Here is a 57,671-nt window from a genome sequence, read left to right on the forward strand (position 1 = left end):
AAATACATCAACAAACGAGGTATTGCCTCTATGCTCGCAAGAGTACTGAGAGCGATGAAAAACAGGCACTTTCAATCGAAGCCCAAGTGAAAGAGATGCAGCAACTGGCGAATCGTGAGGGGTTGCGAATCGTTGAGGTGCTGCGTGAAAGTCATTCGGCCAAAGCTACAGGCCAGCGCCCCGTATTTAACCAGATGATTCAGAAAATTCGGGCCGAACAGTTCAATGCTATTCTTGCGTGGGCCCCAGACAGACTTAGTAGAAACGCCGGGGACTTGGGCGCAATTGTGGACCTGATGGATCAGAAGAAAATTTACGAGATACGAACATTCGGACAGAAGTTCACTGATAACCCAAATGAGAAATTCCTACTCATGATCCTCGGAGCCCAGGGCAAGCTTGAGAATGACCAGAAAGGAGTAAACGTAAAGCGTGGCCTTCGAGCACGATGTGAGATGGGGATGTGGCCGGCCCCAGCGCCAACTGGCTACTTAAGCCACCCCGATCGCAGTATGAAATGCCACGTCATCATCGATCCGAAACGTGGATATGCTATACGGAAAATGTTTGAGAAGGTGGCGTACGAAAACTGGAGTGGGCGGAAGATATATCGCTGGCTCAAGAACGAAATAAAATTCAAGACAGTTGGCAATAAATTCCTGACGCTCAGTAACGTGTACGTCATTCTCAACAATCATTTCTACTACAGCACATTTGAATACCCGAAAGGAAGCGGTAAATGGTATCAAGGCAAACACGAACCGATGATTACCAAAGATTTATTTGACGCGGTGCAGAATAATCTTAAAGAACGATATGTAACCAGAACGGAGGGTAAGGAATTCGCCTTTACACAAATCATGCGGTGCGGGTTATGTGGCTCGGGAGTCACCGCTGACGAGAAGTTCAAGAAACTCAAAGACGGTTCAGTAAATCGCCATGTCTACTATATGTGTACCAAGAGCCGCGATATTAACTGCCGGAACAGATGCATCAATGAAAACGACCTGATCAAGGAAATGGCCAGAATTCTCGACGAAATACATCTAGATGAACTTGGGCTTAGGGAAAAAATCGAGGCCGAACTAAAGCGATATAACAGGTTCAGAACTGGGGTACTTAAGGCAACAAGGCAAAAAGAGTCGGTGACAGAAGTAGATATCAGAAACTACATCAAATACCTACTGCAGGAAGGAACAATTATGGAGAAGCGAGAACTGCTGGTGCACTTGAGGAGTAGATTGATATTGGAAAATAAAAAGCTCAGTTTGGGGTAGAAACCATCTAGGACTCGAACCAAATAGACGGCCTAGAATATGGATATTCTGGTTTTGAGAAAAATGCAGAATTTTGAGTTTAAAACTCGTTCTGAAAAATGCTTTGTAGAATATAGCGATTTGACCCGTCTCGGTCACTCTCACTAGTTGGCTGCCGGGCAGGGACTCGAACCCCGATACTATGCTCCAGAGGCATATGTCCTACCATTAGACGACCCGGCAAGGTACTTCCACGCTAACATATTATATGATAGATTTGAAACTATGAACAAAAATATATTATCGGCGGACACCGCCCTGTTTATTAGTCGGGTGCTACTAGGCATCATTTTCGTCGTTGCGGGTTGGAATAAGGTTTCTGACATGCCGGCGACAATCGGGTTTTTTAGCAGTATGAGCATCCCTGCTTTTCTTGCCTACATTGTTGGTTACGGTGAATTGATTGGTGGCGTGATGTTGATTCTTGGTTTGTGGGCGCAGATGGCAGCCATCTTTCTCTCTGTCGTTATGATTGTGGCCGTTATTCTCACTAATGGTGCAGGTTTCGCGGCTTATAGTATGCCTCTCGCGGTTCTGGCCGGGCTCATTGCTGTTGTTGGTGCCGGCGCTGGTAAATATCAGATCAAATCCTAATACGCTGGACATTTTCTGGCGTGGTGCTACAATCTCTATCAGAGAGTTTTTCCTTGTCCTCCTGCCGTTGCCCACCACTCTCTACCGATCTCCGGACATAACTGCCAACGAGGAGAGCACCGCAGACAAGGAAACACGCTTACCGACCCAGAGAAGATCACATCTTTTCTCCTGGGTCGGTTTTTTTATGCTACAATCGGCGATAAGATGAAAACGAAATGGAATCTCAAGCTTCTGTACGACGGCAACAATGACCCGAGGATTGAGGGTGATTTGAAGAAAATGGAGAAGGCTTACGCCGATTTTGCCAAGCGTTATGCTGGCAAGAAAGATTATCTGGTGAAGGAACAGAGTTTGGCCTTGGCGCTAAAAGATTTCGAAAGGTTAAACGATTTGGCCCTCGCCAAGCCGTATGCCTATTTTTCTTACCAGCAAGATTTGGATAGTCGCGATACTTCGGTGGAGGCAAGATTGAATCTTCTCTCCCAGCGTTATACCAAGAGCGGTAATCTGATTACCTTTTTTCCCGTTGCCCTGGCGAGAATTAAATTGTCGGACCAGAAGAAATTTTTGAAGAGCAAAGCTCTCGCGCCCTATCGCTATTTCTTGAGAAATGTCTTCGAGGAAAGTAAACATGTTTTGTCCGAGGCCGAGGAAAAAATCTTGAATCTCAAGAGTTTGCCTGCCTCTGAACTCTGGGTTCGTGGTAATGAGAAGATGGTTTCCAAACAGGAGGTGAAGTGGCGGGGGAAGAGCGTGCCATTGGCGGAAGCGGTGGGAAAGATTCACTCATTACCCACACGAGGGCGTCGGGCCCTCCACGAACAAGTTGGCGAGAGGCTCAAATCGATTGCCGATTTTGCTGAAAGTGAATTGAATGCTCTCGTTTTGAATAAGAAAATTAATGATGAATTGCGGGGTTATCCTGAACCGTTCTCGGCCACTGTGCTCGGTTACCAGAACGAACCAGAAACAGTGAGAAATCTTATCGCAACAGTGACGAAACATTTTCCCATCGCCCACCGTTTCTATCGCGCGAAGGCGAAGATGTTGGGCTTGAAGACACTTACTTACGCTGATCGTGCGGCGCCGATTGGCAAGACGAAGAAGGAGATTCCTTTCTCTGAGGCGGTTGCGATTATTCGCCGAGCATTTACTAGGGTCAATCCAATTTACGCCAGCACTTTTGATGAGATGATTGAGCGGGGGCAGGTTGATGTCTTTCCTGGTGTGGGCAAGCAAGGCGGGGCGTACTGTTCCTCGCAGGAGGGTTTGCCGACTTTTGTTCTGCTCAACCATCTACCTGATTTCAAATCGGTGATGACACTGGCGCATGAGCTGGGGCACGCCATCCACGCTAAGTTTTCCAATCAACAGCCACCGCTCTATCGCGGACATAGTATCGCCACCGCCGAGGTGGCCAGCACCCTTTTTGAGAATTTCGCCTTCGATGAAGTTTTTCAGCTTCTGTCGCCAGCTGAAAAAGTCATCGCGCTTCATGACCGGATTGGTGATTCTGTCCAGACTATTTTTCGTCAGGTTGCTTGTTTCAATTTCGAACTAGATTTGCACAGGCAGATTAGGGCGAAAGGAAGTTTACCGAAAGAGGGGATTTCCCAACTCATGAATCAGCATATGTCTGCTTATCTCGGGCCGCTCTTTAAGCTAAGCGAGAATGACGGCTACTTTTTCGTTCAGTGGCCACATTTGCGTAATTTCTTTTACGTGTATTCTTACGCTTTTGGTGAACTAGTATCCAGCGCACTTTACTCTGAATACCAGAAGGATAATGGTTTTGAGCAGAAAATTAGACAGTTTCTCTCTTCCGGGGCCAGCGCTTCGCCAGAAGATATTTTTGCCCAGATTGGTGTGGAGGTTCGTCGGCCCAACTTCTTTCGCTCTGGTCTCATCAAGATCGAGCGGGATATCGCAAAACTGGAGGAAATGATATAATGACGAGGTGTTTGTAGTAGAACCTATAAATTATCAATTAGTCAATTTTTAATTATGAGTAACTTTGCTAAGGCCATTCTTGGCCTAATTATTCTTGTTCTTTTGGTCGCCGGACTTTCTTACTGGGGCCAGAAGATTTCTCAACCGACCGCAGACACGGTGGAGGTGGAGACTGGGCCAATTAAGATTGGTTTTATCGGACCACTCACGGGTGATGCCGTGGCTTATGGAGAACCAGCGAGGAATATGATGTCTTTGGCCGTAGAAGAGATTAATAATGCCGGAGGCGTGAATGGCCGGATGTTGGAGATGATTTATGAAGACGGTAAGTGTACGGGCTTAACCTCGTCCAATGCCGCTCAAAAATTAATCAACGTCGATGGCGTTAAGGTTTTAACAACTTTTTGTAGTGGGGAGACGCTCTCTGTCGTTCCAATTGCCGAAGGCGCGAAGGTTTTGCTAACCTCTTCGGGCGCCAGTACTCCAGATTTGACGGGGAAAAGTCAATTTTTCTTCCGCAATTACCCCAGTGATGCTACTCAGGGCATGGTGCTAGCCCAATACGCCAGCGAACAAGGTTGGAAAAAGGTGGCAGTTATACAGGAGCAGTCAGACTATGCTCTCGGTAATTATCAGGCATTCAGTGAAAACTTTGAGAAACTTGGTGGGGAAACGGTGAAAGAAGAATTTCTACCGAATGCCACCGACTTTCGTTCTTCGCTAACGAAATTGAAGGGTCAGAATCCAGATGCTCTTTTCGTTGACCCGCAAACTCCCGCCAATGGCGAGAGGATTCTTCGTCAGCTTAAGGATTTGAATTGGAAGCCCAAGCTTCTAGTTAATGATGCGCTTAGTGGCGATCCTAAAACGGTGGCAAATAACAAAGACATTCTAGAGGGGGCGGCGGCGGCTGAGTTCGGTGTTGATCCGGATAACGAGAAATTCCAGAAGATGCTCGCTTCTTACAAAGCGAAATATGGGGAAGAGCCCCCATTCCAGAGTTATGCTCAAACGGAGTACGATATGGTCTATCTCATTGCCGATGGCGTGAGAGCTGTTGGTACGGATGGTGAGAAGTTGGCCAGCTGGTCTCGAACAATTAAGGATTGGTCTGGTGCTTCTGGTCTTGTGACGATTGGGGCGAACGGTGATCGTGCGGGTGGCCATGTCTTGAAGGTTATTAAGAATGGAAAGACGGAGTTGGCCGGTTAAATTTCGTGGGCATCTTACCGCAACTAATCCTCAATAGTATTATTGCCGGCGCGATCTATAGTATGGTCGCGCTTGGCTTCAATCTAATCTATAGCACCACGCGTTTCTTTGATCTCGGCTATGGGGCGATTACGGCGGTCGGGGGCTACACCGTTTTCTGGTTGTATAAACTGCATGGCGTTAATTTACCACTGAGTATTCTGGTGGCGATTGTGGTGGCCGGACTCATTGGCGTGCTCGCCGATGTGCTGGTCTATCGTCGCTTGCGCGCACGCCGAGCGAGTACGATGGTTTTGCTCGTGGCCTCACTCGGTGTTTTCACCATGTTGCAAGCGGTTATCGCGATAATTTTCTCAAGCCAGTTCCAGACGCTCTCATCTGGGGGGAGTAAGGTTTACGGAGTTTGGGGCGGGGCGATTACCGAGATTCAACTCATCATCCTCTGTACTGCCATAGTGGTTATGTTGTTGCTGGGAGTTTTTCTCAAGTACACTCGTTTTGGTCGAGCTATTCGGGCGGTGGGTGATGACGAGGAGGTGGCACGAGTGGTGGGCATCAACACCAACAAAATTATTCGTTTCGTTTTCTTTGTTTCTGCGGGGATTGGCGGGCTTTCGGGTTTGTTGGTGGGTTTCGACACCGGTATTGAGCCGACGATGGGTTTGAATCTGTTGCTGAAGGGGGTTATTGCGGCGATTGTGGGCGGAATCGGTAGTGTCTGGGGCGGTGTGCTCGGCGCTTTCTTTCTTGGTTTTGTGGAGAATTTTGGTATTTGGCAAATCTCTGGCGAATGGAAGGACGCCATTGCTTTCGCGCTTCTCATTGTCTTTCTTCTTTTTCGCCCGCAAGGTTTAATTAAAAAATAAAATGCCCTATCTTATTCATCTGGCGATATTGATTGGTATTTACGGTATTCTTGGCCTCTCGCTTAATCTCGTGGTGGGTTATACCGGGTTGCTTAGTGTGACGCAGGCCGCTTTCTACGGTCTTGGTGCTTATGCCACGGCGGTTCTTCTTACCACTACCGGACTTAATTTTTTTGTGGCCACTTTCCTTGGTGTTTTACTCACAAGTATTCTCGCTCTTCTGATTGGGTTCGTGCTTTCACGATTTCGTGGTGATTATTATGCGCTTGGTTCTTTCGGTTTCAACATCATTATCTATTCGATTTTTCTCAACTGGCAGAGTGTTACTCGTGGCCCGCTCGGCATTCCTGGCATTTCTCGACCCACAATCTTTGGTCTTAATTTCAGCGACAATCTCCCGTTCCTAATTCTGACGGTTATAATCGCAATCTTGGTTTACTTGCTTTGTCGGTTTATCGTCAACTCATCTTTCGGCCGAGTTTTGAAAGCGATTAGAGAAGACGAACAGGCGCTACAAGTTTTCGGCTATCGCACCGCCCACTACAAGCTGACCATTTTCGTGATCAGCGCTGGCTTGGCCGCAGTGGCGGGGTCGCTCTTTGCTTCTTACATCACTTTCGTTGATCCCTCCAGCTTTGTCCTCTTCGAATCCATCTTTATTCTGGCGATCATTATTCTTGGCGGTCTTGCCAATCTCCGTGGCTCTCTCCTTGGCGCTTTCTGTTTGATTCTCTTACCGGAGCTTCTGCGTTTCGTGGGCTTTCCTTCCGATGTGGCGGCCCAGATGCGCCAAGTGGTCTACGGCTTGATTTTGGTCATCCTAATGCTCTATCGGCCGCAAGGCTTGATGGGGGAATATAAATTATGAAACACAAAATTATTTGGATTATCGCGATTCTCGTTTTGGTATTTCTTGCTGTGTCTGCCGGTAAAAATGATACCGAAAATGTGGACGGGGAAACGGTGAAGATTGGTGTGATTACGCCACTAACTGGTGACCTGGCTTATTGGGGCGAGTCTTCGGTGTTCGGTATCGCGTTGGCTAAGAAAGATTTAGCTGTGGAGGGAATAAATACAGAATTTATAATTGAAGATGGACAATTGGAACCAACAAAAGCTTTAAATGCAGCACAAAAACTGGTGAACTCTGATAATGTCGTAGCGATTTATAGTGAGTTTAACCCGGCGGCGATTGCTGTAACCTCTTTTCTTAAAGATAAAAACGTATTTCATCTCTATGATGCCGCACCCGTTTCTCCACTAGAAAACACGAGAAGTGTTTATAAGACATATCTCGACTATTTTGAGAGTTGCAAGAAGGTGGCACAAATAGCCAATAAACGTGGTTGGGACAAGCTCGGTGTTTTAAAGATTAATTTGGAATTCGGAGATCTATGTTTACAGGGGATCAAGTCAGTCTATGGTGATAATCTAATTGTCCAAGAGTATAATCCCGGAACCAGAGATTTTCGAAGCATGATCTTGAAACTTAAAGACCAGAATGTAAAAGCGGTGTCTAACGTTTCTTTTGTGGCAGAGAGTTTTTCATCCCTCAAACAAATGGAACAGCAGGGACTAAAAGTCCCATTCGTTGGTTTGGCAGAAATTATTTCTCCAGACAGTTCGACGGAGTATGGTTTGATGTTGGAAAATTCTATATTGTTTGGTCTCCCGGAAGTGGAAGAAAATTTTAGCGTTCGTCTCAAGCAAGAATTTCCCGGTAAAACTGTCGGCAATATCCAGGCATCAGCTTTGGCCTTCATCCACGCCAAACAATTAGCTTATGCCTTTACCAAATGTGGCAGACATCTTGATTGTGTTGATAAGCAATTTGACCGGTTTGGACCGGAATCCCTTATTGGTTTTCAGGGATTTACTAATCGTGTCGCTGGGTTTGACGTTTGGATTGGGACCTTGAAAAACGGCGCACTAGTTAAATTAGGAAACTGAAATGTCACTTCTTACGACCAAAAACTTAGTAAAAAAATTTGACGCTGTTCGCGCGGTGAATAATCTCTCGCTCGAATTTTCCGCGGGAGAAATTACAAGTATCATTGGTCCGAATGGGTCGGGCAAGAGTACGCTTGTCAATCTTCTCACCGGCATTTTACCGCTTGATGGTGGGGAAGTGGTTATTGCTGGTTCAACGAAGCTCACAAGGCTTTCGGCGCCAGAAGTGGCCACTTATGGTCTTACGCGCACCTTTCAAGACGTCCGGCTTTTCGAACAAATGACCGCGCTCGACAATATTCTGGTGGTACTCACCGATCGGCCGGTTTTCGAGGCTGTTTTCGAGAAGCACAATAATCTTCATCTGGCGCGGGCGGAAGAAGTTTTGCGTCGGGTTAATCTTTGGGAGAAGCGGGGTGAGCTTGCCGTCAATCTTTCCTATGGTCAGAGGAAATTGCTCGAGATTGCTCGCGTTTTGGCAATGAGTCATTCTGGGGTGGGCGACATCAGTATTTTTCTCTTTGATGAACCCTTTGCCGGTCTCTTCCCGGAGATGATTAAGATTGTGACTAGCGTTTTACAAGAATTAAAACAGGCGGGTAAGGTTGTGATTCTCATTGAGCATAATATGGATCTAATCCGACAACTCTCTGATCGGGTAATTGTGCTTGATTCGGGAGAACGGCTTGCCGAAGGTAAGCCGGAGCAAGTTTTGGCACAACCAGAGGTTGTCGAGGCTTATTTGGGGGAATAATTATAATTTGCTAGTATAAAGTTATGAACAAAACAACAAAAACAATCGTTTGGATTATCGTCTTGGCCTTGGCTGTTTGGGGGCTGTCCAGATTGGGTGGAAAAAGAGAGACCGCGTCAATTGGTGGCGAGCCGATTAAGATTGGGGCCCCGCTACCTTTAACTGGCGTGAGTGCTTCAATAGGTGAGAGAGTTAAGCATGCCATGGAAATCGCTCAAGAGGAATTCAACGAGTCTTCTCCCTTCCCGTTGGAATTTGTGTTTGAGGATACCAAAGGAGAATCGGCCACGGCTGTGTCGGCGGTGACTAAGCTCATTAACATCGATGGGGTGAAAGTCTTAATTGGTTTAATAAAATCCGATCCACTTTTGGCAGTGGCGCCAATTACGGAGCAAAATAAAATTATCCTCTTCAGTCCCACGGCCGGTGCTGAGGCCATCTCTCAAGCCGGCGATTATGTTTTCAGAAACATTGAGATACCGGATTCCCATGGAAAAGGGGCCGCAGAGTTTTTCGCGCGCCGAGGAATTAATAAGGTCGCACTATTTACTGCCAATGCCTCGAACGCCCTAAGTTACAGCAACGCCTTTCAGAGAAACTTTGAGGCGGGCGGCGGGCAAATTGTTTTTAAGACGCAATATGGCGCCGATTCTTTGGATTTTCGGACGGAAATCGTCAGAGCTAAAGCTAGCGGCGCCGAAGCTGCTTATATCGGAGTGGCTACCGCAAAAGATGTCGGTATTTTGGTTAAGCAATTACGAGAGCTTAATTTTGAAGGCACTGTAGTGGTAAGTGTGGCGGCAGAGGCCAAAGAATTTGTTGACATTGCGGGCTCGGCAGCCGAAGGTATTATTGTTGCCGCGGCGCCGTTTGATCCTAATAGTCCAAGTGCTGTGGTCTTCGCCCAAAAGTTTCAACTCCGCTATGGCGCGGTTAGTGATGGTTTCGCGGCCAACGGTTACGATGCGGTAAAGTTGATTATTTTGGCAATTAAATCTTGCGGTGAAGTGAAAACAGACTGCGTTCGGGACTATCTTTATTCGGTAAAGAATTACGATGGCGTCGGAGGCCTAACCACCTTTGACAAAAACGGAGATGTCATCAAGCCCATCCAACTTAAAGTAGTCAAAAACGGACAATTTGTACGGTTGGTTGATTGATAAAATAATGTCCGCAGAAACCCTCCTCAAACTATCTAATGTTCATGTTCACTATGGTGGTGTGCGGGCATTGGATGGTGCGAGTGTGAGCGTGGATGAGGGGGAGATTGTTGCCCTGATGGGCCCAAATGGCGCGGGCAAGAGTACGGTTCTTAAGGCAGTTTTTGGTCTAGCGTTGATTGATTCTGGGGAGGTACGCTGGCGCGAACGGTCAATTCAACCAGTCTCTCATGAGATGACGGCCCGAGGAATCGCCCTGGTCCCACAGGGTCGGCGCGTCTTTCGGGATCTTAATGTTCGGGAGAATTTGGAACTGGGTGCTTGGAATGTGCGGGATAAAAAGATTATTCGAGAGAGACTGGATAGTGTACTGGATCTTTTCCCGGCACTTCGGGCTAAGCTTTCTGCTAAGTCTGGTGGTTTGTCTGGCGGTCAACAACAAATGCTTGCCGTTGCTCGTGGTTTAATGTGCGAACCCTCAATCCTTTTGCTAGACGAACCAAGCTTGGGCTTGGCGCCAAAAATTGTGAAGGAAGTTTTTGAAAAAATTAAGGAGATAAACGAAAGACGTCGGATGGCAATTGTGGTGGTGGAGCACAACCTCAAGTCGCTTGCCAGTATTGCTCACCGGGCTTATGTCCTTGCTCATGGGCGCGTGGTGGTAGAAGGTAAACCAGCCGAACTGCTTAGTCGAGGTGTGCTAGAGAAAGTATTTCTTGGTCAACCACTCGATTGATTTCTGCGTTTGTGATAACTTCAAAACGAACTAATATCTCGTCGGGAGAAGAGATTGATGGTCCACTCGGCAGCAATTCTGAATCTTTTGCGCCAGGAAAGGAAGTTAAAGAGATAGATTGTGCGCCAAAGCCACCACATTAATCGACCATGGTAGACGCCACCGAAGAGTCGGCCAGCGGCAGACCATTGTCCGAGTGAGATAAGTAGACCCCTTTCTTTGTAATGAAATGGACGAAGTGGTCTTCCCTTAATCGTGGCCATCAAGTTTTTAGCTACAGTGTGCGCTTCTTGGACGGCGACTTGAGCGAGCATCGGGAAAGTCCCGGAATTGTCTCCAAGGGCGAAGATGTTGTCTTCGTCAAGCACACGAAGATATTCATCTATTTTTAGACGATCGTTCGGGGGCTTATTATCAGGACTAGGTAGAATACTGGCAGACGGCCTCACTCCGGCGACCCAGATAACGGTTTCAGATTCAATATTTGATCCATCGGCCAGCTTAATACCAGACTTGTGCACCTCGGTTACCCGTGAATTAGCTTTGATTGTCACCCCCTTTTTACTCAATGTTTCGTGCGCAATTCTGCGCAATTCCAGTGGAAACTGGGGGATAAGTTCCTCGCTGGCACAAACGAGCGTTACAGATGTTTCCTCACCCAGTCTCGCCGCTTCTTGATAGCGGAGAAGGGTATCGCGCAAGAACTCAATTAACTCCGCGGCTAATTCCACGCCAGTTGCCCCACCACCAATCACGACAAATTTTGTTTTCCCGCTCTCGTAATTGTTGATGATTTGTTTACGCAGAGTAACGGCATCTGATAGATTCTTCAGTGTGTAGGAATATTTCTCGGCACCGGGTGTATCGTAATAGTTTGTTTCTGCGCCGGTAGAAAGAACCAGGTAGTCATAAGAGATTTTTCCGGCACTAGTCAGTACCGACTTCTTTTTGGGGTCAATTTTTTTTACTTCCGCCTGAACGAAACGGACATGACTGCGATGGAAAATTTCCCGGATTGGCTCTATCACTGAATGCTCGGAGAGGCCGCCAGTTGCTACTTCGTGAAGCAGTGGTGTGAAGAGGAAATAGTTGTTGCGATTAATTAAAGTAACTTCTACCTGACCGGAATTAGCGAATCGTCTCAAGTAGCGTGCAGTATAAGCGCCACCGAAGCCACCGCCGACGATTACTATTTTTGGAATAGACATTCTTATCATTATAGTATAGATTAGCTGTAGTGAAAGGAGGTGAAGGAGGTGAGTAAGCAAAGAGGTATGGAACCAGAGCGTGTTCAGTGGTGGATCAAGTATCTACGAAGTCGTTGTTCAGAACTTCGTGGACCCGAATGGAGATCACTTCGCGGTTTTTTTGCTAAAATTATTAAAGAGTTAAGAGCGAAAAAGCGTCACCCCTAAACCCCCGAGACTGTCTCGGGGGTTTTCTTGTGTTTATCACCCGTTTTTGCTAAACTGTCCGCATGAGCCCGGAGGAACGCGAGTTGCTTAGTGCTACGCATGTTTTAGCGACCGAGAACAACCGGATACTCCGGGGATTACGAAGTGTTCAACGTTGGCAGAGCTTCTGGTCTGCGGTTAAATGGCTCTTAATTATTGCTTCAGTGTTTGGTTCTTACTACTATCTTCAACCGTATCTTGATAAAATTTTGGCGGTTTACCAAAACTTGCCTGATCTCCAAAATTTATTGCCCAGATAGCTCAGTTAGTAGAGCATTCCCCTGAAGAGGGAAGGGTCGTCAGTGCAAGTCTGACTCTGGGCACCAAAAGAATTTTCTATAACGATTTCACCTTCAAGCTTTGTTTCTTTTCCTTATCAATTTTTGGTAGACGAATAGTTAGCAGTCCATGTTTCTCGATTGCTTCGGCTTCCTCAACCTCGATTTCCGCCGGCAGAAGAATTGTGCGAGAGAACGAACCCCAGTATAGCTCTTTTTGGAAGTAGTCTTCGTGGGCGACTTCGCGGCTGACCTCGCGCTTACCCTTCAGGGTGACCATTTCGCGGGTGATGGCAATCTGTAGGTCTTCTGGTTTTACACCGGCCACCATCGTTTGGATTACGATTTCCGATGGGGTTTGGTATACATCAACCGTTAATTCACCTTCTTCGGCATCTTCCAGCCAGTCACCGTTTTTTTGGATTTTTGTAGAGAGATTTTCCTCGTCCACCGCAGGGACACTGCCGGTTAGTCTTTCGAAAAATGATCTTTTTTTATTCATAAATATTTTTACAAACTAAGAACTTTACTTTTTCAAACAGATAAATGATTACAATCGCGAGCGCCCAGAGAAGAAGAAACACCCTTAAGATTTCTCCGTCACCGCTCTTAATTATAAAGTAGTTGAAAGAGGCGTGCAAGGCGGTGGCGGCTAGCAATCCGCCCACAAGAGCCAGAAATTGCTTGACTCTAGTTTTACAGAAGGCGAGAGCGATGAATCCACCAAGGACAGAAGAAGAAACAATGTGGACAATCGTTGCGCCAACAAAGCGGAAGTTCCCGGAAAGCCAGAAGTTAACTTGGCTTGGACTGTCGGCCAGGGCGTTAAGCATAAAGAGTGAATTCTCTGCAGCGGCGAAGCCAAGGGACACAGTGATAAGATAAATCATCGCGTCTATTGGCTCATCGTAGAAGCGCGTGGAGAGAGCCAGGAGGGCAACGACGACGTATTTTATCAACTCTTCAATCATTGCCGAGGAGAAAACATAGGGAACTAACTGGTGTAGATTGGCTTGGCGCAACTGTTCGAAGGTTTTTAGATTTTGCCACCACAGGCCGTGAACTAGGTCCTGAACCATAAACGCGACACCAACCGATACCGCTCCGCCAAGAAAGATGAAGGCAATCAATGGCCGTGGTTCGGGGTGGGCCTTGTCTTCGCGCAACCAGAAAACTAACCAGACGAAGGCCGGCAAGATTCCACCGATGAGCGCTAAGATGACGTTGCTCTGGTTGACCATCTGCTGATCATTAGTAAATTATTTTCCGTTTTTTCCGCCAGACTCCAAATTTCTTCGGTGACAAAAGGCATGAACGGATGAAGCAGGCGAAGGATTTGGTCCAGAAGATAAGCCAGAGTTTGATTCGTCGCCTCGTCGTTTTTGTTTTTACTCTCTTCCAGATATTTGTCGGCCAAATCGTGCCAGACGAAATCGTACAAGAGGTGTGATGCTTCGCCAAACTTATATTGTTCTAGGTTCTTGGTCACTTCTCTTTTTGTTTCTTCCAATTTTTCCAAAATTTCGGAGTCACTGGACACTTCCTCGGAACTAATTTTACCATCAGTTCGGCTTAAAATATAGCGGGCGATGTTCCAGATTTTATTGGCAAACTTCTTACCCATCAGGAGATTATCTTCACCGAAGCGAATCTCTTGTCCGCCGAATTCCTGATAGATGAGACCAAAACGCGTGGCGTCAGCACCGTATTTCTTGATCATTTCTAGAGGATCAAGCCCCGTTCCCAGAGACTTACTCATTCGCTGACCTTGTTTGTTTAGCACGGTAGCGTGGATGAGGATATCTTTGAACGGCACTTGGTTGGTAAACTCCAATCCAGAAATAATCATTCTCGATATCCAGAGGTGGAGAATATCGCGCGCAGAAGTAATTACCTGGGTTGGGTAAAATTCCTTAGGGACAACTTCCATTGACCAAAGCGCGGAAGAAAACCAGGTGTCGAAGGTGTCCTCGGAACCATCTACCGGAATTTTGTGCCCCCACCAGATTTGGCGTGAGATGCACCAATCTCGAATACCGAGTAGCCATTCCCGGGCAATCTCTCGCCAGCGTTCGGGGTGATATTTCACCTCTCCTTTTTCGATTGCGGCGAGGGCTCTCTCTGCCAGGGGTTTCATCTTCAAGAACCATTGCTCGGAAAGTAGCGGTTCAACGGTTGAATTACAACGGTAACACTTAGCCACATTGTGGGTGAGACTCTCTTCTCGCTCTAATAGCCCTTTCGACTTTAGTTTGGCCACAATTTTCTCGCGGGCCTCGTTAATTTTCATTCCCGAGAACTCACCGGCCAGTGGTAGCAATTTACCGAATTGGTCGATAATTTCTTCTTTATCTAGGCCGTGTCGTTCTGCAATTTCGAAATCGATCAAACTATGGGCTGGAGTAATGGTCATTGCCCCGGTTCCAAAATCGATATCGATCGCTTCATCTTTAATTACCGTGGCGGTGATTGGGCCGTTGATCCATTCTAATTCCAACTTTTGACCGTGTTGATAGCCAGCGTACCGTTTATCGTTCGGGTGGACAACAACATATTTGTCGCCAAACTTTGTTTCTGGTCTGGCGGTGCCGATTACAAATGGGCCGTATTTGAAGTAGTAAAATGTGCCAGCTTCTTCTTGGTACTCCAACTCTAAGTCGGATAGCGCTGTCTGATCTTTAATACACCAATTGATCACGCGTTTGCCGCGGTAAATCAAACCCGTTTTCTGATAGTGCAGAAAAGCTTGTTTGACCGCTTCTTGGTATTTCTCATCCATTGTGAAGCGCGTTCGCGACCAATCTGCGGAGCAACCAAGTTGCTTTAGTTGTTCTAGAATAGTCCCGCCATATTTCTCTTTCCACTCCCAGACTTTTTCTAAAAATTTTTCACGACCCATTTCGTGCCGGCTGATTCCTTCTTTTTTTAAACTTTTTTCCACTACGTTTTGGGTGGCAATACCGGCATGATCGGTGCCCGGTATCCAGAGGGCCTTTCTCCCACGCATTCTCTCGAATCTAATCAAGATGTCGGAGATTACATGCTCTAGGGCGTGACCCATATGAAGTGAACCGGTTACATTTGGCGGGGCCATTACGATGGTATACGGCTCACTATTCTGGTACCGTTCCGGGAGTTTGTCGGGGTCAAAAAAGCCACCCTGTTGCCAGATGTCATAAATACGTTCTTCCGTCTCCTCTGGTTGATAGGGTTTAAGTAGTTTGTCGTCCATCCGTGAGATTATAACGCAAGATTCCCATCTGCCGAAATGTCACTTTTGAACTCTTTTTTAAGAGCGTGGAAGTAACCGGCGATCGCAATCATCGTGGCATTGTCGGTCGTCAATTTTTGTTCGGGGATTAGAAGGGAGATGTCAGGAAAATCTTTTCCCAATCTTTCCTGGAACTGTTTTTGGAGTTCTATATTTCCCGACACGCCACCGGCGATAATCACTGTTTTCGGCTTATGTTGCTCAATTGCTCGCGCCGTTTTTGCCAACAGGACATCAATCACTGCTTGCTGGAATTCTCGCGCCACTTCAGCTCGGTTTATCTCGGGATTTTTCTGAACCAGATACAGGACGGCAGTTTTTAAGCCCGAGAAAGAGAAGTCTAGATCCGGACTTTTTATCATCGGTCGTGGTAGTTCGAAATTTACTTGACCGCTTGCTTGTGCTGCTAACTTAGAAATTTCTGGACCGCCTGGGTACGGTAGCTCCAGAATTCTTGCCACCTTATCAAATGCTTCCCCCACGGCGTCATCTCGGGTCTGACCAATCTTCTCATACGCGAGCCAACACCTACTCAAGACCAGTTCTGTGTGTCCGCCAGAAATAAGTAGTCCAAGAGCGGGGAAGACAATCTCTTCGCCACCCGACAGGGGAGACAGGAAATGTCCTTCCATGTGATCGACCGGGGTGATTGGAATTTCCCAGGCAAGTGATAAGGCGCGGGCGGTATTTACTCCTACCCACAGAGCCGGTTCCAGCCCCGGGCCGTGCGTGACCGCGATCGCGGTTATTTCTGGTGGCTGATGGTTGGACACAAGCTCCAAAAGGGCGGAGTATGTTTCCGGTTCGCGTTCCAGGGTTTGTTTTAGCTCACGCTCTTTTTCTGGGGTAATTAATTTTTTGTCACTTTTTTTCAACAAGCTGGACTGAATCAGGGCTTCCCTGATTAGGGGAATGATATTGCGCGCATGTTCTCGTTTGGCTAGGTTTGGCACTACGCCCCCGAACGGTTCATGAATCTTTGTCTGAGAAGAGACAAGGTGAGACAGAACAGTAAATCTTGGCTGGTCGAATTCACCTGCTCCCTCGACAACGCTGATCGCCGTCTCGTCGCAACTTGTCTCGATTGCTAAAATTTTCATTAGCGCTATGATAGCACAAGTTCCGGTTCTTTTTGTTCTCTAAGGAAGAAAGGCGGTGGCCGATGTATCTAGGGGTGCGTCTCTGGATGTCCGACGGCGGGCAGATTTCTAGTGCTGTCGGACCGTTTCCTGACCAAGGTAAGGATATGCGGGAATGGGGCAGTGAGCTTCATCGTTTGATCATGGAGAATGCGCGGGTTAAGGGGGTTGAATGTGTTGCCATTGGACGCATTAGTCGGGGCATACCCTCGTGCATGCTTTCTCCGGGAGATTTTCTAGAATGGATTCTTGGTGTCTATCAAGACAGTCAGATCGAAAGTCTTTGTCTTTTGCGCTTTGGCAGGAGGTTTGGTGTCGATGAGTCCGGTACCTAATCAGTAATGATTGGTGCCGGACTATTTTTTTGAAAAAACGAAGAAAAATGCTAGCGTAGTAGAGAAAGGGGGAAGAGTGGCTGAGTGGTTGAAGGCACCGGTTTCGAAAACCGGCAGGGGTGAAAGCTCCTCGTGGGTTCAAATCCCACCTCTTCCGCAGACGACTTTTTTTTGCTAGATTGGCTTAGCGAGATGGGCGGTTAGCTCAGTTGGTAGAGCATATCGTTGACGTCGATAGGGTCAGAGGTTCGAGTCCTCTACCGCCCACAACATTTTTAAAAATGTTATATTTTAGACAAGGCCTCATCGTCTAACGGTTAGGACATCGGCTTTTCAAGCCGGTAATCCGGGTTCGATTCCCGGTGGGGTCACCAATTTAGAAGGATCAGTTAAGTCCTTCTGATATAGAGTGTCATAGACGTTATAATTAAGTTTAAATAATCTCAAAGAAAAAAATACCCCATTAGGTTAGGGGTATTTTCTTGAGGAGTGGGTCTCCGGCATGTAACATGTTCGTTTGCTCTTAATTTTGGTCCGTGAGCGAGCGCTTTTATAAACCAAAATTGACCACCCCGACTCCGGCCTCAGGCGCTCAATATTGCTTTGAACATGTTTCGTATTATACCACAGGACTAGAAAACCCTTTATTTCATAAAAAATCGGATCCCAATTCGTGATACAATGGGGTCACAACGAGATACTTACTACGTTTGACTTCTTTCTTGCTCTGTGGTAGGTTTAGTTCCAGCGTTGGACTTTTTATGGTCAGAAGTTAGGAATACAAAGAAGGAGACATGTCATGAGTGTTATCGCAGATGCTGCCGTGACGGTATCGACCGTGAGCGACGATTCTTCGAGGGGCCACCTTGAACTGCGGGGTCAAATGACCAGCCGGAGAAGTGCGGTTCACGACGGGGGACGCGGCTCGTGTCAGAAGATTACCGGGGAGGTCACCTTCGTCGGTGGGGAACCAGCTCAAATTGGAGTGACCCTTCACGTCGGCACAATGGTTGCCGATGGAATGTTGATTCTGACAGGTGGAGATGTGGAGCAGTTTGCCGCCCTGCTCGGTGTTTCCCTGCCTATGGCACAGGCCGGTAGTTAGGGACGTGTCGTGATACTGAATCTTGAGCCTCGACCAATTTGGTCGAGGCTCTTTATTTTATAACTTTAATTTTCGCGCCTAGTTTCTGGAGACGGGTGACGAGGTCCTCGTAGCCACGGTTTATCGAGTAGATATTGCGGAGGATTGAGGTACCGCGTGCCGCTAACATGGCGATGAGGATAATGGCGGCCGGGCGAAGTGCTGGCGGGCAAATCACTTCTGTGCCACGTAATTCGGTGGGTCCTTCAATATAGACACGATGCGGGTCAGCGAGGATAATTTTCGCACCCAACTTCACTAGTTCCATATAATAAATTGCTCGGTTTTCGTAGACCCAGTCGTGGATGAGAGTTGTGCCGTTGGCCTGGGTGGCGATTGGTACGAAGAAAGGAAGATTATCAATATTTATACCCGGGAACGGAAGGGGGTGAATTTTTTCTTCCAGTGCCCGTAATCTTGAAGGACGAGTAGTGATATCTACCAGATCAGTTCGGCCATTTATGCTCTTGTATCTTCGACTCAATTTAAACTTCAAGCCCATTTTCTCAAGTTTGAGTAGTTCTAGCTCAAGGAAGTCAATCGGACAACGCTTGATGGTTAGATTTGAGTTGGTGGCGGCGGCAATGGCAAGAAAGAGCATTGATTCAATCGGATCCTCACTTAATTCAAATTCTACCTCTCGGTCAATTTTCTCCAAGCCGTGTATATGGAGAGTGTTTGTCCCTACCCCGTCGATTTTTACCCCGAGAAGTTCTAGGAAATAACAAAGGTCTCGAACCATGTAGTTCGCGGAAGCCAGTTTGATGGTTGTCTTGCCGGGTATGAGACTGGCGGCGATCAGCGCATTCTCGGTTACGGTGTCGCCAGATTCGTAGAGAACGATTTCTGCCGGTTTCAGTTTGTTTCTCTTTATCTCGTAATGATCAGATTTAGAGTTTATCTTTACCCCAAACTTTTCGAGAGCGAATAGATGTGGGCGCACCGTCCGGGCGCCAAGCTTGCATCCACCAGAGTGGGGGAAGCGGAAGGCGGAGGAACGATGGATGAACGCACCAATCATTAGGAGGGCACTACGGGTTTTTCCGGCGGCAATCTGGTCTAGTCGGACCAGCTCCAATTTTTCTGGCGGAATAATTCTTAGGTCATTATTAGAACGAATCACTTTCACGCCAATGCTTTCTAGTACCTCGATGATTCGCTCCACCTCCTCGATCTTCGGCACGTTTTTTAAGGTCGTTTTGCCTCTATTGAGGAGAGAGGCACAGAGCAGGGCAACGGCGGCGTTCTTGGAACACTTGGTCGTAATCTCGCCATGTAATTTCTCGCCACCCTCAATTTGAAGATTAATCGTTCCTCGCATGCAGATACTGGTAGATATTCTCCAGTGCCTTAATCGCATCACCGGCCGCGATGTTATTCTGGTGATAGAGTGCGTCGGTACAGTCACCGGCCGCCCAGACACCAGGGATACTACTCGCTTGTGTTCTCGGGTCTACCACGATTGAATTATTTTGATTTAGCTTTACCAAGTCTTTCGCAAACCAAGTAGTTGGCACAAGTCCGATCTCTACGAAAACGCCACCTGTTTCCATCTTCTTTTCCTCGTTTGTTTTGGTATCTTGGTAAACCAAACTCGTAAGCATTTTGTCGCCTCGAAATTCTTTCAATTCCGCGTTGGTGATTATTTTCATTTTCGGATTACGACGGACTCTCTCTACGGTGATCTCATCAGCACGGAAAGTGTCACCACGGTGAATCAAGGTAACGCTTCGGCAGTAGGCCAGTAATTGGGCGGCGGTTTCGAAAGCGGCATTGCCACCACCAATTACCACCACGTCCTGATCAGCAAAGAGTGGACCATCACAGGTGGCGCAGTAAGTGATACCCTTTTGTTCAAATTCTTTGGCACCGGGTACCTCGAGTTTCCGGCGCATTGCACCGGTGGTTATTAGCACCGCCCGAGCCTCAAAGTTGTCACCAGTTTCATTACTAACAATGAAATCTTTTTCTTTCTGGGTAATTTTTGTTACTTTCTCGCCTTCTTTAATCACGAAGTCAGGAGATTCGTAAGTGAAAAGGTGTTCGCGTAATTGTCTCGCCAGTTCTTCGCCAGGAATTGCTCTTGTGCCAATCCAATTTTGAATTTCGGCAGAAACAGAAGATTGGCCACCAAAATCTGTGGTCAGGAAAAGAGTGCGCAACTTCTTTCGGGCCGCATAAACACCGGCCGCTACTCCAGCGGGGCCACCGCCGATAATAATTAGATCGTAAATCATGTTTTAAAATTACTTCTTCGGACGACGGAGGAAGGCGGGTATAGAAGACCAGTCCTCATCTTCTTCGTCTGGTCCCTTTGTCTTTATTTCAGGTTCAGTTTCCTTGTCTTCTTTTTCTTTCTTTTTATCGTCCTTATTGTCACTTAATTTGTCACCGCCGAAAAGGGGGACTGACTTTTTCCGGGTGTTCTCGGGGAAACCAGAAGCAATAACCGTGACCTTGATCTCGTTCTTGCCAAGTTTTTCGTCGTGGATAGCACCGAAGATAACTCTAGCGTTTGGATCAATAGAAGCGATAATCACCTTAGCTGCTTCTTGAATCTCAAACATTGTCATATTGTGATCACCGGCAATAGCGAAGAGTACACCCTTTGCCCCGTCGATTGCCACATCAAGAAGAGGAGAATTGATGGCGGCTTTGGCGGCATCAATCGCTCGATTCTCTCCCGCCGAGCGACCGATTCCCATTAGGGCCGAACCGGTGTTGGCCATGACGGCGCGGATATCAGCAAAGTCCACGTTGATGATTCCTGGCGTGGTGATTAGATCAGAGATGCCTTCTACGGCCTGGCGCAGGATCTCATCGCACATTGCGAAAGCGTTTGTGGCCGTGGTGTTCTTGTCAATTAATCCGAGGAGACGGTCATTTGGAATAATAATTATGGAGTCGACTTCCTTCCGAATCTCATCAATTGCCTTGTCGGCGATCGCCATTCTCTGGCTACCTTCAAAGAAGAAGGGTTTGGTGACGACACCCACAGTAAGGATTCCTTGATCCTTTGCCGCCTTAGCAATTACCGCAGTGGCGCCGGAACCAGTACCACCACCAGTACCACAGGCAAGGAAGACCATGTCGGCACCACGGATTACATTTTGAACTTCCTCGATACTTTCTTCGGCGGCTTTGCGCCCGAGTTCCGGATTCATTCCGGTGCCTAAGCCTCTAGTTAGATTTTTCCCAATATGAACTTTCTTTTTCGCCAGAGAGTGATGAAGATCTTGAGCGTCGGTGTTGATGGCGATAAATTCTACCCCCTTAACTGCCGAGCGAACCATGTGGCTAACCGCATTTGTTCCAGAGCCACCTACACCAATGACCTTAATGCGAGCGAAGGCCTCAATTTCTGGTTCAATCTTGGGCATATTCTCAACAGTTTAGCAGGGCAAAAATAAAATGCAAATGGCGTTTTTAGAGATAAAAAACCCGCCGTTCACACAAATGTGTTACTAGGCGGGTGTAGGCTTCCTAATCTTCAGCAAGCATTCGAAGTATCTTCGCTCCTGGACTGAAGAACAGGATGTACATCATCACACTTTCAATTGTTAAGAAAACAATTGGCTGGGCGACATCAGCTAATGTCCACGCTGGGATTGCTAATACGGCCGCGACACACGACAGCCAATAGATTATCCACGCTGTCCTGTTTTCACGGGAGGGATCTTCCCATGCAGAATGAAATGTTGGAATTGCTGCCAGAAAAACGACGCTGACGCTCACAACAATTCCCAAGGTTGGGTTACTGAACATCCACCAGAGTCCAATCCCGATTCCCGATCCGACGAGGCAGAAAACGTCGATCCTCGTCCAGCCAGGAGAACCATATTTCATTGCCAGGCCAGCCACTATCCAGGAACCGAGAACCGCTCCAACGATTTGTCCGTTGACGGTATCTGCCACGAACATTGCGGTGAGGGTGATGGTGTCCAGAGTGGCCCAGATAAGCCAAGATGTTTTGGCTGGCTTTGTTTCTCCAGACAAGATTGCTCGGATATAGGGGACAAAGGCGACTAGAAACAATAAACCAGAAATAACGGACAGAATCTTTTGGACTGCCATCGCAGCCTCCTTTCTTCAGGGTATCAAAGAACGGTTAATTCAAACTACAGTCTACCAACACTAATTATATGCACACAAATCTTAATTTGTCAATAGAAAGGGAGATTTCGGTGGCAAAAGTCAAATGGGAGTGTTAGATTAGGTTTGTGACGAAATTCAAACTCCAATCAAAGTTTAAACCTGATGGGGATCAACCTCACGCGATTTCGCAATTGGTGGCTGGTCTGAAGAAAGGCAAAGAGCACCAGACCCTTCTCGGTGTTACCGGATCTGGTAAAACATTCACAATGGCCAATGTGATTGCCGCAGTTCAGCGACCCACCCTCGTGATTGCTCATAATAAGACGCTTGCCGCCCAGCTCGCCCAGGAGTACCAGGATTTCTTTCCCGACAATGCTGTTCATTACTTCGTGTCTTATTACGATTTCTATCAACCGGAAGCGTACATCGCTGCGACCGATACCTATATCGAGAAAGATGCGCAGATTAATAAGGAGATTGATCGATTGCGACATGCTTCCACCCAGGCCCTTCTCACCAGGAAGGATGTGGTTATTGTCGCTTCCGTTTCCTGTATCTACGGTCTCGGTTCGCCGAAAGAGTATGAGGCGGAGAATTTGAAACTATCTGTGGGGCAGAAAATCTCGCGACAGGAGTTACTGAAGAAGCTAATCAAGATCCACTATCAGCGGAGTAATGCCGATTTACAGTCGGGCATTTTCCGTGCGATCGGCAATTCCGTGGAGGTAATTCCACCGGGTGCGAAAGAAATTTTCAATCTTCTTCTGTCTGGTGACAAGATTAGTGAAATCAAAAGAGTCGATCCGATTTCCCGCGTTGTCCTCGATGAGCCAAGCCACATTTTCCTTTTTCCAGCTAAGCACTTCATCACCACCCCTGCCGCCCGCGATAAAGCTTTCAGAACCATTAAGGAAGAATTGGCTGTCCAGCTTAAAAAGTTGACCACTGAGGGCAAGTTGCTTGAGGCAGAGAGATTAAAGCGTCGCACTAATTATGATTTGGCGATGATTCGGGAGGTTGGTTATTGTAACGGTATTGAGAATTACTCACGTCATCTTTCTGGTCGTGCGCCCGGTGAACCGCCAGACACCCTGCTCTCCTATTTTCCTGAAGATTTTCTAACAATCATCGATGAATCACATGTTACAATTCCCCAGATCGGGGGGATGTACGCCGGTGACGCCAGTCGGAAAGAGAACTTGGTGGAATACGGTTTTCGCTTGCCCAGCGCGAAGGATAATCGTCCGCTGAAGTTTGAGGAGTTTAAGGATCGAGTTGGACAGGTTATTTATACTAGCGCCACGCCGAGTGACTATGAACGTGGGGTTTCTGGAGAAAATATCGTGGAGCAGATTATCCGGCCAACCGGCTTGGTTGACCCGAAACTGGAAGTTCGACCCATTATCTCGACAAAGAATTATGCGGGGCAAGTGAAAGATTTTGTTGCCGAAGCGGAAAAGGAAATTAAGAAAGGTTATCGTGCAATTGCGACGACCCTGACGAAGAAGATGGCGGAAGACCTGAGTGACTATCTGAAAAATGTGGGAATGAAGTCGGAATATTTGCATAGCGAAATTAAAACTTTGGAACGCATCGCCATTCTTACGGATTTTCGGCGGGGGAAGTTCGATTGTTTGGTGGGTGTTAACCTGCTTCGTGAGGGCCTGGATCTACCGGAGGTTTCTTTGATCGGAATACTTGATGCTGACAAGGAGGGCTTTCTCCGCTCGGAGGTGGCCCTAATTCAGACAATTGGCCGGGCCGCACGCAATGTGGAGGGTCGGGTAATTCTTTATGCTGACAATGTAACTAATTCCATGGAGCGAGCAATTAGCGAAACAAATCGACGGCGAGTAATTCAATTAGCTCACAACAAAAAATACCATATTACCCCACAGACAATTATTAAAAAGATAAAGGATATTACGGAAGCATTGCAAAGTGAACACGATCGGGCGGTGGGGCAATTAGTTGCGCTTGATCGAGCCAAGTATGGCAACAACTTGAAAAAATTAATTCAGGAAAAAGAGAAACAAATGGGTGAGGCTGTTAAAAATTTGGATTTTGAGACGGCGGCACTGCTTCGTGATGAGATCCGCGCACTGGTTGAGGAACCGCTGGACAAAAAGAAGAAAAAGGACTAGCTTGGAATTAGCTGGAGGTCTTTCTATGGATTCACTTTGCGGTTGTTGTGTTACCCCGATTCTTTTCCTGTTGTTTATGTTTTCCAGTATTCTCTTTGGTAAGAAGAGGACGAAATGAAGGAGAAAGGTAATGAAAAAATTTGTTGTGAAGATTTCGGTCGTTGTGCTGTTGTTGGTCTTACTGTTTCTGGTGTTGACACATTTTCGGCCCGCTTAAATATCAGGAATTTTTTAGCGGTGACCAAAAGGTCTGGATGTTTCCGGACCTTTTCTCTTTCTTATAAATATGTTACACTGAAAAACTTTTATGGCAGACAAAATTATTGTCAAGGGGGCGAGGACTCATAATTTGAAAAATATTAGTGTGGAGATTCCCCGCAATAAATTGATTGCGTTTACGGGTTTATCTGGTTCAGGAAAATCGAGTTTGGCCTTCGATACGATTTTCGCAGAAGGTCAGAGGCGTTATGTGGAAAGTCTCTCCGCTTACGCGCGTCAGTTTCTGAACACAATGCAAAAGCCCGATGTGGACGAGATTACCGGTCTCTCGCCTGCAATCTCAATTGACCAGAAGACAAGGTCATCGAACCCGCGGTCGACTGTCGCGACGATTACAGAAATCTACGATTATTTGCGTGTTCTTTATGCTCGGGTAGGTCAGCCTCACTGTCTTGTGTGCGGGCGGAGAATTGAGAAGCTCTCTACTTCAGAGATAGTTAGTTTTGCTAGAGAAAAAATTGCAAAGACCAAAGATAAGACCGGTTCCGTTCGCTTTTACGCTCCGTTGGTACGTGGACGGAAGGGAGAATATTACCAGTTGCTCTACGATTTGATTGAGAAGGGTTACAGTGAGGTTTTGATTAATGGCGAACGGAAAAAACTGCGTGAGCGGATCGTGCTAGAAAAGAACAAAAAACATGACATTGATGTACTTATTGACGAGATTATCTTCGCCGACCTCAAGTCTAGTAAAGAACGCTTGAATGAAGCGGTTGAACGCGCCCTCGGAGAGACTGATGGCTTGGTGCGGATTATCCTTGGAGAGGAATCAATTATTTTGTCTGCTCGTTTTGCTTGCCCAGATGATGGTTTCTCATATCCGGAGGTGGAGCCACGACTCTTTTCCTTCAATTCACCTTACGGCGCTTGCGCGACTTGTAATGGGCTGGGCACCAAGCATCTCTTCGGCGATGAACCGTGCGAAGCTTGTCATGGCGCTCGCCTGCGCCCGGAGTCACTGAATGTGAAATTGGGCGGAAAGAATATTGTCGAAGTGACGGCGATGTCTATCCAAACGGCGCATAATTTCTTTGATGCCATTAAGCTGACGAACCAAGAACGGGAGATTGCTAAGGTCGTTTTGAAAGAAATTGAGGCGCGTCTACAGTTTCTCCTAGATGTGGGTCTTGATTACTTGACTCTAGAACGGCGAGCAAACACCTTGTCAGGCGGGGAATCTCAAAGGATTCGTCTGGCCTCACAGCTTGGCTCGCGTTTAGTCGGAGCACTCTATGTATTGGATGAACCGACAATCGGCCTTCATCCGCGAGATAATGATCGCCTGATTAAGACTCTGGAGGAACTGCGTGATCTTGGTAATACCATTATCGTGGTGGAGCACGATGAGGACACAATTTTTGCCTCAGACTATCTGGTTGATATCGGGCCGGGGGCTGGTATCCATGGCGGGCATATTGTTGTTTCTGGAGAAACCGATAAACTGCTTACCGCGAAGAAGAATGACTTTAACTCACTGACGGTTGATTATCTGCGTGGAGAGAAAAGCGTCTCTTGTTCGAAGAAGCGCCGAACCAATGAAAAGGGGGTCATCAAGATCCGTGGCGGGAACATTTTCAATATCAAGAATTTAAATGTGGATATTCCACTCGGGCGACTCATCGCGGTGACGGGGGTTTCTGGTTCTGGTAAATCTTCTTTTGTCCACGAAATTGTTTATAAGAATTTACAGGCACGCTATGAAAGGCGTTATCGAACCAATGAAACTTTTCATTGTCAGACTTTTTCGGGCACAGAGTATCTTGGTCGCGTCGTCTTGATTGATCAATCGCCAATTGGTCGCACGCCACGCTCAAACCCGGCTACCTATACTGGCTCTTTCACTTTCATTAGACAGCTCTTTTCTGAGACGGAGGGCGCAAAACTGCGCGGTTGGAAACCAAACCGCTTCTCTTTCAATGTGCCGGGCGGGCGCTGTGAAGCTTGTCAGGGAAATGGCACGATTGCGGTGGAGATGCATTTTCTGCCAACTGTTTATGTTGAATGTGATGTGTGCCGTGGTCGACGTTTCGATAAGGAGACATTGGCGGTGAAATACAAGGATAAGAATATTCACCAAGTTTTATGTATGACCGTGGAGGAGGCCTTGAAATTTTTCCAAGATATACCTGCGATTGCTGACCGATTGGGAATGCTTCACGAGGTCGGTTTAGATTATTTGGAACTTGGACAATCAGCTACCACACTGTCTGGTGGGGAAGCTCAACGGGTGAAAATTTCTTCGGAACTTTACCGACCGCGCACAGAAAGGACTTTCTATATTTTGGATGAGCCGACTGTCGGCTTACATTACGAAGATGTTAACAAGTTGGTGGAGATTATTCATAAACTAGTTGAGCGGGGCAATACCGTTCTGGCGATTGAGCACAATTTGGAAATTGTGAAGAATGCGGATTATGTAATCGATTTGGGTCCGGAGGGTGGTGATGGTGGTGGTAAACTGGTGGCGAAGGGGACACCAGAAGAAGTAGCCCGAATTGCTAGTTCTCACACGGCAAAGTATCTTCGGCGGATCTTGCAAAAATAGATTATGAAAAAAAAGAAAGCGCCGATATGTCCGCTGGGGAACAATTCGACGCTCTCCGGAGGGAAAGAAACGCAGGATCAGGAACTACCTAAAGAATATACTCACTGTTAAATTAGTCAAATGATTAAAAGTGGACAACTCAAAAACATTACCGACTCACCGGGAGTCTACCTATTTAAACGGGGACAGGAGATTCTCTATATTGGCCGAGCGACTTCGTTGAGAAATAGAGTGAGAAGTTACTTCGGCAGGGGGCTAGCCGAGACTCGTGGTGAGTGGTTGGTTAAGATGGTCAATGAGGCCACGCGGGTGGAAACTCGACCGACAGACTCTGTTTTGGAGGCCTTAATCTTGGAAGCGGTTTTGATAAAAAAGCACCAACCGAAACACAATGCTAAGGAAAAAGACGGAAAAACTTTTTGGTATGTGGTAATCACCGAAGAAAAGTGGCCCAGAATTCTCCTTGTGCGTGGGAGTAACTTAGAGAAATATTTGACCAGCGCCGTTTTCGGCCCCTTCCCGTATTCGACAGAAATTAAAACGGCGCTCAAAATTATCCGCAAAATCTTTCCGTTTCGAGACAAGTGTAAGCCGGGTGGTTCTCGCCCGTGTTTCAATTACCAAATTGGTTTATGTCCGGGCGTTTGCGCTGGTCTGGTTAGTGAGACCGATTATCGAAAACTGGTTAAGCAAATTGGCCTCTTTTTCTCTGGCAAGAAGAGGCAACTTCTCCAGAGTTTAGATAGTGAGATGAAGCGTTTAGCACGAAAACAGATGTTTGAGGGGGCCGGTAAGATCAAGAAGCAACTTTTTGCCTTACAACACATTCAAGATGTGGCACTGATTAAATCGGAAGGCATTAGTTCGGAGAGTGGACAGGGGTTATTCAGATTGGAGGCCTACGATGTGGCTCATCTGGGTGGACAGAATACTGTGGGCGTGATGGTTGTCCTAGAAAATGGCGAAATGGTGCGAGATAAGTATCGTAAATTTAAGTTACGGACCAGTAAAGCGGGTGATGATCTGGGTGCCTTGCGGGAAATTCTGGGACGAAGACTTAATCATCCGGAATGGCCATTTCCTAATCTGATTGTGATTGATGGTGGTAAAAATCAACTCAAGGTGGCAGAGAATACTTTATTGGAGAATGGTTTAGAGCAAATGGCTTTAGTCAGTGTGGTGAAGGATGATAAACATCGCGCCCGGGAAATTCTGGGAGATAAAACTGCTGGTAAAAAGTATGAAGCAGAGATAATTAGGGCGAACCACGAGGCGCACCGATTCGCCATTTCCTATCATCGTCAGAAGCGGAGGCGGGCGCTGTTTTAAACTTTTGTTTGCCTTGCCCGTCTGTTACAATTGGCGCAATGTCTAGGATTCGCGTTGCTGTGTTGCGCGGTGGGCCGAGTGCCGAATATGATGTCTCGCTGGAGACGGGTGCGAGTGTCCTTAAGCATTTGCCGGAAGGTTATGAGGGACACGATATTCTCATCGATAAAAAGGGTGTGTGGCACTATCGTGGTCTGCCAATCGGCGCTCAAGAAATCAGCCGTTATGCTGATGTGATTTGGAACGCGATGCATGGTGAATATGGTGAGGATGGACAGGTGCAAAATGTCTTAGATAAAACCGGCGTACCATATACTGGTTCCAAATCTTTTGCTTCGGCGCTAGCGATGAATAAGTCCACCGCGAAAGAAAGTTTTCGGCGGGCGGGCTTGAAGGTTCCGGCTGGTCAGCTCTTCGATCTTGAGCGCGAACCAGCGGAGGCGGCGGCCACGAAAGTTTTCCAGACGATTTCACCACCCTGGGTGGTGAAGCCAGCCGACCGGGGCTCTTCCGTTGGGTTGTATATTGCAAAAAATTTCACAGAACTATCACACGCCATTGCCGAGTGTTTTCGTTTTTCTGGTAAAGTCATTGTCGAGGAATATATCCGGGGCAAGGAGGCAACAGTTGGTGTGGTTGATAATTTTCGTAACCAGAAACATTATGCCTTGCCGGCCATTGAGATTCGTCGACCGGCTGGTAAGAGTGTTTGGACCTATGATGATAAGTACAATGGAGCAACAGAAGAAGTTTGCCCCGGATGTTTTACAAATGAAGAGAAGAAAAAGCTGGAAGAGTTAGCGATATTGGCCCATCAATCGCTTGGTCTTGAGCATTATTCGCGATCAGACTTCATTCTTCATCCCACGCGCGGTATCTATTTATTGGAAACTAATAGTCTTCCCGGTTTAACGAGTGAATCGCTCTTGCCGAAGTCGCTTGCGGCGGTGGGTTGCACCTATCCCGAATTTTTGAACCATGTGATTAAACTGGCTCTGGCGAGATAATAAGGATTTGGATTTAGTAACAAAAGTTGATAGTCTGGTATAAGGTGGAATAGGGCCCTTAGCTCATTTGGTAGAGCACCACATTTGCAATGTGGGGGTGACCGGTTCGAATCCGGTAGGGTCCACCAAGCGTTCAAATTAATCCAAAAAATCACCAAGTCGTTAGGCATTTCTATGGAGGATTTATTAAAATAATTAACTAAATTTTATTATGACTATTCTTTACATAATTTTAGCAATAATAGCTTTCATACTTTGGAAAATTTATCGTCAAAAAGAAGACGAAAAAGATGCAGTTTATAACAAGAAGCTTGATGTTGAACATGAGCAAGCAAGAAAAGAAAGATTTAAAGACTACCCTCATCTATACGGAAAACTTGTGGGGAATTGGCTTGATGTTTTTGCTCATCATGCGGAAAATGATCTTCCTCTATTGAATCTAGCGTTCATGCTTTATTTGGGAGAATCAACAAAAATTGATTTTTCAGAGGGATCGCAAAAATGGGATACTTTATGGAATCTCACAGAAGAGTTACTTGAAGATCTTGAAAAACATCATGAAGGAACTACTGTTGAACACCTAATTGCGGTTTGCACTTATTGGCAAATAGCTGCCGAGGCAATGGGAAACCTTGTTAAGGAAAATCCAAACACAGGGTCGCTTTCTTCGGGTGCTCATACTTCGGAAGTTACGGGTGAAAAGTTGGAAGTACCACCATTCACAGATATTAAAAAGATTTTGTCGCTTTTCCCTAAAAAAGGGAGCCACCCAGCAACAGAACTTTCGTTTACGGATGAAAAAGGAAATTTCCCTAGAGAATCAAAGGGCTCAGAAGTAATTCACAAAAGGATAACAGTTTAGAAACATGGAAAATTCCTTAATAAATCAAGCTTGGTATTTAATAACGAAAGATGTGCTAACAGCTTTATTTACTCTTGCTGGCCTGATAATAGCTGGACTTGGCTTAGCTACTTGGAAAAAACAAATTAAAGGGTCTAAAGAATTTGAAGCGTCTCATAATTTACATCTTGCAATTCTCAAATTACGAAAAGCAATAGAACATGTTCGCAATCCTGCAATTTGGCCTTCCGAAAGCCAGCGAGCAGTAAAATTCATAAAAGAGAAAAATCCAGAAAAATCTGACGAAGATATAAAGAAAAACGAGCGTTCCTATGTCTACGAAATGCGTTGGCAGAAAATCACTGACGCATATACTGAAGCGGAGGCTCATCTTCTTGTTGCAGAAGCATTATGGGGTCACAAGATAATGGATCTAGCGAAACCTTTAAATAAAAAAGTTCGAGAGTTAAATATCAACCTTAATCAAAATTTTGCACCTGAAATTCGCACAAAAGATCTAATGGCTATACATGATGTTATTTACGACAAGAGTTCTGAAACAGAACAGGATGCTTTTTCTGCTGAAGTTTCCAAAAACATTGACGCAATAGTCGACTATCTTCGGGAAAAGATAAAATAATTTATGGAATCAAAAAACGTAAAATTAGTTGTTTTTGTTCCGCTTTCCCACGCTGACGCTGTGCGTCAAGCTCTAGGCGAAGCGGGGGCAGGAAAAATTGGAAATTATGACTTTTGCTCTTTTTCTACTATTGGAGTAGGTCGTTTTCGTGGTAATGAAAAATCAAATCCCACTGTTGGCGAAGCCAACAAATACGAATCTGTTGAAGAAGAAAAAATTGAAGCGATCGTACCGCGAGAAATTTTAAAGGAAGTTATTGAAAAAGCTAAAGCGGTTCATCCATACGAGGAAGTCGCTTTTGATATTTATCCATTGGAAACATTATGAAAATAACAAAATTTGGACATTGTTGCTTATTGATAGAAGAAAACGGAGTCAGAATTTTAACTGACCCTGGAACTTATTCAACACAACAAAGCGAAGTAAAAAATATTGACTTCGTGCTAATTACGCACGAACACACTGACCATTTTCATATTGATTCGCTGAAAACACTTTTAAAAAATAATCCGCAAGCGAAAGTTATTACCAACAAAAGTGTCGGTGCACTTTTGGAAAAAGATAGTATTGCTTTCAGCGTGGTTGAAAATGGTCAAAATTTTGACGCAAATGGAGTTTTGATTGAGGGCTTTGGAGAAAATCATGCCCTCATGCACATTTCAATTCCGCCGATTCAAAATATTGGTTATTTTATTGCTAACAAACTTTTCTATCCTGGCGACGCTTTCACCAATCCAGGAAAACAAGTTGAGATTCTAGCCCTGCCTGTGGCAGGGCCTTGGATGAGGCTATTAGAGGCGATTGACTACGCGCTTGAAGTAAAACCAAAAATCTGTTTTCCGGTACATGAAGGGATTTTGAAACAACCTGGTTCTACGCACGCCATACCGCCAAAAGTGCTAGAGCCAAAAGGGATAAAATTCGTGATTCTAGAAATTGATAAAGAGCACGAATTTTAGATAGCCGACACCAAAACCAATGAAGAAAGCGCCAAGCACGTGTGGAATGTCAGTCAGGATTTTGTTGGAAGTAAGCCCGAACTTTTTGTTATAATGATCACTGAATGAAGGCTACACTTTTTATGGCGCTGTCGGTGAATGGTTTTATTGCCACGGAAAGTGGCGGAGAGGATTTCTTGTCGTCAGAAAATTGGGCGAAGTTTTGTGAATTAGCCAGAGAGTTTGGCCACTTTGTCGTTGGTCGGAAAACTTATGAGGCGGTGAAAAAGTGGGATGAAGATTATAATTTTGACGATTTGATTGGGGTGGAGAGAATCGTTATTTCGCAAGACCGAGACTTTAAACTGCCTGAGGGTTATATTTTAGCAAATTCGCCAACTGACGCCTTGGCTAAACTGGCCGGAAAAGGTTTTAAGAAGGCTCTGGTGGCTGGCGGGGCGAGTATCAATTCCGCCTTTATTCAGGCCAATTTACTAGATGAAATAATCTTAAATCTTGAGCCAGTTTTCATTGGCAGGGGAATTCCGCTTTTTGCGCCAAGTGATTTCGAAATCAAAACGGAACTTATTTCGGTTGATAAATCACAGCGGGGAATTATTACTTTGAGGTATAATGTTTCAAAGTAAGGCAATGAAAAAACAAGTCGTAGTCATTCATGGCGGAGATACATTTGAGACTCGGGAAGAGTACTTGAATTTCCTGCGTGATTACGAAATTGATATTGAACGCTACCGATCAGACAAAAGCGACTGGAAACCGTGGTTGAGGAAAAAACTGGGAGATGGCTATGAGGTTATTCTACCGGTGATGCCCAATAAGACGAATGCTCAATTTGAAGAGTGGAAAATTTGGTTTGAAAAACTTATTCCATTTTTGGATGATGGGGTTATCTTGGTCGGGCACTCGCTTGGCGGTGATTTCTTGGCAAAATATTTAAGTGAAAATAAATTTCCAAAGAAAATTGCGGCAGTGTTTCTGATTGCCGCTGTTCATGATAAGGACGCAGACGGTTATAATTTGGCCACCTTCACCTTGCCGGCCAAGTTAGATTTACAAACCGAGAAAGTTTATTTGTATCACAGTAAGGACGATAGTGTTGTCCCATTTGGCGATTTGGCAAAGTTTGAAAAGGCTTTACCTACGTCTATCCCGCGCGTCTTCGAAAATCGTCAACATTTCAATCAAGAAGAATTACTGGAACTAGCGGAGGATATTCTGAATCTCAGTTGATTGTCACTTTATGGCAACCAGCTTTTTTCTCTGAGCGTATTCGTGAGCGATATTTTTAATAAGACTTGGGCCACGGTAAATCATTCCGGTAATCAACTGAACCAGGTCTGCTCCGGCGGCGAGTTTGACCATTGCGTCGGCGGGGGAGAAGATGCCACCCGTGCCGATAATGGTGAATCGTTTGCCGTATTTTTCTCTGGTTTTACGAATAAGATTGTTGGATGGTAGGAAACAAGGTGAACCGCTCAAGCCACCGCGGTATTCCGCTGGCGCCTCTTCTCTTATTTTCAGCGAAGAATAATCTTTGTTTAGGTTGCCGATAATTACACCGTTAATCTTGAATGGCTCAATCACCCGCAGAAGCGCCGACAATTCTGTCCAAGATAAGTTGATTGGCATTTTGATATAGATCGGTTTGGTCGTTCTAACTGTGGCCAATGCGGAAAGCAGGAGCTGTAGTCTGGCGGGTTCGGCAAAAGTTTCTCCACCGAAAGCATTTGGGCAAGAAATATTGATGGCGTAATAATCCCCGACATTCGATTCGTTCAGTTTTTGGAAGCTTGTTAGGTAATCGGTTATGCCAGATTCCACGTCCGTGGTCTCACAATCATTGGTGCGGGCAATACTGACACCGATTACGAAATCACTGATCCGTTCCTTTTTTTGCAGACGGTCAATGATGGCGTCCACACCGTCATTGCGCAGACCTTTATTCACAATAATACTTCGCGAGCGAGGCAATCTGGTTAGTCGTGGTGCCTTGTTTCCCGCACATGGCCGGGCGGTTATGGACCCAACTTCCACGCCGCCGAAGGCGAGTGAAGGGAGGATCGTGGTGAGACGAGCGTTATAGTCAAAACCGGCAGAGAGGATTATTGGTGTGCGATATTTTATGCCGTCTACGGTGACAGAAGCATTGTCACCGTGGTAGTCATAAGCCCAGCTAGTGATGGAACGGCCCGCTCGGGATTGACCCAGTTTTTCACCAATACTGGTAAAAAGGTCATGAACATATTCAGGATCAAGAGAGAAGAACAGAGGTTTCAACATCTTCTCATAAACCATGATTCCAGTATGTTACAATAAGAACATGGTAGCAAGTTTGGAGGTGGAAAAGATTAAGCGTTATGTTCGTGCCGCAAACTATATTAGCGCGGCCCAAATCTATCTTCGTGACAATTTTCTATTGGAACGACCACTGTCTCCAGAAGATATCAAACCACGCCTGCTTGGACACTGGGGGACTTGTCCGGGAATTAATTTTGTTTACGCGAATCTAAACGCTTTAATTAAAAAAACTAATGCCGAGATGATGTTTGTTCTTGGTCCCGGACACGGTTTTCCCGCTTTGCAGGCGAATTTATTTCTGGAGGGAACATTGGCGAAGTATTATCCTGAAGCAACGATAAATCTGGCTGGCCTCACGTATATCGCGAAACAATTTAGCTGGCCTTATGGTTTTCCAAGTCACAGTTCGCCAGCCACGCCCGGTGTGATTCTAGAGGGCGGTGAGCTCGGATACTCATTGGCCACTTCTTATGGCGCCGTTTTAGATAATCCGAATTTAATCATCGCCTGTCTTGTGGGTGATGGTGAGGCGGAGACCGGTACGGCGGCCACGGCTTGGCACCTTTCCAAATTTGTTAATCCTAAAACGAACGGAGCGGTTTTGCCGATCTTACATCTGAATGGTTACAAAATTTCTGGTCCAACCATTTTCGGCCGAATGACTGACGAAGAGTTGCTTTCCCTTTTTCGAGGTTACGGGTATGAACCGGCAATTGTCAGTGGTGAAGATGACACCGTTTATACCACGATGGCAGAGACTCTCACGGTGGCTTATCAGAAAATTGTTTCTCGTCGAACGAACCACAATTTACGGCCACCCATGATTGTCTTGAGAACTCCCAAGGGTTGGACAGGAATCAAAGAATTGAATGGACAGAAGATTGAGGGTAATTGTTTATCGCATCAAGTAGTGGCAACTAATGCGCGGGCAGATGTTGGTGAGCGGGAGGCGCTAGAAACCTGGCTTCGCTCCTACAATTTTGCAGAGTTGTTTGATCCCGAGGGAGGACTTAAGTCAGACTTGAGAGAAGTGTTGCCATCGGAGGAGAGGCTAATGGGTCGCAGTCCCCACGCATTTGGTGAGCGTTTGTCGGACCTGGTTTTACCGGAAGTTGATACATTTACCGAAGAAGTAAGTGCCCCAGGCGTAATCGGTTCTAGTAGTATGCGCCGCCTTGGACTTTATTTGGCGCAGGTCTTTAAACAGAATGCATCTCAAAACAATTTTCGTTTAATGTCACCGGACGAAACTTACTCAAACAAGCTAGATGCTGTTTTCACTGAAACCAAGCGGGCGTTCATGGGTAAAATTGAAACTTGGGATCGTGATCTTGATCCAGACGGACGAGTGATGGAAATGTTGAGTGAAAATGCTCTTCAGGGGCTAGCCCAGGGGTATATTCTGACTGGACGTTGGGCCGTGTTCGCCTCTTATGAAGCGTTCATCCAGGTAGTGGCGAGTATGGCGGACCAGTATGCTAAATTTTTACGGGTTGCTCGCGAAATTTCTTGGCGGGGTGACTTGCCTTCCTTTACCTATATACTGACTTCATCTGGATGGCGTCAGGAACACAATGGGTTTTCTCACCAGAATCCGGGGTTCATTGATAACATGCTTCAGAAACAGGGTTGTTTTGTAAAAGTCTTTTTCCCTCCCGACGGCAATACCGCACTCGCCGTACTCAAACGCTGTTTGAGTACTAGAAATGAGATCAACATAATTGTGGCGGGGAAGACCGTAGAACCACGCTGGCTTACCCCAGAATTGATCGAACGTGAGTTGGAGGAAGGATTACTCGTTTGGGATTTTGCCAGTCAGCCCGAACCAGATATTGTGCTTTCGGCGGCGGGCGAGTATCTCACTAAAGAATCACTTGCCGCAATCGACTTGATTCGACGAGAAGCACCAGAAATCAAAACCAGATTCGTGAATATTTTAGAGGTTTCTGCTCTTGGTATTGGTAATGAAGCCTGTCGGGTGGCGCCGGAGAGTTTTGAAAATTATTTCACATCAGATAAACCAGTCATTTTTAATTTCCACGGTTACCCCGAGACATTGAAGCAAGTTCTATTTAACCACCAGAATGTAAAGGATCGATTCTCTGTCCACGGTTATGTGGAGAATGGCTCCACGACGACACCGTTTGATCTTCATCTTCGAAACGGCACTAGTCGTTATGATCTAGTTCTAGAAGTTTTTGCTAAAATGCGCGAGGCCGGTGTCCTCGATAGCCTAAAGGCGGAACGGCTGATAGACTTGTATCGTGACAAAATTAGGGCACATAAAAAATTTATTATTGAAAACGGAGTAGATCCGGAAGAAATAGAAAATTGGCAATGGCAGCAAAATATCTAATAGTTAATCTCGGTAGTCAGACAAAGAAATACGCTCTTGCAAGCGAGGACGGAGAGATTTTGTCACGAGCGACGCAGGAATCTCCAGACGACGGTTTCTCGCTAGAGCAATTTTTGGGTGAAAAAAAGGAAGTTGTGAAGATTGGTATTAGGATTGTCGCGCCTGGAACTTTTTTCACCCAACACAAAAGTTTAGATGCGGGTTACTTGGAGATGCTACATAAATCAGCCTTAATGTGGCCGCTTCACCTTGAGCCAGTGCTGAGAGAATTGGAGGTACTTAAGAGTTTTTTGCCAGCGGTGCCAATTTTTGCCCTATCTGACTCGGCTTTTCATCAACCATTACCAGAAGAGGCACGACTTTTTCCCATTGATAGGACCTTGGCAGAAAAACTGGATCTCTATCGTTTTGGTTACCATGGTTTTTCGGTTGGTTCAATTGTTCGTAAACTTTCTGCACGAGATGGTGGTCTCCCCCGTAAACTTATTGTGGCGCATCTTGGCGGTGGCGTGAGTGTAACCGCTCTTCTGGAGGGTAAGACGATAGAGACTTCGATGGGCTTTACTCCCTTTTCTGGGGTTCTTTCTAGTACAAGGGTGGGGGAACTAGATCCCGGAGCACTTCTTCACCTTGTTCTCGGGTCGGGCTTGTCTTCGGGAGATTTGTCGCGCGAGCTTGAGACTAAATCGGGTCTGTTTGCCCTAAGTGGGGGAACGGGCGAGGTCAGAGACTTACTGCTACAAGAAAAGGGCGGTGACCTTAGGGCCCAGTTTGTTTTACGTGTCTTTGTTAACAGTATTTTGAAATATATTGCCGCATATATTGTTTCATTGGGTGGTGCCGATTTGATTGTTTTAACTGGGACGATTGCTGAACGTTCAGAATTGACTGTACAACGTATCCGTGACGGCCTAGAACCATTAGCTGTCACTTCGGAGAAAGTAATTATTTTACCCACCGATGAAATGGGAGAGATGGCTCACGCGCTTCAACAATGAAACAGAAACTCTTTATTTTTTGGCTCATTAGCCTCGCTTTGGTTGCGGGATTGATTTTTCTCGCTGACAGCAGACCACTGGTTTCTTCTGCGGAAGTCGAACTTAATATTCCAGAACCGATTGTTAAACTTAAGACAAATTCTTCACCACCAGCGCTGGGCGCTCGCGCTTTCATCTCAATGGCGCTCGCGCCCGACGGACGCACCGAGGTGCTGGTAGAGAAGGATGCCCATCAACGCTGGCCAATCGCGAGTATTACCAAGTTTTTTACAGCGAGTGTGGCGCTCAATAAATATTTACCCGATCAGGTTATTACTCTAGCGCAAGCTGATTTACCTGAGAATGTTGACCGTGGTTTCCTGCGTTTGGGAGATAGTTTTCGGGTCAACGATCTTCTCATCCCGCTTTTGCTTGAATCCAGTAATAATTCGGCCGTGGCTCTCGCTCGGGCGGGGGGTGATTCGGCCAATTTTATAAGGACAATGAACGATTTTGCTGCGGAGCTTAATCTTAATGACACTACTCTCTTCAATCCGAATGGTTTGGACCCCGAGATTCCAGGCGGAGTGAATTATTCTAGTGTTCATGATCTGGCGATGTTGGGTAAGTGGTTGATACGTCATAGGCCAGAACTTCTTGCCGCGACTCGAGATTCGAGCGCTGTGGTTCGTCAATCTGATGGCAGCTTTCATCATCAAGCCGAGAGTACAAATATTTTACTGAAAACCGAACCGTGGTCCGGTGACATTATTGGGGGAAAGACGGGGCAAACTGATCTGGCCGGGAAAAATTTATTATTGATTTTGCGCCCCACGGGCTCTCTAAATTATTTGGTAAATGTTATTTTGGGCTCACCCGATCACTTTGCAGAGATGTCTGAACTCACGAACTGGATTTATAAGACTTATCAACTCTAGTTTTGGGGTTGGAATGGTATAATTACCATGGATGACTGTGACCAAAAAACAATGGGTTATTTTCTCTGTCCTCGGTCTCGCTATTTTAATAGTCCTCGGCCTTGGTTCAGACAGTCGGGCTGGCTTAGCTAAGTTTTATCCGGACTCTTGTCTTGGTGGGTGGCAGAATTCACAGGCGGCATCGGGTGAACCCGACGGTAATTCAGCGACACTGTCTGATTCCCTGTCTGAAATTTTCTGCGGCAATTTTAAGGGAGAAATTCCTAACGATACGGCGCCGAAAAAATTTCGGGTTAAATTTGCTTGGCTAATTGATGAAAACTTGAGCCAAGCACCAGTCGCTACGACAACGATTAATACGGCCAATTTTGAAAGTAAGGCGGTTGAGATTTTGGACTCCAACTTTTCCGATCCAGTTGAGTTGACCGTAAGCGATGCTACAAGCACCGTATCAACTTCTACCGATTTTACTGTGCCGGTTGAGGCAAGTAGTGATGAGTCGGGCACAAGCACTGAAGCCGTTTCTGATCCAGAGGATATTATTCCAGAAATTATCTCAAACGATTCTGGTGAAGAAGAAGAAAGAAAAACGGAAAAAGAAATTGTTCCTCCTGTCCAAACAGAGGAGGCAGAACCAGAAATTTTAAACATTCCGGAGCCGACAGAGCCGGCCCCAGAACCAGCACCGAGCATCGAGGCCATCCCGACGTCAGAGGGGGCCACATCATGGCTACGTTACTTTGTTGACTATGCGATTGCTACGACTACCACCGCAGAAGAAATTCTAGCGGCCGCGCCAAGCGAGAAAATTATTTCCCCCGATGATTGGCTGGAGGCGTTCTATACCTTGGACGGTGATTCATGGCAGAGTCTGGGGAGAGTCGGTCGGAGCAATTGGCGTGACGCCACTTTGGAATTGCCGATTAACGATTGGTCCGATCTCTCACGTCTACAAATTAGTGTTCGAAGTTTACCGAGGATTGACCAGCCGATCCGGGTTTCTCTGGATAGTATCTGGCTGGAGGTGGATTATGGCGACGAATTGGATGAGGATTTAACTCCAGAAGAAATTGCCCAATTGCCACGATTGGAGTTGCCGTCGGCAGAGGTTTTTCTTTCTAATAAGAAAGAATTTCGCGCTAGCGAAACGCCAGACTTTATCTTGTCTAACGATTTATTAAGGAACATTTCCACGCTGGCGGCGACTTCGACGGTGGCCACATCCACTGTTGCCACCTCGACAAAGTCACTAGAACTACAATCCCTTTTTTCTTTCAATAAGGTTTATGCCGCGAATAATCGTGCGCGTGTTTTGAAGACCTCGCTCTATGATTCTAGAGAACAATTAGTTGAAGTGAATCCCGAAATTGAAATTGATGCGGAGACCATTAACTTGAAACTAGATCGATCTGGGCGTTCTTTTCGTCCTGGTAAATATCATCTGACGGTTGAGATTCTTCAGGGGAGGCAAGTCATTGTGTCAACGGTTGATTTCTACTGGGGCGTCTTGGCAATCAATGCCAACAAATCTGTTTACGGAACTAATGAAAATGCCTACCTTCAGATGGCGGTCTTGAATGACTACGGTAATACAATTTGTAATGCCAATCTCAAGCTTGAGGTTAATGGCCCGGCCGGTTCGGGATCTTTTCTAACCACCGACGGCACCATCATAAGTAACGAAACTTGTGGGGATAACAATGTGACAGATGAACCAGATTATTTTCTCAATTACCAGCTGGGGGGTGACGGTGTCTATCAATTGACGCTAACCAATCTCGGGAATGGTCAGACGATTACCGATGCGGTGACTGTTCGCGGTGGCGACAATTTCCACATTGAGCGTTCGGGAGCCACACGCATAAACCCCTTCTTGTCGGATTATGTGATGAGGTTTAAGGTGAGGGCCGAGCAGGTTTTCTCGGGTTTATTTACGGAGATTATTCCCCATAACTTTGAGGTTACCGATTCTTTTGGTGGGAATATAATTATGGATGAAACCCAGAAAAGAATTTCTTGGCCGCTCTCTCTTACTCCGGGAGAAGTGAAGGAGCTACTCTATCGTTATCAGGCGCCAGAAATATCGCCCCTCATCCATCTTCTTGGTCCGGCCGTTTTGGAAGATAACGGTGCCGATATCTTTACTGAAGAGAGGCAATGGCAGTTGGCTGCGGATGCTGGCTTTACTTCTTTCCAGACTGGTAATTGGAATCTGGGTAGCACCTGGACGAATGGCGGTTGTTCCTCCTCTTGCGTTGAGGGGACCGACTATCCTGGTCCGAGTGATACCGCGACAATTTCCGCTGGGCACACGGTAACTATCACCGCCGATCATTCTGCTAGCAAGGTGACCATAAACAGCACGGGGACATTGACCACAGATAACGGTTCTCGTAACCTAACCTTAACTGGCACCTCTGGGACCCTTCTCACCAGGGTAGGAACTTTTACGGCGGGAAATTCCACCGTCACTGTCACTAGTGCCTCTGGCTCGGCCACTCTTAGTAGCGCTGGTACCACTTTTAATAATCTAACAATTAACTCAACCGCGGATGTAATAAACAACGGCAATGCTGTTACTATCAACGGTGACTTAAACATTCAAGCTGGTGTGTTTAATTCTCCCCGTGCGATAACTGGTCCCGGTTCTGGTAGTGGTACTTTCACAATCGCTTCTGGTGCCACGCTTTGTCTTGGTGGAACAGTTGGGGGCACCAGTTCTACATGTGATAGTGGTGCCACTTCCGCACTTGGTAGCAATATGCCAACGTTCCAGACCTACGCTTTTCATGCTTCTTCCAATGTCGTATGGCTGAGTAATTCAAACCAGGCGATATCTGATGTGCCAGACTATGGGAATCTATCGTTCAGGCCAGTATTGAGCACTAATCGTACCTACACCTTTGACGGAGCAGCTTCTACCACCAACTTTAGTGTCATACCAACGGGGAGCGGAACAATCAATGCTGTATTGGGTAGCGGTGGTTTGACCGTCTCCGCTACCACTACTGCTTCAACTACAACCGCCACCTTTGCCGGTATCTCTCTCTCGGGTAATCCTTTGTGGGTTGGCAATCTCGACATTGGTAATAAGGGCACGGTTTCAGTTGACTCTGTAATGACGCTTACCGGTCCAGCCGGGAGCACGCTACTTACTAAACATAGCGATGGAACCTTCGGTTCGACTGGAACGACCACGGTCATTTCGGATGCGAATGTCACTCTTACTTCTGGCACAGTTGGTTTTAATAATCTTGAGTTTTCGCCAACCCTGACCGCCGATCGAACTTACACTTTTGGTAGTAGTGCGGTGACGGTTAGTGGTAATTTTTATCTCAATCCTACTGCCGGTTCGACAAGAGTTCTCACTGCTAAACTGGGAGGCTCCCTAACGGTGGATGCTTCGGGTCGGACCCTAATTTCTGGTTCAGGTTCTGCGACTTCTGTATTAGATACGACGAGTAGTAACTATGCTCTGGGTAGCGGCTTGATTAATATTTTATCAGCAGGAACCCTCACCGCCAACGGTTCTACCGTTACGCTTAGCGGCGGTTCGTCGGGGCCGCTTATCACCAATTCCGGGATCTTTAATGCCAATACTTCGACCGTGGTAATGAACCCGGATAATAATGTCACCTTAACCGGCGGATCTCTGGTCGGTCCCAACGCCTTCAACATTCTTAAATTAAGTCCAACACTCGACATTTCTGATCGAACTTACACTTTCGGTGGGGCGGCTTCTACTACGGGTAGTTTCGAGATTAATCCTGTTTCTTCTGCCACCAAGAGTCTCACTGTTAATCTGGGCGGATGGTTAGATGTGGGTTCTAACGCTACCACCACAATTAAACGGACAACTAATACTACCTCTATTCTTAATACAACCGGTTCGAATTATCCATTTAATTCTGGCGTGATCGACATTGAGACTGGGGGGACACTTACCGCCAATGCTTCCACTGTTACTCTAACCGGTGCGGGTAGTCCTGACGCGGCGGTCCTTCTTGTAAATGGAGGCACACTTAATGTTGATTCCAGTCTCTTTATCTTTAACACGGACGCTGATGCCAATCTCGTTTTCGGCAATGTTTTATTTTATGACTTACAGATTACGCCGACGATTACGGGTGACCGTCTTTACTATTTGGGGACCGATACCACAGATTCTTATGTCGAAGTGGCAAACAACATGACGATTAACCCCACTTCTTCCGGGAGCAATACACTGACGGTAACCCTTGGTGCGGAGGGCTATTTTGACGGTAACTCTGTCATTGATGCAAGCGGTGGTGCTAGCCTAATTTTCGACACGAACAGTGTTAGTAGTTATGTCTTTATAGCGTCTGGGACTTGGGACATCAATAGTGGTGCCACCTTTTCTGGCAACGGTTCCGACCTCACTTTTGCTGGAACCCTTACCTTGGCTGGTGGCACTTTCTCCGCCCCAAATGCAAGTCAGATCACTGCCTCGAGTAACCTCACAATTTCTTCTGGTAGCTTCACTTCTACTTCTGGTAACTTGTTATTGGCGGGAAACTTTTCTAATAGCGGGACATTCAATGCTGGTTCGGGTACGGCGTGGTTTAATGGGACTAATCAGACAATTACCGGTGCAACGACTTTTTATAATCTGAAAAAACTAGATTCTTCAAACAATGGGACAGACGTGACTCTCACTTTCCCGGCCAATGTCACGACGACTGTGACGGGGCGCCTTACTTTTACCGGAACCGATAGTAACGATCGGGTGAAATTGGTTTCTAGTTCTCCGGGGACGAAGGCTGGTCTAACTGTTTCTGGAACTTTTTCACTCAACTATGTTTTTCCTGCTGATAACGATGCATCACTTGGCGAACGACTCGATGTCTTGAACGGGACTGACGGCAGTGGAAATCTAAACTGGAATTTCGACGGTCTTCCGCTTGTAATCGATGCCGCCACAGAAACTTTTCCGAACGTCACACCCGACTTTGGCGCGGTGGCCACCTCAAGTATTCTCACCGTTAAGACAGCCAATCATAATGGTTTTGTAATTACTGCTTATCGGAGTAATGGTACGGCGACAATGGTTCACAATTCTTCGCCCTCTTTTTCGATTGTTGATAAAACCGCTTGGGTGCCAAATGCCGCCACGACTTCTGCCGGTAATGCCACCGCTTCAACCACAGAACCTCAAACGCTACAATTTAGGGTCAAAAAAGTTGGTACCGATACGCCTAATTATGCTAGTGCTTGGTGGGGGAGTGACGATACCACGGTCAATGCCCTTTTTGCTGGATTTCCTTCATCCGCTCAGAATATTGTAAAGCGTTCCACGGCGGCGAGTGCAACCACAACCATAGTTGTGCTTTACAATGTGGCTGTTTCTGCGACATTGGCAAGCGGCCCTTATTCTGGAGACATTGTGTATGAGGCCACGCTTAGTCCGTGATGAAACAACTGTGGATAAACTATTTGGGGCATCTCATTTAAAGGACTATAATTAGATTATGTTAAAACGGTTTCTTTCACTCGAAGATTTTAAATTGTTTCTCTCTTCCCTGACGATTGTTTCTTTGTTTTTTTCTGCTGTCGTTGTGGGTGGTCAAGCCTATGCAGCAACGCAGACCACGACCCTGACTGTTACGGTTAACACGGCTCTCACTTTTGCAATTGATAATAATGCAGGTAATACTGCCTTCCCTGCGATTGATCCGGGGACACCGGTAATGGCCACGACCACTCTTCAAGTGACAACGAACGATGTTAATGGTTGGACCGTTGCGCTGGCGGGAGATGATCAGGGCACATCTAATACGGTTATGGATTTGACCACTGATGCCAGTGTCGGTCTGACTGATCAAACCGAGTGGGTTCCTGGCACGGCCACAACCAGCGTGGGTAACGCTGTTCAAATCGGCTCCCTCGATAACAGTGGCGATGTCCTTGCGTTCCGTGTAATGTCTGCTTCTGGTAGTGTGCCTTTCCGCTCTACTTCTTGGTGGGGGTCGCAAGATAATTATCTGACGGACAGCGCTAATACATTGTGGGCGGGTATTGCAAGTTCTACTGTCTCTCGAAACATAGGAAACGCCGGTGCTGGTTCTTATAGTTCTAGTGTCCACCTAAACACGGTTCAGTATTATCTTGATGTTCCGGCCAGCCAGCAGAGTGGTTCTTACACTGGTGCTTTGACATACACCGCCACGGCCAACTAATTCAGATCCGTCACAATTTAATGTTTCGGTTTAAATCAAAATATTTCTTTGCTTTTTTACCCTGCGTAGTTCTCGTTGTGGGAGTGTTTTTTTTGCCCCGTTTTATTGACGCGGCAACTGGCCTGACGATTCGACCAGTTAAGGTTTCGCACACGATAAAACCGGGAGAGTCTGTATCTGGAGTCATTCATCTAAGTAGTGCAAGCGATGGTGAGCCGATCAATGTGGAGGCAAGTGTTGAGGATTTTATCCCAGTGGCTGGAGCCGAGGGGATCCAGTTTGTTGGAAGAGCACCAGGAGTGACAACCGTTAGGGACTGGATTGATCTTGGCGGCAAGAAGGTTTTCGACCTTAAACAAGACGAACAAGTTGAAATTCCTTATACCGTAACGGCCCCAGAGAATGCTGAGCCAGGGAGTCATTTTGGGGTTGCTTTCTTTAAAGCCACGAGACCGGATAGTTTTGGTGAGGGTGGTGGGCTAAGTATCGGCACCAGAATCGGCATGCTGATTTTAATTACTGTTCCAGGTAACCACCTACAGAAAGGAAATATTCTTGGTTTTACTGGACCAGCTTTTGTCCAGAAAGCCCCCGTCGATTTTCAGATTAAGTTTGAGAATACTGGCACGGTTCATTTTGAGCCAAAGGGTACGCTTACCTTACGTAATATGTTTGGGTCGGAAGTGGGGAGAGTTCCGATTGAGGGACAGACCGTCCTACCAACAGGCATTAAAGATATCAATGTCAGTTGGGAGGTGAAGGGGTGGTTACTCGGGCGTTATAGTGCCACGGCTGTCTTATATGATGGTGAGGGTGTTGCCGTGACCACGGGGACAATTACATTCTGGGTTATCCCGATTTGGTACCTTCTGGGATTCTTAGTCGCGGTATTGGTGTTATTTGTAATCTTACGTTGGTTGAAGCGACGTGTTCGTATTTCCCTTGTTTCCCCATGAGATATGTCCTCATCACTATTCTTTTCTTCACGCTGTTTCTTTTTGAAAGTATTTTTTTTGTGCCTAGGATTGTAGAGGCCGCACTTTTTGGTTCTTCGCAGACGACGCTATCTGTCACCGTTAACGGTGAGGTGGAACCAGAGCCGGAACCACCACCGCCCAGCGGCGGTGGTGGAGGGGGAGGTGGCGGTGTTTCTTCTCCAACCGGTGTTACCTTTTCTGGACGGGCTTATCCATTAAGCCGGGTAACAATTTTGAAGGACGGACAGAATGCTGTGACCACAATTGCTGGGCCAGATGCGAAGTTTAATGTTTCACTCGCAAATCTTTCTACCGGTAATTACACCTTCTCTGTTTATGGCGAAGATAAGGATGGTCGTCGTTCAGAGCCGTTTACCTTTCCCGTTTATGTCACAAGTGGAGCGAGTACGAATATCTCTGGTATTTTTATCGCCCCCACTATTGCGGTGGATAAATCTCAAGTCAGACGTGGCGACAACATAGCGATTTTCGGACAAAGTACCCCAAGCGGTGAGATTACGATAGAGGTTAACTCAGAGACCCAGCACTTCGTTAAGGCAATCGCAGACGGTAACGGTGTTTATCTTTTTAATTTTGATAGTGCGCCACTCGAAATTGGCCAACATTTTGCTAAATCTAAGGCGGCCACAGTTGGCGAGGTTAGCGTCTTTGGGCGGCCCGTTGTCTTTGCGGTGGGGAATAAAAATATTACACCCAAAGAGGATCAGAAGTGTCCACTTAAGGCTGATTTGAATAGAGATTGTCGAGTTAACCTGGTTGATTTTTCCATCGCGGCTTTTTGGTATAAGCGATCGCCTAGTGGCGCCTTTCGTCTCTTGGAGAAAGATTATCTGAGTGGGGATGGACTGGTGGATTTACGCGACTTCTCTATTATGGCTTATCATTGGACTGGCTAATTTTCTAGAAATGAGAAACTTTAAACACACTCACATAGTTTTGATTCTTTTGTTTTGTTTACCGTTGCCGGTCTTTGGTGCACGACTTTCTTTTTCACCAGACAGAATCGATGTGCCACCCGGGGAACCATTTTCTGTAAATGTTATCTTGGACAATGAAGCGCAGGTGATTAATGCGCTTGAGGGCGGAATCAATTTCCCAGCGGATAATTTGGAGTTGGAAGAAATCAAAAGCGGGGATTCAATTATTGGTTTTTGGCTTGAATCTCCGACAGAACTAGAAAAAGGACACGTTTCTTTTGCGGGAATAATACCCGGTGGTTTTTCGGGAGTACTAAGTCCCTTCTATACAGGGGGTCGTCCAGGCAAGGTCTTCACACTAATTTTTCGTGGTCGTCAGAGTGGCGATGTTCAAGTTGAATGGCAGTCACCGCGAGCTCTTCTAAACGATGGATTAGGAGAAGCGGTAGAAATGAAGCTTGGCTCCCTTGGCGTTTCTCTCCGAGACGGGGTCGCTAACTCTTCTCCAGTCGCCGAGGTTAGTGGTGATGATAGGATTCCACCAGAAACTTTCTCTCCCGAAATCTCTCACGATCCTAATTTGTTTTCTGGTCGGTGGTTTGTCGTTTTTTCCACTCGCGATAACCGTTCTGGATTAGCTGGGTATCAAGTCCAGGAGCACTCATCTATCGCACCAAACGATAATGATTGGCGAGATGCGGTTAGTCCATACCTTCTTCGTGACCAAACACGGCAGAGTTATGTGAGTATTCGGGCAATTGATCAGGCGGGCAACAAACGAGTTGTCACCTTATCACCAGCAATAGGTCCTTATCACTATTCGTGGAGTAACTTTTGGTCTATAATTATATCATTCCTTCTTTTGTTCTTTATTCTATGGTTAAGAAAACATTTCTCGTCCTCCTGATTCTTGCTAGTCCGCTTATCACTCGCGCGGCTTCTCTTTCTCTCGGACCAAGTACGGGGACCTTCACTGTTGGAAGCACTTTTGATGTGTCGGTTTTTATTGATTCCAATAATCAAAGCGTTAATGCGGTTGGCGCGTTTCTTCAATTCCCTCCAGATAAGTTACAACTGGTCTCGCCGTCTGTTGGTAAATCGATTGTGGATGTTTGGGTCACCGCTCCGCAGTTTAATAACACATTGGGTCAGGTAAGCTTGGAAGGCGTTGTTCCGGGTGGGCTTAAAACGAATAATGGTTTACTCACGACGCTCACTTTCCGCGTTAAGTCGGTGGGACAGGCGGTAGTGAAGTTTCTCAACCAATCTAAAGTACTTTTAAACGATGGTGTTGGCAGTGACGCTCTTGATCGAGTGCAGGGCGGTATCTATCAATTAGTCTTACCGCCACCGGCGGGCCCCCTTGTCGTTTCAGAAACACATCCAGATCAAACAAGATGGTATCCCAATAACAATCTCGTCTTAACCTGGGCGACTGAAGGGTCAGAGGTGAAGGGGTACAGTTATGTTCTAAACGATGAACCAATTGATATTCCTGACGATGTCTCTGAGGGTTTACGAAGTGGGGTGGGCTACAAAAGCCTAAGTGAAGGGAGGCAATATTTTCATATTAAAGCTTTGCGCGGTGGTGTTTGGGGTGAGACAACACATTTCGCTGTGTTGATTGATAAAACCGCACCAGCGAATTTTCAAATAGAAATCTTACCCGCGGCAAGGACAACCGGTCTACGCCCGGTCATCCAATTTTCCACTACGGATAACTCTTCTGGGTTAGATCACTATGAATTGAAACTGGTTTCTCTTCGACCGGGGCCAGAGGGGGAAGATGGTGTGGGGCAGCCACTTTTCATTGAGACGGGTAGTCCGTATGTGCCACAGACTCTCGCGCTTGGTGACTACGATGTCATTGTTCGAGCCTACGATGTTGCGGGCAATTATCAAGAGGTAACGAAACGACTTTCCATCGTCACACCTCTTTTCCGTCTTTTCTCCGACGAGGGACTGATGATTCGTGATTTCGGTTTAGTGCCGTGGCCTCTGGTACTTGGTTTTATTGTGCTGCTTATTCTAGTTTTGGCCTATCTGGCTACCCATCTACGTTCCCTTCACTTCAGCCTGCACCGCCGGCGCTGGCCGCTTCCGGATCATATTCAGGAGCAATTAAGCGAATTGCAGAAGTATCGTGACCGTTACGGGAAAGCTCTGGTGATTATTTTCTTGCTTGGCTCACTATTAGCATCTTCGTCGCAAGTTCAGGCGGCCGAAACAGATACTCTCTCACCGCCGGTTGTTACGACTAGCTCACGGCATATTTCGAATAAGGACATTTTCTACCTTGGGGGGCGGGTCGACAACACTGACAGCGAGGTGATCATTTATCTCAAGAATCCAGCAACGAGTGAGCTTTTTAGCTTTAGGGTTCAGCCAGATCACGAGGGTAACTGGTTTTACCGCCATAATACATTTCTCGCCGCCGGGAATTATTTTCTCTGGACACAGGCGCGTTACGATAAAGAGTTCAGTCCACCGGGGCCTGAGCTTGGCCTTGTGGTGGCGGCCCAAGCGTTTCAGTTTGGTGCATCACGATTAAGTTATGATGTCGTTTTCCTAATTATCATCGTTGTTTTGGGTGGAGCTTTAATTGCGCTACTTATTGACGTGGGGATTCATTGGCGACGGATTAAACGCAAACAAACTCTGCTTCGGGAGGAAATTAAACAGGCAGAAGAAGCGGTTCAGCGTGGCTTCGCAATTCTTCGTCGGGACATCCAATCAGAATTACAGGCTGTCCGCGAACAATCAACGCGAGATAAATTGCTCGATGATTTGCAGAAGGTTGAGAAATTTATTGGCAAAGAAATTGTGGACGTGGAGAAAGTAGAATATACTAATTAGCGGAAAACAATATGAAGAAAATTATTTTCAAAAAAGTTGTTTCCATTTTTACTCTCCTCCTGTTGCCCCTTTTAACTCAAGCGGCAACTCTCCGGATCAATCCAAGTTCTGGAAATTTTTCGGTGGGGCAAAACTTTTCTGCTAGCGTCGTGGTGAGCACGCCGGATCAAACGATGAACGCGGTTTCTGGTTCGGTCGCCTTTCCTACTGATAAGTTGGAAGTAACTTCTATCTCTAAGAGTGGTTCCGTGGTCGGTCTTTGGGTTCAGGAGCCGTCGTTTTCTAATAAAGACGGGACGGTTAGTTTCGAGGGAGTTGTTCTCAATCCTGGATTCATTGGCGCGAATGGTAATGTTTTGGGTATTAATTTCCGGGCGAAAAACTCTGGTTTAGTCAGCCTGGGCTTTAATAATCCAGCAATTCTTGCCAATGACGGACAAGGAACAGACATTCTCTCTGCGGCATACGAAAGTAATTTTCAGATCAATCAAGACTTGTCGCCGGTTGGTGACGAGCGAGGAGTTGGCACGCCTGATAGGAAGACGGAGCCCGTCCCTCAGATTAATCAAAATGTTACCGCGGGTTCGCCATTTAAAGCGGTGGTTGGTTCTCTTCGGATTTCTTCTCCGACACATCCTGATCAATATAAATGGTATCGTTCTGGAACGGCGGAGTTTGCTTGGGAATTACCCCATGATGCAACGGGGATGAGACTTTTAGTTAACCAAGTTCCTGATGCCAGGCCGAATGTGGCCTATGGCACACCGATTCGAGAGAAAACCGTGTCCAATCTCGACGATGGAGTCTGGTATCTCCATGCCCAAGCTCGGACACCTCAGGGTTGGGGTGAGATAAACCATTTCCGTTTCCAGATTGATACTGGGACGCCAGAATCTTTCGAGTTCACAGAGGTTACACGTCAAGACCTGTCTGACAATAAAGTGAAATTAATCCTAACGGCCAGTGACCGCGGATCGGGTATTAGTCATTACAATGTTTCTCTGGATGGGCAGACATTGCCACCGCTCTCGGCTGGACAAGGTAAAAATTACTATGATCTGCCCGAACTGGATTCTGGATCACATGTCATTGTTGCTAGCGCCGTTGACCAAGCGGGAAACATGCTTGAGCGCCGACTTGAGTTGGTTGTGTTACCATCCGCCTATTCGCGTTGGGGGACCAAAACGGTTGCCACCCTTTCTCTAGCGGTGCCGCTGCTCGCTCTCGTCATCTTACTTGGCCTGATGCTTGAACATAGTCATCGTCACTTCCGTCGCTGGCGTCGGCATGTTCACAAGAGTGTGCGTGGGGCAGAGAGTTCAATCGATGATACTTTTGCAAAACTAAGAGAAAATATTGAGAAACAGTTGTCGTTACTAGAGCGGGCAAGTACGAAGCGTGAATTAACTAGAGAAGAGTCGCGTGTTCTGACAGCGTTGCGAAAAAATCTCCGCTCGGCCGAAAAGTCTATCAGAAAGGAAGTGGAGGAAATCGAGGAGGGAATGAAGTAGGTTTTGGTTATCTGAACACGATGGCAGATATTGCGACGAGTAATGACAGAATAGAAACACCCAACGTCCATTTTTGCGAAACCTGAAGATGTAGGAGTGTTTCTAGTTGAAAAACTTCTGCAGTCGTCGCATTTGTTTTACATTTTTCACAGAGATAAGTGGAGGTTCCCAGACTTGGTTTATAGTTCGTGTGCTTTTTCCACCTATGCTTACACTCGTCTTTTATCATGTTTTATCTCTAAAATAATTTTTCAACAACTTTTTGTTTGGTGGACCTACCGGGAGTCGAACCCGGACCTGTTCCATGCCATGGAACCGTTCTACCGCTATACTATAGGCCCTTATATTTCTTTGCTAAGATAACACAATTTTGGTAGATTGAGAATCTATGAAACTCTCCATCGGTATTGTGGGTCTGCCAAATGTGGGTAAATCGACACTTTTCAACGCTTTGACCAAGAAGAGTGTGCCAGCCGAGAATTATCCTTTTTGCACCATTGATCCTTCGGTGGGCGTGGTCGCCGTGCCAGATGAGAGAATTGGTAAATTGAGCGAATTTTCTAAATCGGCCAAGACCGTGCCGGCTGCGATTGAGTTTGTGGATATTGCCGGCTTGGTGAAGGGGGCCGCTTCGGGCGAAGGACTTGGCAACCAGTTCTTGTCACATATTCGTGAGGTAGACGCAATTGCGGAGGTGGTTAGAATTTTTCATGACAAAGACATTATTCATGTGCACAATCAGGTTTCTCCCTTAGACGACGTTTCGACAATTAACCTTGAGTTGGTGTTGGCTGATTTGCAAACGGTCGAGAAGAGATTGGTTGGTGTGGGGAAAGATGTTCGTCGTGGCGACAAGGTGGCGATAGCGGAAGAAAATTTGTTGAAGAGGTTGGAGACCGGACTCAAGGAAGGTGGCTTAGTGTCACAGCTGGATTTAAATAAAGAAGAGAAAGTAATTTTGAAAGGCTTACATTTACTCACGGCTAAACCAATACTCTATGTGTTCAATAATTCCGAGGCGGGAGAGGCGGTTGCCGATACGAAATCGCTGGAGGAGATGATGGCTGGTCATGGGGCGAAGTGGGTTGAGGTTGATCCAATCTTTGGGCGAGGCTTAGATCAACTGATTAGTGCCAGTTACGATTTACTTGGCTTGATTACCTATTTCACAACCGGTGCTGACGAAACGCGCGCCTGGACAATTAGAAAAGGTTGGACCGCGCCGGAGGCGGGGACAGCGATTCACACCGATTTTCAAGAGAAGTTTATCCGAGCGGAAGTCATTAATTGGCAAGAGATGCTCGCTGGAGGCAAATCGCGCACGGTCGGACGGGATTATGTGGTGCAAGATGGGGACGTGATTGAGTTTAAGATATAGGAGAAATTGTTGTATAATTCAGCTCATGAAAAATCTAAATATTCTCAAGTGGGTGCTAATCGTTAGTATTGTCATTGTGCTCAATCTTTTCTTCAATGTGGCCACCCGTCTTGGTTATCCCGAACCGGTCTGGGATAATTTCTGTCCTCAGAAACAGGTTAATGTTTCCCCGGCGAATCAGGACGAGTGTGTCTCAATCGGTGGGGCCTGGAATGAAAACAATTATCCTGTTCCAGAAAAAGGTGTAAGAGAAGTTCAGCCAAGTGGTTATTGTGATACCACTTTCACTTGCGGTAAGGCGTACAATGAGGTGCATAAAGTTTACAATCGGAATGTCTTCGTGGTGATGGTCGTTCTCGGTCTCATCTCGATAATCGTTGGTTTCTTCACCAGCAACATCTCGGCCGTCTCACTGGGACTCTCATTCGGAGGTGTGCTCTCCTTGATCATCGGGTCTATCCGCTACTGGTCGGATATGCAGGAATATCTCCGACTTATCATCCTCGCTGTCGCACTGGTGGCCTTAATCTGGTTGGGGGTGAAGAAGATTCGAGACTAAATTATCTAAGCTGATGGCAGAGAGCTACGATCACAAGGAGGTAGAAGCACGGTGGCAAGCAGAATGGGAAAAGTCCGACATTTATCGCGCGGAGGATTTTGGTGCGAAACCAAAATATTATGTATTGGTGGAGTTTCCTTATCCCTCTGGTGACGGATTGCACGTGGGCCATCCGCGTCCTTATATTGGTTTGGACATCATTGCCCGTAAACGGCGGATGGAGGGTTACAATGTACTTTATCCAATGGGTTGGGATGCTTTTGGGTTACCGACCGAGAATTATGCGATAAAAACTGGTGTTCATCCGGCGGTTGTCACTAAGCAAAATAGTGACAACTTCCGTCGTCAGATCAAGATGTTGGGCGCGTCGTTTGACTGGTCGAGGGAGGTAAACACAACCGACCCGAAGTATTATAAATGGACTCAGTGGATTTTCTTACAGCTCTACAAAAATGGTTTGGCGTATAAAGGCAAAATGGCAATTAATTGGTGTCCGAGTTGTAAGATTGGCCTAGCGAATGAGGAGGTGATTCAGGGTAAGTGTGAACGTTGTGGGTCAACGGTTGAGCAGAGAGAAAAAGATCAGTGGATGCTCGCGATTACTAAGTACACAAACAGGTTGGAAAAAGATTTAGACAAGGTTGATTATCCTGATTCGGTAAAGACCCAACAAAGGAACTGGCTCAAGAATTTACACGATTGGGTGTTTTCTCGGCAAAGATACTGGGGAGAGCCGATTCCCATGATTTTCTGTGAGAAGTGTGGCTGGCAAACAGTCCCAGAGGAAGATTTGCCGGTTGTTTTGCCAGAAGTGGAGAACTATCAGCCCCGAGATGACGGAGAGTCGCCACTGGCGAGTGTGGCGGAGTGGGTGAACGTGAAGTGTCCTAAGTGTCGGGGCGAGGCGAGACGCGAGACAGACACAATGCCAAACTGGGCAGGGTCTAGTTGGTATTATTTGCGTTATCTGGATCCAGATAACCAAGATTTTCTGGCCTCGCCGGAGAAGATCAAACATTGGTCACCGGTTGATTGGTATAACGGAGGGATGGAGCATACCACGCTTCATTTACTCTACTCCCGTTTTTGGCACAAATTTCTTTTTGATATCGGTGTCGTGCCGAGTGATGAACCTTATCAGAAGCGAACTTCGCACGGACTCATTCTTGCGGTTGGTGGAGCGAAAATGAGTAAATCTAAGGGAAACGTGGTAAACCCAGATAAAATAGTCGAACTCTATGGTGCTGACACATTGCGGGTATATGAGATGTTTATGGGACCATTTGAGCAAGCGGTAGTCTGGAGCGATGAAAGTATCATCGGCTCGAGGAGGTTCTTAGAAAAGGTCTGGCGCCTAAGTGATAGTCTAGAACTGGGAGGGAGAATGGAGTGGTCAGCGGCCGTTGAAAGAGTTAGTAAGGATATTGAGGCGATGAAGTTCAACACGGCCATCTCTTTCTTAATGATTTTACTTAATGGATTCAAGAAAGAAAAAGTTGTTTACCGTGATGACTACAAGGTTTTCTTGAAACTCTTAGCCCCCTTTGCTCCCCACCTGACGGAAGAATTGTGGAAAAAAATTGGAGAAGAAGGTTCTATCCATAACTCTGCTTGGCCAGTAGACTTGACAGCAAGTCAAGCAAAAAGGTAGCATATAAATATGACTAAAGAAATTAAAGAAGTGCTCACCTTCAAACCCCAAGAGGTCGTCAAAACCCTGTTGGCCGATTTATCCACCCGTACTCGTGATGTGGTTAAACGTCGTTTCGGTCTGGCGAGTAAGGACACCATGACACTAGAAGCGGTTGGACAGATTTATGGTATTACTCGTGAGCGGGTGCGACAGATTGAGAGCTTCACTCTTCGGGCAATCAAGAAGTCTGCAGCCATGGCAAAGCTTGAGCCAGTTTTTACTGAGCTAAAAACAGTAATGGCCGAATATGGGGGAGTGGTTCACGAGCAGGAATTCTTGGAACATCTTTCTGGCGATCAAATTACGCAGAACAATGTTCATTTCTTACTGGTGATCGGCGAGGCTTTTCAAAAATTACGTGAGGATGATTCATTTCATCATCGTTGGACGGTGGATACCGACGTAGCGGAGGGTGTTCATCAATCGCTTCGCAATCTCTGTGCCGCTATTTCTGAAGACGAACTTTTGCCCGAAGAAACTTTAGTTGGACACTTCATGAGTGGTTTGGACAAACGGCTCTCTCCAGAAGAAGCCAAAAAGAAGGTCAAGAATTGGTTGAAGCTTTCTAAGGAAATTGGACTAAGTCCGGTAGGCGAGTGGGGTCTTTCAAGTTCACCGAATGTCCGCGTCCGCGGTATTCGTGATTACGCTTTCTTGGTAATGCGTCGTCACGGTGAGCCAATGCACTTTACAGAAGTTTCCAAAGCGATCAATGAATCCTTCAATAAGAAGGCTAATGCCGCCACAAGCCACAACGAATTGATTAAAGATAAGCGTTTTGTCCTTGTTGGACGGGGAATCTATGCCTTGTCTGACTGGGGTTATACTCCCGGCATCGTGAGGGAAGTGATTGCCGCAATTCTCAAGAAACATGGGCCGATGACCCGTCAAGAGGTAATGGCCGCTGTTAAGAAGGAGCGTTATGTGAAAGAAAATACGGTTCTCGTTAATCTAAAAAATCCTAAGTACTTTAAGGAGGATAAGAAAACCGGTAAATTCTCGCTTCCTGCTTAGTCCCCGTGTTACAATATTGGGGTAATGATTGAGCCTCTGGTCCAAGTTGGTATCCCGGTTGTCTTTTATGCATTACCGTTTCTGCTTTTTTATGCTGCTTGGCAGTTGTGGATTCGTTACGTTCGCACAAAATATATTAATGCGACAAAGTTTATTCTGCTCGAGATTAAAATTCCGAAAGAGGTAACTAAGACTCCTCAAGCAATGGAGTTGGCTCTTGGCGCCCTCCATCAGGGGTGGGACGGGGATAACTTCATTAAGCAGTGGTTCCTGGGACAATGCCGCACCTGGTTCTCTTTGGAGATGGTGTCTCTGGGTGGTGAGGTTCACTTCTACATCTGGACTTCAGCTTTCTTCCGCAACCTGATTGAGGCGCAATTCTATGCTCAATATCCAGGAATTGAAATCCATGAAGTCGAAGACTATGTCCACAATATCCCTTACGGTTTGCCCGACAGTGACTGGAAGCTTTGGGGGGCCGAGTTCAAACTTAGTAAAGATGATGCTTACCCGATTAAAACCTACGTTAATTATGGTTTAGATAAACCGACGGCTGATTCTGATGAGGGAGCGGCGCGGACCGATCCAATCACTGCTGTTTTGGAGTTCCTTGGCTCAATGAATCCCGGAGAACAACTTTGGCTTCAAATTATGGTTCAGGCGTCCAAGGATCGTTATCATAAGCCAGGGACACTCTGGGGTCGTGAGGGTTGGAAGGATCGTGGTAAGGCACTACGGGAGAAGTTAATGCAACGTGACAAGAAACATGGTCCAGAAGAGAGTGGGATTGTTGTGCTGTCTCCGGGTGAACGTAAGGCTCTTGAAGACGTTGAGCGTTCTCTGACGAAGCCCGGCTTTGATTGTGGTATTCGGGCAATTTATCTTGCAAAACCAGATGTCTTTAGTCCACTTCGAATTGTGAGTACCGTTGGAATGTTGAAGCAGTACAATTCCGCCGATTTGAATGGCTTCAGACCTTCTTGGACGACGGGCGAGAAATATCCTTGGAGTAAGTTTATCAGTGGCTACAGTTTGAGTCAGAAGAAAGCGGGCTTATTTAACGCCTATCGTTTACGGTCTTATTTCTATCCGCCGTACGCGGGACAGCCATTTGTCCTTAGTACTGAAGAGTTAGCAACGATTTATCACTTCCCCGGCAGTGTCGCCATGACGCCGTCTCTTAGTAAGATTAGTTCCAAGCGAGCCGAGCCACCGAGTAATTTACCAATTTAAACAATGTCAAAGCCGGTGTCGTTTTTTGTGGGGATTATTGCTGTCGGACTGCTCGGCGTTTTTTTTGCTATCACTTCTGCGCCGGCTGGCTTCCCGGTCAATAAACAGATTACAATCACTGAAGGTGCTACATCTAGCCAGATTGCGGACTTATTACAAACAGAAAAAGTTATTAAATCGGCAGCACTCTTCCGTTTCCTGCTTCGTGTTGGCGGGGGAGAGAGAGGGGTCCAGGCGGGCGATTATTGGTTTGGGGAGCCACTATTTTCTTGGCGGGTAATTGGTCGTCTTGTGCGCGGTCAGTTTGTTCTTCAGCCCGTGAAGTTAACGATTCTTGAAGGTTCTAGTGTTGCCCAGATTGAGAAGGCTATTTTTGATAAACTCCCTGCTCTCTTGGGAAGTAAGGTTGGAAATTTGGGAGAAATTTTTCCAGATACTTATTTTGTTCCACCCCAGATCAGCTTTGACAAACTAATGGAGATGGCTAGGCGCAATTTTATGAGACAGACGGCTTCACTTCGAGCGAAAACTTTATTGACCGGACGCACTTGGAACGACATTGTGGTTATGGCGTCAATCATCGAGGAGGAAGCCAGTGATGAATCAGATCGCCGGATGATTGCTGGAGTCTTGTGGAAAAGGTTAGATATTGGAATGCCGTTGCAAGTTGATGTGGCGCCCGAAACCTATAAGAGAGTTGGCTTACCAGACCAGGCGATTGTGAATCCAGGATTAGACGCAATTG

49 protein-coding genes and 7 tRNA genes (1 of these 56 running past the window's edge) are annotated in these 57,671 nt (G+C 46.4%); 44 read left to right on the top strand and 12 right to left on the bottom strand.

Going from position 1 to position 57,671, the window contains the following annotated elements; translation table 11 throughout:
- Positions 1-1,277 (top strand): recombinase family protein (locus tag IT398_00605; protein MCC6290563.1); only part of this gene is annotated, 1,277 nt, incomplete at its 5' end.
- 148 nt (positions 1,278-1,425) lie between these two features.
- Here the strand turns inward: IT398_00605 and IT398_00610 are convergent.
- Positions 1,426-1,499, bottom strand: a tRNA-Gln gene (locus IT398_00610).
- A gap of 42 nt (positions 1,500-1,541) precedes the next feature.
- Here IT398_00610 and IT398_00615 point away from each other — a divergent pair.
- From IT398_00615 to IT398_00655, 9 genes are all read left to right on the top strand, one after another.
- The gene (locus IT398_00615; GenBank protein MCC6290564.1) at positions 1,542-1,910 is read left to right on the top strand and encodes a DoxX family protein; all 369 of its coding nucleotides are present in this window, start codon (positions 1,542-1,544) and stop codon (positions 1,908-1,910) included.
- 207 nt (positions 1,911-2,117) lie between these two features.
- Positions 2,118-3,863, top strand: a complete 1,746-nt coding sequence (locus tag IT398_00620) for a M3 family oligoendopeptidase (protein ID MCC6290565.1) — start codon at positions 2,118-2,120, stop codon at positions 3,861-3,863.
- A gap of 54 nt (positions 3,864-3,917) precedes the next feature.
- Positions 3,918-5,075: an ABC transporter substrate-binding protein gene (locus tag IT398_00625; GenBank protein ID MCC6290566.1), complete on the top strand. Its 1,158-nt coding sequence runs from the start codon at positions 3,918-3,920 to the stop codon at positions 5,073-5,075.
- A 5-nt stretch (positions 5,076-5,080) separates the two neighbouring features.
- Positions 5,081-5,941 carry a branched-chain amino acid ABC transporter permease gene (locus IT398_00630; GenBank protein ID MCC6290567.1) on the top strand — a complete coding sequence of 287 codons (861 nt, stop codon included), beginning with the start codon at positions 5,081-5,083 and terminating at the stop codon, positions 5,939-5,941.
- Between the two features lies 1 nt (position 5,942).
- Complete coding sequence (locus IT398_00635) at positions 5,943-6,809, top strand: branched-chain amino acid ABC transporter permease (protein ID MCC6290568.1); 867 nt, start codon at positions 5,943-5,945, stop codon at positions 6,807-6,809.
- Complete coding sequence (locus IT398_00640) at positions 6,806-7,891, top strand: ABC transporter substrate-binding protein (GenBank protein ID MCC6290569.1); 1,086 nt, start codon at positions 6,806-6,808, stop codon at positions 7,889-7,891. Before IT398_00635 ends, IT398_00640 begins: the two co-directional genes overlap by 4 nt.
- A gap of 1 nt (position 7,892) precedes the next feature.
- The gene (locus IT398_00645) at positions 7,893-8,645 is read left to right on the top strand and encodes an ABC transporter ATP-binding protein (GenBank protein MCC6290570.1); all 753 of its coding nucleotides are present in this window, start codon (positions 7,893-7,895) and stop codon (positions 8,643-8,645) included.
- A gap of 23 nt (positions 8,646-8,668) precedes the next feature.
- Positions 8,669-9,805, top strand: coding sequence for an ABC transporter substrate-binding protein (locus tag IT398_00650; protein ID MCC6290571.1), 1,137 nt, complete (start codon positions 8,669-8,671; stop codon positions 9,803-9,805).
- Positions 9,806-9,812: 7 nt separating this feature from the next.
- Positions 9,813-10,541: an ABC transporter ATP-binding protein gene (locus tag IT398_00655; GenBank protein ID MCC6290572.1), complete on the top strand. Its 729-nt coding sequence runs from the start codon at positions 9,813-9,815 to the stop codon at positions 10,539-10,541.
- Positions 10,542-10,561: 20 nt separating this feature from the next.
- Here the strand turns inward: IT398_00655 and IT398_00660 are convergent, their stop codons facing one another.
- A complete protein-coding gene (locus tag IT398_00660; protein MCC6290573.1) occupies positions 10,562-11,749 on the bottom strand; it encodes an NAD(P)/FAD-dependent oxidoreductase in 1,188 nt (395 codons plus the stop codon).
- Between the two features lie 269 nt (positions 11,750-12,018).
- Here IT398_00660 and IT398_00665 point away from each other — a divergent pair, with 269 nt between their 5' ends.
- A complete protein-coding gene (locus IT398_00665; protein MCC6290574.1) occupies positions 12,019-12,255 on the top strand; it encodes a hypothetical protein in 237 nt (78 codons plus the stop codon).
- A tRNA-Phe gene (locus IT398_00670) sits at positions 12,246-12,321 on the top strand. The genes IT398_00665 and IT398_00670 overlap by 10 nt, the downstream gene beginning before the upstream one ends.
- A 10-nt stretch (positions 12,322-12,331) precedes the next feature.
- Here IT398_00670 and IT398_00675 read toward each other — a convergent pair.
- Genes IT398_00675 through tsaD form a run of 4 tightly spaced genes read right to left on the bottom strand, consistent with a single transcriptional unit; the run spans position 12,332 to position 16,644 of the window.
- Positions 12,332-12,775, bottom strand: a complete 444-nt coding sequence (locus IT398_00675; GenBank protein ID MCC6290575.1) for an Hsp20/alpha crystallin family protein — start codon at positions 12,773-12,775, stop codon at positions 12,332-12,334.
- Entirely contained in the window at positions 12,768-13,514 is a 747-nt protein-coding gene (locus IT398_00680; protein ID MCC6290576.1) for a PrsW family intramembrane metalloprotease, read from the bottom strand. The genes IT398_00675 and IT398_00680 overlap by 8 nt, the downstream gene beginning before the upstream one ends.
- Positions 13,487-15,505 carry a class I tRNA ligase family protein gene (locus IT398_00685; GenBank protein ID MCC6290577.1) on the bottom strand — a complete coding sequence of 673 codons (2,019 nt, stop codon included), beginning with the start codon at positions 15,503-15,505 and terminating at the stop codon, positions 13,487-13,489. Before IT398_00685 ends, IT398_00680 begins: the two co-directional genes overlap by 28 nt.
- 8 nt (positions 15,506-15,513) lie before the next feature.
- Positions 15,514-16,644, bottom strand: a complete 1,131-nt coding sequence (gene tsaD / locus IT398_00690) for a tRNA (adenosine(37)-N6)-threonylcarbamoyltransferase complex transferase subunit TsaD (protein ID MCC6290578.1) — start codon at positions 16,642-16,644, stop codon at positions 15,514-15,516.
- 62 nt (positions 16,645-16,706) lie between these two features.
- Between tsaD and IT398_00695 the strand changes: the two genes are divergently transcribed.
- From IT398_00695 to IT398_00715, 5 genes are all read left to right on the top strand, one after another.
- Positions 16,707-17,018 (top strand): hypothetical protein, encoded by a 312-nt coding sequence (locus IT398_00695; GenBank protein MCC6290579.1) that lies wholly within the window; start codon positions 16,707-16,709, stop codon positions 17,016-17,018.
- A 70-nt stretch (positions 17,019-17,088) separates the two neighbouring features.
- A tRNA-Ser gene (locus tag IT398_00700) sits at positions 17,089-17,175 on the top strand.
- Positions 17,176-17,212: 37 nt separating this feature from the next.
- A tRNA-Val gene (locus tag IT398_00705) sits at positions 17,213-17,285 on the top strand.
- Positions 17,286-17,317: 32 nt separating this feature from the next.
- A tRNA-Glu gene (locus IT398_00710) sits at positions 17,318-17,392 on the top strand.
- Positions 17,393-17,817: 425 nt separating this feature from the next.
- A complete protein-coding gene (locus tag IT398_00715; GenBank protein MCC6290580.1) occupies positions 17,818-18,123 on the top strand; it encodes a hypothetical protein in 306 nt (101 codons plus the stop codon).
- Positions 18,124-18,175: 52 nt separating this feature from the next.
- On the opposite strand, the gene IT398_00720 is transcribed toward IT398_00715, so the two are convergent.
- From IT398_00720 to IT398_00735, 4 genes are all read right to left on the bottom strand, one after another.
- Positions 18,176-19,522: a UDP-N-acetylglucosamine 1-carboxyvinyltransferase gene (locus tag IT398_00720; protein ID MCC6290581.1), complete on the bottom strand. Its 1,347-nt coding sequence runs from the start codon at positions 19,520-19,522 to the stop codon at positions 18,176-18,178.
- Positions 19,467-20,399 carry an FAD-dependent oxidoreductase gene (locus IT398_00725; protein ID MCC6290582.1) on the bottom strand — a complete coding sequence of 311 codons (933 nt, stop codon included), beginning with the start codon at positions 20,397-20,399 and terminating at the stop codon, positions 19,467-19,469. The genes IT398_00720 and IT398_00725 overlap by 56 nt, the downstream gene beginning before the upstream one ends.
- Before the next feature lie 9 nt (positions 20,400-20,408).
- Positions 20,409-21,542 (bottom strand): cell division protein FtsZ, encoded by a 1,134-nt coding sequence (gene ftsZ / locus IT398_00730; protein ID MCC6290583.1) that lies wholly within the window; start codon positions 21,540-21,542, stop codon positions 20,409-20,411.
- Between the two features lie 103 nt (positions 21,543-21,645).
- Positions 21,646-22,236 carry a hypothetical protein gene (locus IT398_00735; protein ID MCC6290584.1) on the bottom strand — a complete coding sequence of 197 codons (591 nt, stop codon included), beginning with the start codon at positions 22,234-22,236 and terminating at the stop codon, positions 21,646-21,648.
- 146 nt (positions 22,237-22,382) lie between these two features.
- Between IT398_00735 and uvrB the strand changes: the two genes are divergently transcribed.
- The 11 genes from uvrB to IT398_00790 all read left to right on the top strand — a co-directional run bounded on the left by uvrB (position 22,383) and on the right by IT398_00790 (position 33,231).
- The gene (uvrB, locus tag IT398_00740; GenBank protein ID MCC6290585.1) at positions 22,383-24,401 is read left to right on the top strand and encodes an excinuclease ABC subunit UvrB; all 2,019 of its coding nucleotides are present in this window, start codon (positions 22,383-22,385) and stop codon (positions 24,399-24,401) included.
- Between the two features lie 307 nt (positions 24,402-24,708).
- Positions 24,709-27,225, top strand: coding sequence for an excinuclease ABC subunit UvrA (uvrA, locus tag IT398_00745; protein MCC6290586.1), 2,517 nt, complete (start codon positions 24,709-24,711; stop codon positions 27,223-27,225).
- 120 nt (positions 27,226-27,345) lie between these two features.
- Positions 27,346-28,554: a hypothetical protein gene (locus IT398_00750; GenBank protein ID MCC6290587.1), complete on the top strand. Its 1,209-nt coding sequence runs from the start codon at positions 27,346-27,348 to the stop codon at positions 28,552-28,554.
- Between the two features lie 38 nt (positions 28,555-28,592).
- On the top strand, positions 28,593-29,561 hold the full coding sequence (locus IT398_00755; GenBank protein ID MCC6290588.1) for a D-alanine--D-alanine ligase: 969 nt from the start codon (positions 28,593-28,595) through the stop codon (positions 29,559-29,561).
- Between the two features lie 52 nt (positions 29,562-29,613).
- Positions 29,614-29,689, top strand: a tRNA-Ala gene (locus IT398_00760).
- Between the two features lie 83 nt (positions 29,690-29,772).
- Positions 29,773-30,423 carry a hypothetical protein gene (locus IT398_00765; protein ID MCC6290589.1) on the top strand — a complete coding sequence of 217 codons (651 nt, stop codon included), beginning with the start codon at positions 29,773-29,775 and terminating at the stop codon, positions 30,421-30,423.
- 4 nt (positions 30,424-30,427) lie between these two features.
- Positions 30,428-31,042, top strand: coding sequence for a hypothetical protein (locus IT398_00770; protein MCC6290590.1), 615 nt, complete (start codon positions 30,428-30,430; stop codon positions 31,040-31,042).
- A 3-nt stretch (positions 31,043-31,045) separates the two neighbouring features.
- A complete protein-coding gene (locus IT398_00775; GenBank protein ID MCC6290591.1) occupies positions 31,046-31,369 on the top strand; it encodes a hypothetical protein in 324 nt (107 codons plus the stop codon).
- Positions 31,366-32,001 (top strand): MBL fold metallo-hydrolase, encoded by a 636-nt coding sequence (locus IT398_00780; GenBank protein MCC6290592.1) that lies wholly within the window; start codon positions 31,366-31,368, stop codon positions 31,999-32,001. Before IT398_00775 ends, IT398_00780 begins: the two co-directional genes overlap by 4 nt.
- Before the next feature lie 104 nt (positions 32,002-32,105).
- Positions 32,106-32,627 carry a dihydrofolate reductase gene (locus IT398_00785; protein MCC6290593.1) on the top strand — a complete coding sequence of 174 codons (522 nt, stop codon included), beginning with the start codon at positions 32,106-32,108 and terminating at the stop codon, positions 32,625-32,627.
- Positions 32,628-32,631: 4 nt separating this feature from the next.
- Entirely contained in the window at positions 32,632-33,231 is a 600-nt protein-coding gene (locus IT398_00790) for an alpha/beta hydrolase (protein ID MCC6290594.1), read from the top strand.
- Positions 33,232-33,234: 3 nt separating this feature from the next.
- Here the strand turns inward: IT398_00790 and IT398_00795 are convergent, their stop codons facing one another.
- Complete coding sequence (locus tag IT398_00795; GenBank protein ID MCC6290595.1) at positions 33,235-34,296, bottom strand: quinone-dependent dihydroorotate dehydrogenase; 1,062 nt, start codon at positions 34,294-34,296, stop codon at positions 33,235-33,237.
- A 25-nt stretch (positions 34,297-34,321) separates the two neighbouring features.
- Between IT398_00795 and IT398_00800 the strand changes: the two genes are divergently transcribed.
- Genes IT398_00800 through IT398_00845 form a run of 10 tightly spaced genes read left to right on the top strand, consistent with a single transcriptional unit; the run spans position 34,322 to position 51,049 of the window.
- The gene (locus IT398_00800; GenBank protein MCC6290596.1) at positions 34,322-36,655 is read left to right on the top strand and encodes a phosphoketolase family protein; all 2,334 of its coding nucleotides are present in this window, start codon (positions 34,322-34,324) and stop codon (positions 36,653-36,655) included.
- Positions 36,637-37,653: a hypothetical protein gene (locus IT398_00805; GenBank protein MCC6290597.1), complete on the top strand. Its 1,017-nt coding sequence runs from the start codon at positions 36,637-36,639 to the stop codon at positions 37,651-37,653. The genes IT398_00800 and IT398_00805 overlap by 19 nt, the downstream gene beginning before the upstream one ends.
- Positions 37,650-38,570 (top strand): D-alanyl-D-alanine carboxypeptidase, encoded by a 921-nt coding sequence (locus tag IT398_00810; GenBank protein MCC6290598.1) that lies wholly within the window; start codon positions 37,650-37,652, stop codon positions 38,568-38,570. Before IT398_00805 ends, IT398_00810 begins: the two co-directional genes overlap by 4 nt.
- Before the next feature lie 31 nt (positions 38,571-38,601).
- Complete coding sequence (locus IT398_00815; GenBank protein ID MCC6290599.1) at positions 38,602-44,001, top strand: hypothetical protein; 5,400 nt, start codon at positions 38,602-38,604, stop codon at positions 43,999-44,001.
- Positions 44,002-44,059: 58 nt separating this feature from the next.
- The gene (locus IT398_00820; protein ID MCC6290600.1) at positions 44,060-44,767 is read left to right on the top strand and encodes a hypothetical protein; all 708 of its coding nucleotides are present in this window, start codon (positions 44,060-44,062) and stop codon (positions 44,765-44,767) included.
- A gap of 20 nt (positions 44,768-44,787) precedes the next feature.
- Positions 44,788-45,723: a hypothetical protein gene (locus IT398_00825; protein MCC6290601.1), complete on the top strand. Its 936-nt coding sequence runs from the start codon at positions 44,788-44,790 to the stop codon at positions 45,721-45,723.
- Positions 45,724-45,782: 59 nt separating this feature from the next.
- A complete protein-coding gene (locus IT398_00830) occupies positions 45,783-46,661 on the top strand; it encodes a hypothetical protein (protein ID MCC6290602.1) in 879 nt (292 codons plus the stop codon).
- Between the two features lie 10 nt (positions 46,662-46,671).
- The gene (locus IT398_00835; protein MCC6290603.1) at positions 46,672-47,589 is read left to right on the top strand and encodes a hypothetical protein; all 918 of its coding nucleotides are present in this window, start codon (positions 46,672-46,674) and stop codon (positions 47,587-47,589) included.
- Entirely contained in the window at positions 47,559-49,538 is a 1,980-nt protein-coding gene (locus tag IT398_00840) for a hypothetical protein (GenBank protein MCC6290604.1), read from the top strand. The genes IT398_00835 and IT398_00840 overlap by 31 nt, the downstream gene beginning before the upstream one ends.
- 11 nt (positions 49,539-49,549) lie before the next feature.
- Positions 49,550-51,049 carry a hypothetical protein gene (locus IT398_00845; GenBank protein ID MCC6290605.1) on the top strand — a complete coding sequence of 500 codons (1,500 nt, stop codon included), beginning with the start codon at positions 49,550-49,552 and terminating at the stop codon, positions 51,047-51,049.
- Positions 51,050-51,316: 267 nt separating this feature from the next.
- On the opposite strand, the gene IT398_00850 is transcribed toward IT398_00845, so the two are convergent.
- Positions 51,317-51,390, bottom strand: a tRNA-Ala gene (locus IT398_00850).
- Positions 51,391-51,437: 47 nt separating this feature from the next.
- Here IT398_00850 and ychF point away from each other — a divergent pair.
- The 6 genes in view from ychF to IT398_00880 are tightly spaced (at most 25 nt apart) and all read left to right on the top strand, a layout consistent with a single transcriptional unit that may run on beyond the window.
- Complete coding sequence (gene ychF, locus IT398_00855; protein ID MCC6290606.1) at positions 51,438-52,427, top strand: redox-regulated ATPase YchF; 990 nt, start codon at positions 51,438-51,440, stop codon at positions 52,425-52,427.
- A gap of 25 nt (positions 52,428-52,452) precedes the next feature.
- On the top strand, positions 52,453-52,986 hold the full coding sequence (locus IT398_00860) for a hypothetical protein (protein ID MCC6290607.1): 534 nt from the start codon (positions 52,453-52,455) through the stop codon (positions 52,984-52,986).
- Positions 52,987-52,999: 13 nt separating this feature from the next.
- Entirely contained in the window at positions 53,000-54,637 is a 1,638-nt protein-coding gene (locus IT398_00865) for a class I tRNA ligase family protein (protein MCC6290608.1), read from the top strand.
- 9 nt (positions 54,638-54,646) lie between these two features.
- Positions 54,647-55,693, top strand: a complete 1,047-nt coding sequence (locus IT398_00870) for a hypothetical protein (GenBank protein ID MCC6290609.1) — start codon at positions 54,647-54,649, stop codon at positions 55,691-55,693.
- 24 nt (positions 55,694-55,717) lie between these two features.
- Positions 55,718-56,926: a hypothetical protein gene (locus tag IT398_00875; protein MCC6290610.1), complete on the top strand. Its 1,209-nt coding sequence runs from the start codon at positions 55,718-55,720 to the stop codon at positions 56,924-56,926.
- Between the two features lie 3 nt (positions 56,927-56,929).
- Positions 56,930-57,671, top strand: the 5' portion of a protein-coding gene (locus tag IT398_00880) for an endolytic transglycosylase MltG (protein ID MCC6290611.1). Its footprint extends 122 nt past the window's final position; 742 of the gene's 864 nt are visible here — the first part of the coding sequence; it begins with the start codon at positions 56,930-56,932; its stop codon lies off the right edge, out of view.

This window comes from Candidatus Nomurabacteria bacterium (genome assembly GCA_020847275.1).
GTDB lineage: Bacteria > Patescibacteriota > Minisyncoccia > Phycocordibacterales > JACOZG01 > JADLCI01.

Coding starts and splice junctions, on each gene's coding strand:
- ychF (MCC6290606.1), top strand. CDS start 51,438: ATGAAACTCTCCATCGGTATTGTGGGTCTGCCAAATGTGGGTAAATCG.
- tsaD (MCC6290578.1), bottom strand. CDS start 16,644: ATGAAAATTTTAGCAATCGAGACAAGTTGCGACGAGACGGCGATCAGC.
- uvrA (MCC6290586.1), top strand. CDS start 24,709: ATGGCAGACAAAATTATTGTCAAGGGGGCGAGGACTCATAATTTGAAA.
- IT398_00625 (MCC6290566.1), top strand. CDS start 3,918: ATGAGTAACTTTGCTAAGGCCATTCTTGGCCTAATTATTCTTGTTCTT.
- IT398_00655 (MCC6290572.1), top strand. CDS start 9,813: ATGTCCGCAGAAACCCTCCTCAAACTATCTAATGTTCATGTTCACTAT.
- IT398_00835 (MCC6290603.1), top strand. CDS start 46,672: ATGAGAAACTTTAAACACACTCACATAGTTTTGATTCTTTTGTTTTGT.
- IT398_00725 (MCC6290582.1), bottom strand. CDS start 20,399: ATGATTTACGATCTAATTATTATCGGCGGTGGCCCCGCTGGAGTAGCG.
- IT398_00870 (MCC6290609.1), top strand. CDS start 54,647: ATGACTAAAGAAATTAAAGAAGTGCTCACCTTCAAACCCCAAGAGGTC.
- IT398_00765 (MCC6290589.1), top strand. CDS start 29,773: ATGACTATTCTTTACATAATTTTAGCAATAATAGCTTTCATACTTTGG.
- IT398_00785 (MCC6290593.1), top strand. CDS start 32,106: ATGAAGGCTACACTTTTTATGGCGCTGTCGGTGAATGGTTTTATTGCC.
- IT398_00640 (MCC6290569.1), top strand. CDS start 6,806: ATGAAACACAAAATTATTTGGATTATCGCGATTCTCGTTTTGGTATTT.
- IT398_00805 (MCC6290597.1), top strand. CDS start 36,637: ATGGCAGCAAAATATCTAATAGTTAATCTCGGTAGTCAGACAAAGAAA.
- IT398_00815 (MCC6290599.1), top strand. CDS start 38,602: ATGACTGTGACCAAAAAACAATGGGTTATTTTCTCTGTCCTCGGTCTC.
- IT398_00695 (MCC6290579.1), top strand. CDS start 16,707: ATGTATCTAGGGGTGCGTCTCTGGATGTCCGACGGCGGGCAGATTTCT.
- IT398_00840 (MCC6290604.1), top strand. CDS start 47,559: ATGGTTAAGAAAACATTTCTCGTCCTCCTGATTCTTGCTAGTCCGCTT.
- IT398_00635 (MCC6290568.1), top strand. CDS start 5,943: ATGCCCTATCTTATTCATCTGGCGATATTGATTGGTATTTACGGTATT.
- IT398_00675 (MCC6290575.1), bottom strand. CDS start 12,775: ATGAATAAAAAAAGATCATTTTTCGAAAGACTAACCGGCAGTGTCCCT.
- IT398_00845 (MCC6290605.1), top strand. CDS start 49,550: ATGAAGAAAATTATTTTCAAAAAAGTTGTTTCCATTTTTACTCTCCTC.
- IT398_00680 (MCC6290576.1), bottom strand. CDS start 13,514: ATGGTCAACCAGAGCAACGTCATCTTAGCGCTCATCGGTGGAATCTTG.
- IT398_00685 (MCC6290577.1), bottom strand. CDS start 15,505: ATGGACGACAAACTACTTAAACCCTATCAACCAGAGGAGACGGAAGAA.
- IT398_00825 (MCC6290601.1), top strand. CDS start 44,788: ATGTTTCGGTTTAAATCAAAATATTTCTTTGCTTTTTTACCCTGCGTA.
- IT398_00665 (MCC6290574.1), top strand. CDS start 12,019: ATGAGCCCGGAGGAACGCGAGTTGCTTAGTGCTACGCATGTTTTAGCG.
- IT398_00645 (MCC6290570.1), top strand. CDS start 7,893: ATGTCACTTCTTACGACCAAAAACTTAGTAAAAAAATTTGACGCTGTT.
- IT398_00865 (MCC6290608.1), top strand. CDS start 53,000: ATGGCAGAGAGCTACGATCACAAGGAGGTAGAAGCACGGTGGCAAGCA.
- IT398_00715 (MCC6290580.1), top strand. CDS start 17,818: ATGAGTGTTATCGCAGATGCTGCCGTGACGGTATCGACCGTGAGCGAC.
- ftsZ (MCC6290583.1), bottom strand. CDS start 21,542: ATGCCCAAGATTGAACCAGAAATTGAGGCCTTCGCTCGCATTAAGGTC.
- IT398_00615 (MCC6290564.1), top strand. CDS start 1,542: ATGAACAAAAATATATTATCGGCGGACACCGCCCTGTTTATTAGTCGG.
- IT398_00800 (MCC6290596.1), top strand. CDS start 34,322: ATGGTAGCAAGTTTGGAGGTGGAAAAGATTAAGCGTTATGTTCGTGCC.
- IT398_00735 (MCC6290584.1), bottom strand. CDS start 22,236: ATGGCAGTCCAAAAGATTCTGTCCGTTATTTCTGGTTTATTGTTTCTA.
- IT398_00780 (MCC6290592.1), top strand. CDS start 31,366: ATGAAAATAACAAAATTTGGACATTGTTGCTTATTGATAGAAGAAAAC.
- IT398_00770 (MCC6290590.1), top strand. CDS start 30,428: ATGGAAAATTCCTTAATAAATCAAGCTTGGTATTTAATAACGAAAGAT.
- IT398_00875 (MCC6290610.1), top strand. CDS start 55,718: ATGATTGAGCCTCTGGTCCAAGTTGGTATCCCGGTTGTCTTTTATGCA.
- IT398_00650 (MCC6290571.1), top strand. CDS start 8,669: ATGAACAAAACAACAAAAACAATCGTTTGGATTATCGTCTTGGCCTTG.
- IT398_00820 (MCC6290600.1), top strand. CDS start 44,060: ATGTTAAAACGGTTTCTTTCACTCGAAGATTTTAAATTGTTTCTCTCT.
- IT398_00750 (MCC6290587.1), top strand. CDS start 27,346: ATGATTAAAAGTGGACAACTCAAAAACATTACCGACTCACCGGGAGTC.
- IT398_00790 (MCC6290594.1), top strand. CDS start 32,632: ATGAAAAAACAAGTCGTAGTCATTCATGGCGGAGATACATTTGAGACT.
- IT398_00620 (MCC6290565.1), top strand. CDS start 2,118: ATGAAAACGAAATGGAATCTCAAGCTTCTGTACGACGGCAACAATGAC.
- IT398_00860 (MCC6290607.1), top strand. CDS start 52,453: ATGAAAAATCTAAATATTCTCAAGTGGGTGCTAATCGTTAGTATTGTC.
- IT398_00795 (MCC6290595.1), bottom strand. CDS start 34,296: ATGGTTTATGAGAAGATGTTGAAACCTCTGTTCTTCTCTCTTGATCCT.
- IT398_00660 (MCC6290573.1), bottom strand. CDS start 11,749: ATGTCTATTCCAAAAATAGTAATCGTCGGCGGTGGCTTCGGTGGCGCT.
- IT398_00775 (MCC6290591.1), top strand. CDS start 31,046: ATGGAATCAAAAAACGTAAAATTAGTTGTTTTTGTTCCGCTTTCCCAC.
- IT398_00755 (MCC6290588.1), top strand. CDS start 28,593: ATGTCTAGGATTCGCGTTGCTGTGTTGCGCGGTGGGCCGAGTGCCGAA.
- IT398_00810 (MCC6290598.1), top strand. CDS start 37,650: ATGAAACAGAAACTCTTTATTTTTTGGCTCATTAGCCTCGCTTTGGTT.
- IT398_00720 (MCC6290581.1), bottom strand. CDS start 19,522: ATGCGATTAAGGCACTGGAGAATATCTACCAGTATCTGCATGCGAGGA.